Genomic DNA, 57671 nt, shown 5'->3' on the forward strand with positions numbered 1-57671 from the left:
CCTGTAATCACAGATACTAGAATTGGACTAATGTTGAAAAGTGGCATAAACAACCATTGGAAGTATGGTCCGGTTAAAATTGCCGCAATCGAAATCGTTAACAATAAGTTCTTTCTAAAGACTAACTTATCAGAAACAACGCCAAAGATAGGTTGGAACACTAACGACATACCTGCCATCAATGAAAAGATAACTCCTGCCTGCGCACCAGTTACGTTAGCAACTTTCTCTAGCCATAATGTCAGGAATCCATATGTTATTGCCCAAATAAAGAAATAACTAAATTCTGAAAGAGCAAATCCCCAAAAATGGCGACTTTCTTTTACCATGTTGCTCATGTTATTACTCCCCTCTGTATTTTCTAATCAAATGAAAACGGTACTGGCTTACCAAATTCTGGAAAGCCATCACTATTCCAGGTAAACGGCTGAACCATCGTATGACGATTAGGATCATATAGTGGATCACCCTTGATATCTAAGTAATTTCGTACGTGATAAACTAATAGATCTGTTTCACCATCTTCTGCGACGGTAAAGGAGTTATGTCCCGGACCGTATAGGCCATTGTCCATATCTGATTGGAAAATAGCATGGTCAAGTTTGTGCCATTTATCTGCATCCAATACATCTTCACTATCGTCTATCCATAGCATGCCCATGGCATAATTTTCATCAGTAGCCGATCCAGAAAAGGTAATAAAGATTTTCCCATTTCGTTTCAAGACAGCTGGTCCTTCGTTCACTGAAAAGATTTTTGTTTCCCAATCAAATTCCGGTTTTGAAAGCATGACTGGTTGCGTTTTAAGCGTCCATGGATTGCTCATTTCAGCAATGTATAGATTAGAATTCCCCTTAATTTCTTTATCTTTTTGCGCCCAAACATAATAGAGTTTGTCATTATGCGTAAAGGTCGTCGCATCTAAACTAAAAGTGTCCTTATCAGTCACAATTTGTCCTTTTTCATGCCAGACCTCTTCACCTACCATTGGGTCGTCGTTATCACATGCAATGCAATACATGCGATGGGTAAACATACCTAATTCATCGAACTCAGTTGTATCTGTTGCAGCGAAGTAGATATACCATTTGTTATTGATATAATGTATTTCTGGCGCCCAGATCAGTTGACTCATTTCACCCTGATCATGTTTACGCCAAACAGTCCTTGGCATCGCATGTGCTAATCCATTAATTGTCTTGGCACGGCGAATTTCGATTAAATTATAAGCAGGAACAGATGCAGTAAAATAGTAATACTCGTCTGTGTGTTTATAAATATATGGATCAGCCCGTTGAATAATTAACGGGTTGATATAATTATTAGCCATTTTTTGTACCACCTTTTTAGTATGTGATTTATTTCTCAACACGTTTATTTTAAATCACTTTGCAAGCGCTTTCAATACCTTTTTGTTAATCTTTTTTACTGATTTTATGATATAAATAACACTTTTATTATTAAAAGAACCCTTAAAAAGTCTTTTCATTCACTAAAAAGAAACATTTATGTTATTGTTTAATAAACAAACAATATTTTTGTTATTTTAGGAGTTCGCATATGCAATTAGATATTTCTGAAAATTCATTACCCGTTTATAAAGCACTCGCAAATCCCATGCGCTTGAAAATTATTCAAATTTTATCTCACGAGAAACTCAATGTGCGCGATATCGCTGATCATCTTGGCATTAGTACAACAATTACGCTCAAACATCTGCAAACCTTAGCAGATGCTGGTATTATTGCTTTTGCAAAAGACGGACATAATAAACTTTCTATGTTAAAAGTGGATAATATATCGGTCAGATTTCCAGAGCGTATTTATCCATCCTTCGATGTTCACGAAACAAACATTCCCGTCGGACAATACACAGACTTTTCCGTAGAACCATCTTGCGGATTAGCAGGACAGGATGACTACATTGGTAAAGTAGATAATCCCGCCTATTTTATGGATCCACACCGGATTTATGCTGGTATGATTTGGTTTTCTAATGGCTTTGTTGAATACCAATCGCCCAATTTTTTAGAAAAAAATGAACATCTTGAAATGTTGGATATGTCTATCGAACTAGGTTCTGAATTTCCATTTTCAAATAATGCCTGGCCATCAGATATTACGTTCTACATCAATGACGTCGAAGTTGGCACTTGGACAAGCCCTGGTGATTTTTCCGATATCCGTGGTAAGTACACCCCTGATTGGGTGCCAGATAACGTGAATCAATATGGTATACAAAAAATCTTGCGCATCACGAACCATGGCACATACTTAGACGGCCAACCATTTACCTCTATCTCCCTATCTGATCTTGATATTTCTCGACAAACATTTAAAATTCGTTTTGCAATCAAAACAGAGTCTGAAAACCAAGGTGGCTGTACCTTATTTGGTAAAGGATTCGGCAATTACAATCAGGACATTAATTTAAAGCTTTTCTATAGTTAATATGCAATAAATGAGAGCGAGACAAAAGTCGCTTTGAAGCCGGGGTGTAACGTTATTTGCGTCATTTTTGGCCGTAGCAAAGCGAAGGACAAGAATGTCGTAAATCGCGTTACATTGAGGCTTCAGACTTTTGGAACGCGTTTATGCGATAAAACTTATAGCCTTATAATTAATGTATTTTTAGCACAAAGAGGTTGGGACCATTGTTTTGTCCCAACCTCTTTAATTTCAAAATTCTCTCACTATAAGGTAACCCTTAATTTCGTATGTTATTATGTAACATGGCTTATAAAACATCACTTAAAGACCATTAGAAAGGAGTCCGCATTGAAATTCTTAAAAAGTATTTTTTTAATTATTGTCGCCATCCTTGTCTATAATTGGGCAACAACTCCCACGGTTAGCCAACAAATCAATAATCAACTCACCACGCTGACCGTTGACCTAAAAAATTGGTCAGAAAAAATCCCCTTTTTAGTCGACAGTAAAACTGAAACCCATTCGGATACACAAAATTCCGAGTCACAGTCAGAATCTGGTTTAGAATCAATCGTTGTTGATAAAGAATTATCGAATACATACAGATACTACTTTGATGATGATGTGCCAGAAGCAACTCGCCAAATCTTTTTACAAGCCATTGATGTCTACAATCAAACGGGTATTGTGAAACTAACTGCCACAGAGCAAGATGATTCAAAAAACACTTTACGTCTCGGTATCTACAATAAAACCATCAGTGATGAAAATAATATGCAAGAACTAGGTGTTGGTGGACCAAAAATATATTCACAATATGGCTTAGTTAGCTCTGATTATAATCACGGTAAGGCGACGCTTAACACCGCCTACCCGGCTAGACTATCTGCCGCAGTTCACGAGATTGGTCATGCGCTTGGCCTAGATCATACGCAAAATAAGGATTCAGTGATGTATCCAGTTGATCAAGGTAAAACAACCCTAACTACACAAGATTTGGATAATCTGAAAAAAGTTTATCAATAAATTCAACTCGAAGCTTACAAGATTATTTGATGTTCCACATGAAACATACACAAAAAAGGTGGTTAAGACATTTATTCTGTCTTAACCACCTTTTTTATGCTAAAAATTTATTAATTATCAATCTGTAAATTTTAATTCTAATACCTTCAACCACCTGCAACATGAATAGTTTCTCCCGTCACATATGTCGCATCCCCGGAAGCCAAATAAACATAAGCACCTGCTACCTCCGCTGGCTGACCTGGTCGGCCCATTGCGGTATTTTTACCAAGTTCTGGAACCTTTTCTTGTGGCTGACCACCCGCAATCTGGAACGGTGTCCAAATTGGTCCAGGTGCGACACAATTTACACGGATATTTCTAGGTGCCAACTGTTTGGCTAAACTTTCCGTGATATTACGAATAGCCGCTTTTGTGCTTGCATAATCAACCAGATATGGCAGAGGTTTTTTTGCTTGTACCGAGCTTGTTGTAATAATGCTACCCGCTTTATTCAAATGCGGTAATGCTGCTTTAATCAACCACACCAAACTAAATACGTTAGTCGTATAAGTATCAACTAATTGATCTGTCGATAAATCCTCAATATCAAATACAGCGTGCTGCTTTCCTGCAACCAATACTAAAATGTCAAAATCACCAAAAAATGAGACTGCCTGTGCAACTAATTGCTGACTAAACGTTTCCTGTCTGAGATCACCTGGGACAAGTGCAATCCGTCTGCCCAAATTGGTCACAATATTTTTAACATCTTGCGCGTCTTCCTCTTCTGCTGGCAAATAATTCAACACCACATCTGCCCCTTCATGTGCGTATGCAATTGCTACTGCCCGACCAATTCCAGAATCACCACCCGTAATCAATGCTTTTTTATTTTTCAATCGGCCATGACCAATATAACTCGTACTACCATCATCAGGGACGGGTGTCATCTTTTTTTGCAGCCCTGGTTCAGGCTGTTCTTGTTTTGGAAATTCGTTTTGTGCAACATCAGTTTCATTCACGTTCTTTGTCATCGGCAAACCTCCTTGACAAATATTCTGAAGAACAAGCACCAATAATTACGTGTACCTTATCATTTCCAGTATCAAACAGCAAAGTTCTAGATTTCTCATGTGTCAAAAAGAGAACGTTGAAGCCGGTGTGTAACATTATTTGCATCAACTTTGGCCGAAGCAAAGCGAAAGACAGGAATGTCTCAAATCGCGTCACATTGAGACTTCAGACTTTTGGAACACGTTTATGCTATAAAGTTTATAGCCTTATAATTAATGCATTTTTAGCACAAAGAGGCTGGGACCGTTGTTTTGTCCCAACCTCTTCATTAAAAACATATTTTATTAATCAATCGATGTACCACGTGTCTCTTTACCCATAGTCAAAATAACAACTATTGCAATGACTAAAGCAACACTGAAAACACTAAATATATGTGCAAATGTGAAATGCAAACTCAAAAAGAAACCAATTGAAAGTGGTCCTAATATACCACCTAAACGACCAAAGCCTTGCGCAGCACCATTAGCCGTTGCTCTAATTGACGTTGGATATAATTCAGGCGAATAAGCATACATCGCTCCCCAGGCCCCCAGGTTAAAGAAGGATAGCAACATCCCCGATATCATAATCATAGTCAAACTATCAGAAAAACCAAATACCATGGCAAAGATTGCTGTTCCTGCTAAAAATAGTGCAATGACTGGCTTTCGTCCCCATTTCTCAACAAGCCAAGCTGACGTAAAATAACCTGGCAATTGCGCTAATGTCATAATAACAACATAACCGAAACTATTCACCATGCTAAAACCTTTGCCAACTAATACGCTTGGTAACCACAAGAAAATACCGTAATACGAAAACATAATCATAAACCAAGCAATCCAAAGCATAATCGTCTGCTGACGATGATCTTTATGAAATAATTGGGCTAATTTCTTACCAATTGATTCCTTAGGTTTTGGTGACGTGTGACTGGTTTGTTTATCACCTGGTAAATGCCGACGCAGTACTAATACATAAAATGCTGTTAGTGCCGAAACAACCAACGTTATGCGCCAACCAAATTTGGGCATAATAAAGTAAGCTAACAAACTAGCAATTAACCAACCGACAGCCCAGAAACTTTCTAATAAGACAATAATTCGACCGCGCCGCTCTTTAGGAACTCTTTCGGACACTAACGTAGAAGCGACCGGTAATTCACCACCCAAGCCAACTCCGACAAAGAAACGTAAAATAATAAAACTAACAAAGCCGACAGTCAAAGCAGATAACCCTGTCGCAATTGAAAAAACCAACAAAGTCACGATCAACATTAACTTGCGACCCTTTTGATCTGCCAAAGCACCAAATGTGAACGCACCAACCGCAAGACCAATCGAATTAACCGACCCAATCCAGCCTACTTGCATTGAAGAGAGTGCCCATTCCTGTTGAATAGCCACCAAAATAAATGACAATAACCCCACATCCATGGCATCAAACAGCCATGCTAAACCCGTAACAGTCAACAGTTTCCGTATATTACTCATGACGTACTAAAATACTAACTGGTAAATAACCAGCCTACTCCTATCTAGGTGTCTTGACACCATTTTGATGTTTAAATCATAGCAACACGGGGGTGTCTTGTCAACCTAGCTAATTTTCATACAAAATATTTAATTGTCTTAATGCTGTTTTGGCTTGTTCTAAATCTGCCACATCTTCATACTCTATTTGATGCATATGCAAACCATTCGTCAATGTTGATAATGGTTCCCCATCGGTCTGTTCTAAACGATAGATAAATTGCTTCACATCAGCAGTGTTTTGAATAGCTAATTCACCTTTTAGGAGCCCATAAACTGGGTGATCTACTTGTACATCTGCCACAGTAACACCCGCATTCACCAAAGCCATTAATTCATCGGCGATTTGTGCTGCGGTGTGCTGAACAACTAAAATCGTATGCTGCTGTTGTTTCATTTGATAACGATACCCTTGTGGCGTCGCAATTATTTGCTCGCCCCTTGCTCGTAGCAAGGCAATGTCACCCACAATAGTCTGACGTGATACTTTAAATTGTTTCGCAAATTTATTGGCACTAATGACTGTATCTGGATTACTTAATGCTGCTTTAATGGCTTCTTGTCGTTGAATACCGGTCATGTGTTTACCTCTTTAATTCTTAATCTCTTACGTATAAATATAACCCGGATGGTATATTATGCAAATATTCCTCTCATACTTTAGCCTAAAGTCCTTCATTTTTTAAATTCCTCAAACGATAGCTAACGAAAAATGATAAAATAATGAAAAACATTAATGAAATTTTGGGGATATGATATTGGTAGTAGTCAATGGTTATGAATTGAGTGAACGAGAACAACATTTAAATGTTGTTAGCTTACCATCACTAGAAAAATTAGCAAAAGAAATTTTGCCTAAAGATGGCTTTGATTTTATTAGAGGTGGTTCAGAAGATGAATGGACGCTACGAGAAAATACCATTGCTTTCAACCATACTCAGATTTTACCGCATGTATTATCAAATATTGGTAACCCAGAAACCAAAACAAGTATCTTTGGTCTACCATTGGATACACCAATTGTCATGGCACCGGCAGCAGCGCAGGGTGTGGCGCGCCACAATTTTTCCAATTATATCTTAGCCAAGACGACGGTCTTAACAAATTTCTACTTGATAAAGCGGCGGCCGGTATTAAAGCCATCGTCATTACAACTGATCTAACGGCGGCCGGGTACCGTGAATCAGATGTCGTTAATGATTTCCACTTTCCAGTACCAATGGCCAATCTAGAAGATTTTCGTGTCGGCTCTGGGCAGTCTGATGTTGGTGTCGGCCATGGGAAAGATGTGTTTGATAACGAAGCACATCAAATTGGTGTTGCTGATATTAAACGTGTCATCGATTACACTGATCTGCCAGTTATTATCAAAGGAATCCAAACGCCTGAAGATGCTTTATTAGCAATTAGTGCTGGTGCGCAGGGAATTTGGGTTTCTAATCATGGTGGTCGTCAATTAAATGGTGGTCCCGCATCAATTGACGTTCTACAGGGCATTGCCACTGCTGTTAACCACCAAGTGCCAATTATTTTTGACAGTGGTGTGCGCCGCGGATCCCATGTTTTTAAGGCACTCGCATCTGGTGCTGACTTAGTAGCCTTAGCGCGACCAATTATATACGGGCTCGCCTTAGGTGGTGCCCAGGGTGTCACTGATGTGGTCAACCATTTGAACCACGAATTCAAAATTACAATGCAATTAGCCGGTACCAAGACGATTGCCGACGTGCAACAGACATCATTAGTTAAATAGCTGAAAAAATGCTCCTAGGAATACCAAAAATTTCCTAAGGGCATTTTTATTTTGTCTATTTAACTAATTTTAAGTCAGTATATTGAATAAATTCGTTTTTATTCTCATCAACCGAATGCTCATCAATAGCATAATTAAATTCAGTTAGCATTTGTTCAACATCAGCTGGGTCTTTAACGAAAATATCTATCTGAGGACCAATATCTGATGTTTTGAAGTAGCCATCCGCCGACTTTTCAAAAAACATTTTCCCTTTTAGTGGCAGTACAGTCATCATAGTTGCAATTGAAATACGCGGTGTTAGTGTCATGACAATAATCCTTTCAAAGGGAGCAATACTGTTTCCTTTTTTTATTTTATATTTATTAACTGCTTAAGCTAATTATATCAGAATTTCACTAACTTTTTAAGCGCTTTCATCTTTACTGTTGCTGGCATTTAAGTATTTTGGACATGCCCAATAAAATAAGCGATTAACCCTGGCAATACACCTTTGACTAATCGCTTATTTTCAGTTCAATAGTTAGCAATAAATTTATTCGCCCCAAATTTTTTCAGCAGTTTGAATAACAAAACGTAACTTATCCCACTGTTGCTGTTGTGTTAATTTATTACCTTCTTCTGTAGAAGCGAAACCACATTGTGTTGATAAGGCAAGATTTTCCAATGGTACATATTGGGCCGCTTCATTGACCCGGTCGATTATCGTACTCTGATCTTCAAGCTTAGGTTGCTTTGAAGTAATCAAGCCAAGGACAATGCGCTTATTTTTATCCCCATTCCAAATTTTAGCTAAAGGTCCAAATGAACCAGAACGGCTATCATCATATTCCAAAAAGACGCCATCATAATTTAGTTGTCCTAGATACTCAGCAACATCATCATAACCACCTGCAAACAAATAAGTTGATTGGAAATTACCACGACAAATATGCGTTGTAACCGTCAAGTCTTCTGGTAAATCCTTCAATAGCGCATTGATAACTGTGACTGCATCCTGAGCGATTTGTAAATACTTTTGATGCTCTTCTGGTTGGTCAGCCGTCTCATGCAATTTACTAATCAGAAATGCCCACGTTGTATCATCAAGTTGTACATAACGCGCCCCTAGTTCATAAAAGTGTAAGATCGTTTGATGATAAGCATTAGCCAAATCCGTCAGATACTCATTATAAGTATCATAAAATTCAGACCAGTTATCACTACGATTGTCACGGAACAACATTGATGGTGACGGAATCGTTTGTTTAGGTGTCACGCCATCTGGTGTAATAGATGCCAGATATTTAAAACTATCAAAGAAAGGATGCTCTGGGTTATAGGCAATTTTACCAACTAATTCGACATTATCCGTTCGCGTTTTACTACCATGGAAATTATAACTCTTGTGGTAGTCATAAGTTGACACCCCATTTAACCCCCATAAGAAGTCTAAATGCCACCAAGAACGATTAAATTCACCATCAGTCACATCTTTCAAACCTAGTGCAACTTGTTCATCAACAATTTTTTTAGTTTCTTCATATTGAATGGCCGTCAATTGTGCTTGTATAATGTTACCTGTCTCAAAATTGTCACGTGCGACCTTTAATTCATCCGTTCTTAACAAACTACCAACGACATCATACCGATTTGGAAATTGAATTTTATTTACAGTGGCTTCTGTCATGTTTCATATACCTCAATTTTTAATTTTTTAAAATTTACAAAAAAATCGACCCAAAGGCAATTACTTACCTTTGGGCCGAATATTCGCGTTACCATCCCTATTCACACTATTCCGCGGAAAATAGTGCCTCACTGGAATTATAACGAATTCAACCGTTCCCTTTGCGTGAACAAAAAAGAAAATTATCAGAGCTCATCTTCACCGCTGTTCTCAATACCTAATCTCATCTACAAGGTTTTCTGTTAAAGATACATAGCAGCTACTCTTCTCATCGGATTTTTAATGTAATTTTAATTATTAACGATTTTAACACTGTGATATACAATTTGCAAGAGATATAAAAAATACATTTTTCTCATTTAATGACTGTTTCAACAACCATTGATTCTAACAATCATATCCTCTACAGCTTCATCAGATATAAAGTCTAAATTCTAATAAACATGCATTTAAGTTTGTTTTAATAGTCTTTTTTGGCATGTGATGTCATTATTTTGACATTTTTTGGATACGTATTAGTAACATTATATTGCCGCCTTTGTTAAAATTAATAATATACAAAGGAGGTACACAAAATGACAACTCGACTTATTAGTAAAGCTTCATTAGTGTCAGCCTTAGTAGGTGGTGCTGTCCTTGGTGGCTTAGCCATCACACCGACAACATTGGTTTCTGCAGATACTACTGCAAGCACAACGCAACAAGTAAATACACAACAAGACACTAGAACAGGTTACGTTTACTCACCGGAAGTTTCTACTGCTAATGGTGGGTATAATTGGTTAGAAAATGGACAACCATATACCGGAATGCGCTATTACGCTGGTTCTTATTACTGGTTCACTAATGGTGTTCGCCAGAACAATCAATGGGCCAAGGCCTACGGATTGACCTATTACCTTGATAGTAATGGACGAGCTGTACAAGGTTATCAGTTCATTAACGGTCAAGCATACTTCTTCGGATCAAATGGTACTTACTATCTACGTGAGGAAGTCCCAAGTGGTTATATTAACTTCGAAGGTGTCGGCTGGCGCTGGATTGAAGATGGTAAACTTTACACAGGATTCCGTATGCTGAACAGCAGGTACAATTACTTCGAGAATGGTGTCCGTCAGACAAATAGATGGGTGGAAGCCTATGGTAACAAGTACTACATCGAAAATGATGGACAACCCGTACAAGGTTACCACGTGATTGATGGACATACGTATTACTTCGGTAAAGACAACACTTACTATCTACGGTACATGATGCCTGATGAGTAAAACTAACTTCTATTTAAAACCGATAGCAATGAAAAAGTCGTTGCTGTCGGTTTTTTGTTGTAAATAAAAACGAAGAGGGCGGCACAAAACGCACTGCTCTCTTCGCTCAAATATTTTCTAATCAACAGTAGATACTGGAGCCACTGAATTTTTTGTTGATAACAGCAAATTCAAAATCACTGCCGTAATTGCTGCCACCGTAATTGGTGATCCTAACAAATATTGCAACATTTGTGGTGAATCGTTAACTACCTTATCAGGTAAGAACACCAAAGCTAACGTCATAACAATTGGCACACCAATCACATAACCCTTATTCCCCGTCATATTCAAATCACCAATAACATTCAAACCACTTAGCATGATGATTACAACAATAACTGCAAAGACACCACCAACGACCGCTGATGGAATTGCGGCAAGTAATGCTGACAACTTACCAAAGAATCCTAAAATAACAAACCAAATTCCGGCAGCCACAAATACTCGCCGGCTAGCGACACCAGTAATTGAAACAACCCCAGCATTAGTTGAATACCCTGTCATTGGCGTACTACCTAGCAAAGCCGAAATCAAACAACTTAAACCTTCACCAATTACACCACGATTCCACTGTTTATTAGTAATTTCTTCCTTCGTCACCGCACTCATGGCGAACCATGTACCAGTCGTTTCAGTAGTTAAAACCATAAAGATAATAATAAACGTAATGATGGCTGATATATTAAAACTTACCCCGTAGTGCAATGCTGTAAATTGCGGTAAGCTAAACCATTCAGCTTTGGCTACTGTTGACCAATTCATAAGCCCCATAAAGCTTGCCGCGATGGTACCAACTGCCAAAGCAATCACAATTGAACCAATCTTAAAAATTCTCTGTAATTGTGGTAAGTGTGTCCCAATCGCAATTGAAATTAATAATGCTACCATCGTGATAGCAGCTAATTCAATATTTTGATAAATATTTCCACTTGCTTTAAAAATATTATCATTCAAAGCTGATGGCAACAGAGATAACCCAACACAGGTGATAATCGTACCACCAACAATAGATGGCACCAACGTATTAACTATTTTTTGATAAACACCTGATAAGCCAAGTAAAATCAACAAAACCGCAGCGACTGCACTCGAACCAATAACAGCAGCCATGCCACCATTAGCAGCTCCATTGGCCATGAATACACCCACAATAGCCCCTATAGGAACATATGAAGGTCCTTGTGACATGGGCATTTTCATAAATACTGATGTTTGTAGCAAAGTACCTATACCACATGCTAGAAAGGCAACTTGTAAGAAGCCGGACGTTTCTACAGCACTCATTGAAAGCAAACCAGCAATAATTAGTGGCGGTACATACACATCCATTGCAAGTACGTGTTGCAAACCTAATAAGCCCGCTTCTGCTGCTGGAACCTTATCATTTGCTCCAATTAATAAGCCACTCTTCTCTTCAGCCATGAACTTTTTCTTCTCCTTTTAGTCCACAATGTTCCACATGAAACATTCTATTTAACAAAAACACCTTGTGTCATCACATGGTCAATTTCCGATACTGTGGTTTGATACATCAATTTTTCGAATGTATCTTCTGGCACTTGTTGACCAAACGTTGGATACTTTGCATGGACAATCTGTAAATCAGCTATATAGCCTTCTTTAATTTGTCCCGTCGCCAAATTTAAACTTTTAGCTCCACCAACGGTCGCCATATAAAAAGCATTTTTGGCAGTAATTGCTGCATCATGTTTACCACGTAAGTCAGGCGTTATCTCACTATCTACCCCGTCATTGAGTAACCGTGATGACATAATAGCTTGGCGAATATTTTGGTAAACACTAGGATCATAGCCCCCAGAAATATCCGTTCCCATCCCCACTTTGACATTTTCTGACAGTAATTTTTTAGCTGGCAATACAGCGTTACCAAAATAGACGTTAGATATAGGGCAATGGGCAATACCGACGCCACGATCTTTAAATCGCTGGATATCTTCACCATTCAATAATGTGCCATGCGCCATCACTGACTTATCCGTTAATAGGCCAAACTCATCTAACACAGTGGCATCACGTTTACCGTGGGTTGTCAATGCGTACCCATTTTCCCAATCACTTTCACTACAATGCGACTGAATTGGTAAATCATATTTAGCTGCTAGCTTGCCTAGACCAGCCAAGACATCATCTGTACAAGATGGTAAAAACCTCGGTGTAATCACTGGGGTTACCGGTATCGTTTGGTTTTCATTTAAAGTTGCCACTTCATGAATAAAGTTTTCTGTTTCATTTAGAGCCGCAGTTGCTGATTCATCGCGGTAATATGCTGGTGTTTGCTCTGGATTATCCATGACAACTTTCCCAACAAAGCCTCGTTTCTGATGTGCTAGACATGATTTAACAAGCTCTAAATTACCTGTATTATCGACCGAACCAAAATAAAGGGCTGTCGTTGTCCCGTTGGCCAACAATGTCTCAACAAGATTGTCATACACTAAATGAGCATACTTAGCTTCTTTAAACTTGGCTTCTAATGGAAAAGTATATTCTTCTAACCACTCATATAACGGCCTATCTAAGGCTAATCCCGAATTTGGCCATTGTGGTGCATGGACATGTAAATCAATGAAGCCAGGTAATAGCACTTGGTCATCAGACAAGGACACCAATGTCCCCTGCTGTTTTGCATCATTAACAATTACTTGATAATCGTCATCCCCTGCTAAAACAATCCGCGCAATCGTTCCTTCGTCGTTAATACAAACTAGACTATTCGCCTGATGGCCCACTTGATTTTCATCAATAGCCGTATAATAACTGCCTTGTAAAACTGTTTTGTAATTAATCATCATCACCTCAAAAAATATATCGTTCTTGAATAACTAAGATTATAACAAACATATTCATTATTATCACTGTAAAATCAACATATCTATTAACTAAAAATAAAAATAAACAATAATTGTTCGTATTATCATTACAGTAACCCAACTATTGATTTAAAGGTTACTAATCGTTATAATGAACTTGTTCTAAAAATCTTTCAGACTGGATACAACTATTATGCAGAACCAACAAACAAAGAAACTAACTCTGGCCGCAATGATGACCGCCGTCTTGATTATTCTTGGTGTGTTTCCAGGTATCCCACTTGGTTTTATTCCTGTACCAATCATTCTTCAAAATATGGGCGTCCTATTAACAACTGAATTATTAGGTGCCAAATATGGTACATTATCTACAGCTTTATTTTTAGCATTGGCACTTTTCGGATTACCAGTCTTATCTGGTGGACGCGGTGGCTTTGCCGTTTTTCTTGGACCAACCGGCGGATATTTGATTGCCTGGTTACTCGTACCAGCAGTCTTGGGATCATTACTTTATTTACTTAAACAACACAATCGGCTTTCTTGGTGGCTAGAATTAGTAACTGTTATGATTGCTGGCGTCTTATTGATTGATATCATTGGCTCAATCTGGCTTTCTGTTCAATCACACATGTCATTGACGACCGCACTACTTTCTAATGTCGCTTTCCTACCAGGTGATATGATTAAAGCAACACTATCAGTTATATTAGCTAGACGATTAAGAAAAATACCTGCGCTTCAAGGCATTTTTTAGAGGGAGATTATTGTGACAACAACCAAGCAAAAAGTATTATTTGAACTATTAGCTCATCAAGGTGACTGGACATCCGGGGACGAGTTAGCAACTGACCTACAAATCAGTCGCGAAAGTATTTGGAAAGCTATTAATGCTTTAAAAAAGAAGAATCATCATATTGAAAGCCGCAAAAATTTAGGCTATCAATATATTGAGACACCTACTCTAGACGAAGATATTGTGCGCTATTACTTGGATGATCAACATGTTGATGACATATTTGTTGAACAAGAAGTCACATCAACTCAGCACCTAGCTAAGCAATATTTAACCACGCATCAAGTACAAAAGCCGGTTATCTTTGCTGCTGAATCACAATCCAGTGGTTATGGTCGGCGTGGTCGTGCCTTTTATTCTCCTGCCACTAGTGGTCTATATTTCACGATTGTTCTGCCTAACAAGACCGAAGATTGGTCGCAAGTCGGCTTACTAACTACCAGCATGGCGGTTATTATTGCGCAAACTTTGGAGCAATTCTTCCCGGATGAACGGATTGATTTGAAATGGGTCAATGATTTATTTATTAATGATAAAAAAGTTGGCGGCATTATTACCGAAGCAAATATTGAACTTGAATCTAAGTCAGCGTCGGCATTCATTATGGGAATTGGTCTAAATTTGACCACTGAAACTTTCCCTGATGAATTATCAAATATTGCGCAAGGTATCAACAGCAAAGTGACGGTTGATCGCAATCAATTATTAGTTACACTAGCACAACGTATTATTGATACTTATGACCATGGTGATATTCCGGCTCTATTAGATGAATATCGTCGGCGTTCAAATGTTATCGGTAAACAAGTGACCCTAAAATTGGGTAACAAAATGATTACTGGTACTGCAAAACAAATTGCCAATGATGGTGGTTTAATTATTGAGGATGAACATGGTATTACAAAATCATTTACAAGTGGCGAAGTTATCAAAACAACCGTCTTTAGATAAGAATGAGTCAACATTACCAATACACGGTATTGATTTAGATCAAGACGGACGTTGCATGCACTACCGTACTGAGAATGATGTCGTTGCCCTAGCATGTGCCCAATGTCATCGATACTTTGCTTGTTATCTATGTCATGATGCCATCATGACACACAAATTTGCACCAGCTGATCCAACAGCTAAGTCCGTCATTTGTGGTGTGTGTCATCAGACAATGGATTATCAAGATTATTCACAAAACGAATGTCCAAACTGTCATCATGCATTTAATCCTAAATGCGTGCGCCATCAGGATATTTATTTTGAGTCATAAATTTATATAAGGCCTTGTAATCAAAAAGTGGTTGAGACATTTATTTTGTCTCAACCACTTTTGTGCTTAAAATCTAATTTAATTCACGCACAAAACGCTCTGTAATTTCTTTTGGTCGGGTAATCGCACCACCAACGACAATGCCAGCAACACCCATACCTTGAATCCTTTTTGCTTCTTCAGGTGTATGAATTTTACCTTCCGCAATGACATCAATACCATTATCAACCAATTGTTGGATCAATTGATAATTTGGGCCATCAATTTTTTCACTATTCGCAGTATAACCAGTAAGCGTCGTACCAACAAAATCAACACCTGCTTGCCATGCATTTAAGCCATCTGCGAACGTCGCAATGTCTGCCATCAATAATTGTTCTGGATATTTTTCCTTAATTTGACCAATAAATTCGCTAACCGTTAGGCCATCATGTCGTGGTCGCAATGTGCCATCAAATGCAATCACATCAGGTTTCGCCATCATCAATTCATCAACTTCTTGCATGGTAGCCGTGATATACGGTTCTTCAGGTGGGTAATCACGCTTAATGATCCCAATAATGGGTAAATTGACCGCCGCCTTAATTTCTTGAATATCACGTACTGAGTTGGCACGAATGCCAACTGCACCACCTTGTTGTGCTGCCAGAGCTAACAGTGGCATAACCCCACCTTTTTCCGTATACAACGGTTCACCTGGCAACGCTTGACATGAAACGATTAATCTATTAGCAATTTGATGCATCAACACTTGCTTATCCATTTTGAATGACTCCCTCAATTCGTTCAATCTATCGACTATTTACTATCCCCTAATTTTGCTAGCTCATCAATCTTGTCATAAAAGGCTTCTGCATTAACACTTGTGACAAAAGTAATCTCACGACCTTCGTCAGTTTGATATGTCCGTCCTTCTGATGCACCAGTTGTTACCACATCCGTCTTTACTTGTACCGATTCTACTAATTCTGGATAGGCCGATGCCAAAGTTGTTAGCACGTCCCATAAATAATAAGTCGAGTTCGCCTCAAACGAATGCACTAATGAATAGCCCTGGCCAATTAAGTCTAACGCTGGGTGCTGACGTTGCTTGGCCCAACGTTGCCGCAATTCAGCAGTTAAAGGCACTTGATCTGTACTATCCAACCCGACCATGATAATCTTCAAATCTGAATCCCAGACTTTTTTCACCGCCTCGGCATCCCAATAAGCATTCCACTCCATCGTGTCGTCGGCACCCGGCTCAGCAACATTCCCTTTGCTGTTCAAAGCACCACCCATCCAATGAACACTTTCAATCTTTTCAACAATGCTTGGCTCTTCATCTAGCGCACGTGCCAAGTCCGATAATGGACCAGTCATAACTAAAGTTACGCTGTCATCCGCTGACTTAATCTTATCAATCATGTCCAGATGGCCTGTTTTTGCCGCAACTGGTGTTTTAGGCTCACCATGCTCGTTTAAAATTGGAAAATCATCAAATGAAAACGAACTTAAGCGCCACTCTTTTGGAAATTGATGCGCAGCTCGTGAATTTGACTTGGCAATATCCCTCGGTTGCCGACCTTCATGACCAAATAAATCAACAATTTTTCGCGATGCTGAAACCGATGGCTCAACATAGCCATCGGCATCAGTCACCCCAACCCCTAATAAGTTAACATCTGGCATTTGCAACAAAAGCAATAACGATACTAAATCATCAACGTTCCCATCATGGTTGAAATATACATTCTTCATTACGTTTTCCCCACTAAATTGCTTATTTTTCTTAAAGATTACGGAATTTTATTATTATCGTCAAGCTAAACGTTTATGAAGTATCATAGAAATAATGAATAACAACACCCAATATGTATATTTATTTAAAAAATATAATAAAAATACATTTTTATTTATCGAAATATGATAACATTGTGCATTAGGAAGTCATTTAATATCTATTTTTCTAGGAGGTGGTGCGTTAATCATGGCAGAAGTAACGCTTACTATTAAAAACAACAATAAACTAAATAGTTCAGAACTAATCACTATTATGCAAGCACGTGTCAAGGTGTTTGTTGTAGAACAAAATTGTGCCTATCAAGAGGTTGATGATGAAGATTTTAACGCCCGCCACGTTTATTTAACAAATGATCATGGTTTGGTCGCTTATACACGTATTATCTCTGACGATGATCCAAACTATATCCGTTTTGGACGTGTGTTAGTAGCCAAGTCCTATCGTCATCAACAATTTGGCCGTCAAATCGTTACCGAGACCATCAAAGAAATTCGGCGGCTCTATCCGGAAAAGGATATTAAAATTGGCGCTCAAAATTATCTACGCAACTTTTATGAGTCTTTTGGATTTCAAGCCGTTTCTGATGTCTACCTAGAAGATGACATCCCCCATATCGATATGATATTAAGCGAGGACCATTAATATGCAATATCTTGTGTTAGTCGGTGCATTATGCTCCGTTGTTTTTGGTTCAGTTTACTTAATCGCAACCATACAAGGTAAAGCACAACCTAATAAAGTGACTTGGCTACTGTGGGCAGTATCACCACTGATTTCTGTTGTCGCAACGATTGCGGCAACTGGTTTTGATTGGTCTATCTTACCAGTATTTATGGCTGGATTTATGCCTCTATTAGTATTCATCGCTTCAATATTTAACAAATCTGCTTACTGGAAATTGAGTTTTCTGGATTACCTTTGCGGAATCGTAGCTATCTTCGCCATCGTGATTTGGCGCCTAACTGATGATCCAATTCTTGCCATTATTTTTTCAATTCTTAGCGATGCGATTGCTTCGCTACCAACATTGCATAAGGCTTGGCTTTATCCCAACACCGAAGCCCCTATCTATTACATCGGTGGTGTGATTTCATCAACCTCGGCAATTTTAGCGGCAACCACTCATTGGTCATTTAGTACAGCCTCATTTCCAATTTATTTATTCATATTAGATACATCATTAATGTTGATTGTTCTGATCAGAAAAGCTGCCTTGTCAGATAATAAAATGATACCCTAACGCAATATCGTATGCGACGCTGTAATTCTGGTAAAATATAGATGAAAGCGTTCTAAAAGAAAGGGTACATCATGAAAATAGCAATTGCAGGTAGTGGTGCAATGGGCAGTCGCTGTGGTTACATGCTCCATCAAGCAGGTAATCAAGTCACATTAATAGATTTGTGGCCGGAACATGTCACAACGATCAACACACAAGGGCTCTCTGTAGAAACCGCTGGCAAACAACGATTTGTAAAGATTCCAGCTGCTTTTCCTGAAGATGTTCACGATGATTTTGACCTGATTTTACTATTCACAAAGGCGATGCAGTTAAATGATATGCTTAATAAAATTTCGCATCTATTAACTGATAATACAGCAGTCTTATGTTTATCAAACGGTATCGGTAACCTGGAAACAATTAAAAAATTCAACTCGCACCTCGACTTATTAGTTGGTACAACTCTCTGGACGAGTGAATTAGTCGGTCCTGGTGCCGTGGTTCTAAAGGGTTCTGGGTATATCGAATTTCAAGCAATTGAAAATGTTTCACATGAAACAGTCATTAAAATTAATGACGTTCTAAACGAAGCTGGTTTAGATGCTCGTCCTAGCAACAATGTCTTATTGTCAATCTGGAAAAAGGCTTGTTTAAACAGTGTTCTAAATACTTTCTGTACGATCCTAGATTGCAAAATTATGGACCTTAGAAAAAGCCAATATACACCGATTTTAACAAAGCGCGTTGTTAGTGAATTTGAAGCCGTCGCCCAGGCTAAAGGCATTCCTTTAACTGCCGAACTTGCTTCAAAAACAATTAACGCATCACTGGCACCCAATCAAGCAGGTGACCATTATCCCTCAATGCATCAAGACATTGCCTCGGGACGACATACTGAAATTGATTACTTAAACGGTGCGATTGCACGTATGGGAAAGGAATTAAATATTCCTACCCCAACTAATACATTAATTACAGAGCTAATTCATGCTCGTGAAGATACTGTCATTAAAAACTAAACAGTAAAAAAGTGGTTGGAACAACATAACAGTTCCAACCACTTTTTGCATTAGTAATATATTAATTTATAGCCAAGGGTACTTTATGATCTGGTTTTGGGTATTCTTGGTCTAACCGAGCAAGCTCCGCAGTGGTTAATTCCAATTCAGCCGCCTGCATATTTGCTGCAGCATGTTCTGGATTATTAGTCTGTGGAATAGCAATCGTCTGACCATTTCGTATAATCCAAGCGAGCAACAATACGTACGGTGTCACATTATGTTGGTCAGCAATCTCTTTAACTACTTGGTTAGTCAGCATTGACGTTCCCAATTCATTCTGTTTACCACCAACTGGACTATAGGCAATCAAAGGGACATGATACTCATGCTGCCAAGGCAGCAAACCATACTCAATACCACGTTCCTCAATATTATAAAGATCTTCATTCACGACTGCATTCTTTCCGGCAGGTAAGTCCCAAAGTTCTTCCATGTCCGTGACGTCAAAATTTGATACGCCCCAGGATTTAATTTTCCCAATTTGCTTCATACGATCTAATTCGGCAATCGTTTCAGCTAAGGGCACACCACCACGCCAATGATAGAGATAAAGGTCAAGATAATCCGTTTGCAATCGCTGTAACGACGCATCTAAATGTTGTTCCAATTTCGCCTTAGATGCATTATGTGGTAATACCTTTGAAATCAAATAAATGTCGTCACGTTGATAAGGCGCCAATGCTTTGCCAACTAATGTTTCTGATTTACCTGAACCATACATCTCAGCTGTATCAACGACACTGGCACCAGCATCTAAGCCACTACGAATAGCTTGGATTTCACGTTGTTCTTGTGAGGGATCTTCCCCCATATGCCATGTTCCAATTCCAATTGCTGGTACTTCTACACCTGCTAATGTCACTTTCTTCATCGCATTCTCCAATCTAGCATATTATATATGACTACACTCCGAGTCTAACTAACAACCTGTCTGAATACAACTCATACCATCTGAGCACTATTAATGATTTAACTTGCTCATTTGCTTAGATGCTTTGTATTCAACAATTAAGACGATCATTAGAAAAAGGACAAATAAACCAATCGTCGTCAGTAATGACTGGTTAAAATTCAATAGATGGTCCCATTTCAACTGAATGCCTAGCTCTTCAGAAAAATCATTGCGTTGCGCTTCTTTAGGAAAAAGATCTATCATATCGTCATTCAGTAACGTCTGACGATAAAGCGATGCGACATATGAACCAGGAGTCAATTTAACTAAGAATTGCGCGAATTCCGGTAGAATACCAATTGGTATATATGCACCAACCAAAAATCCTGATACCGTTCCAACCAAACTAGCAATCGCATTCAGCGTATTTCGATTATGCACGAACATCATAATAATCGTACTAACCAGTGCATTTAAAATCGACCCGATTGTCATTAAACCAATTAATACAAAAATTTTTGACAATGAAATGTTTAAATCGTCAACAATATAAAAGTACCCATACATCACTAAAAAAACGATAATCTGCATCACAAAACTAATCACTGTTGCACTTAAAACATATCCAAAGGCTAATTGAAACCGACTAGTCCCAGTTAAAATGAAATCATTTGCCGTATCTTTTTCATGGTCCTCAACACGCTGACTTAAAGCAGATAATGTTGTTGTAATTGCTGTGATACCTAAAGTGCCGCCAATCAGCCATAAATCTAAGAATGCGGTATGACTCGGTATTCTCCCCCAACTACCTGCAATCGTGTCTTTTAAAAACGCAATATATAAAATAAAAGAAATCAATGCTGCGAGTAATGAAAAAAAGACCCCTGACTTATTACGAAAATATAATAATAAATTTCGATAGCATAATGTAAGCATATCAATGCATCTCCTTTCCTGTTAATGCAATGAATGCATCATCGATAGTACCTTCACGATATTCAAAATGTGTAATCATTGGTGCAACAGTATGCAGTAGACGTAAAGCTTCTTGCGTATTTTCTGGCATTATCTGTAATTTATTGTCTGACAGAACAGCATATTTGACCGTATGCAACTGTTTTTTTACATTTTCTAAATCGTCCGTTTCTAATATCAATTGTTTTTTCGCATATTGATATTTCAAGTCAGTAGCTGATCCATGAGCAACTAATTTACCCTGGTCAATAATGAAAATCATATCTGATTGATCAGCTTCTTCTAAATAATGAGTCGTCAAAACAATCGTTAAATTTTCTTCTCGACGTAATTTTGTTAGAATTCCCCAAATTGCTTTTCTAGTTTGAATATCTAATCCTGCGGTTGGTTCATCTAAGAATAAAATATCTGGATTACCTATTAATGCCCGCGCAATGTCGGTACGTCGCCTTTGCCCACCAGAAAGTTGACCATACCGCTTATTAGCAAATGAATTAACCCCTAATTTATGCATCACCTGATCAATTTCTTGTTTATACGCTTTGCCAGTCATTTTCTGACGGACGGATAAATTCTCCATCACAGTTAGTTCTGCATCTAATACACTAGTTTGGAAGACCACCCCAATTTTTGGCGTTTTTGTATGATAAATAATCTTGCCACTCGTGGCTGGTAATAACCCCAACAACATCGATATTGTGGTGGATTTACCAGCACCATTCGGACCCAAAATAGCTGTAAAACTACCTTGATCAATCGACATGTTCAAGTTATCGACAGCTATCTGATCACCAAATGTTTTCGACAACTCCTTCGTTTCTAAATACATCCCCACTCCCCCTTAAATCACGATGCGCATCTGTTTTATTACCCATTATTATACCGATATTCCCATTTATATTGGTCAAATAAGATAGTTGGTAAATTTATTTAGATAATCGGTCATATTTTGGACATAAAAAGCCCCCGAAAGTTAAAGTTTAACTTCCAGGAGCCATCTTAATTCAAAATACCAACCCGTTTCCTATTTTAATCAATCACAAACGTATTCGTTACTTCATCATACGAAAACTGCGTATGTAATGGTCGACTTACCTTGTTTAACCGTTCTAATAACAACGCTGCCGATTCAGTATCAGGAATGCTTGGCAAGCCTCGTTTCACAGGATTTGCATCCGTCAGTCCCAAATCTATCGGTATAACATGAATTTTAGCCTCGTGATTTTCATCAACATCCACTTCTAAAATGATGTTTTGTGAAAACTTGGGATCGGCATTAAATCCAATGAAATTACCATTATCGTCCATTGCACGTTGGCGATGTAGCTGAGATGGTTTAGCATGCTCATCCAATCCATATTCTGCATACATTTCTGGTGGAATAATAGAATTTCCTGATTCAAATTCCATCATTAAGCTGCCCAAATTATAAAATATTGGTTTGCCATGATAGGTTTCTACACCACGCATAAAGTGTGCCCCATGCCCAATAACGACATCTGCTCCCGCATCAATCGCAGCATGTGCTGTTTCAACAAAGAAGTCGGCTGGTGCATCATCATACCAATTGGCATTAATGCCTTCATGGGAATGGATATTTAGAAAGACAAAATCACTACGGAATTTTGCATCGCGAATACTGTCTGTTAAAGCATCTAAATCAGTTGCATTAACCTCAGTTTTGAATTGTGTTTTTTCTTTCTTATGGAATGTTAAGTTCTTTTCAAATAATGAACCAAAAATCAATGTATTAGCATCAGGCTTTTCAAATCCCTCGATGTTTCGCCCTTGCTCATTACTTGCTGTTAATCCCAAATCATCAGATATTTTTTCTAATTGCTCATATTGTTCTGGTGAAACTTCATATGTTTCACGCCAACGTAATGGATTAACACCAGGTCGCGCAGGTACACCATTACCCGCATTGCTTGCCATAAATACATCTGCTCGCGTAGCTGTTGCCGTGACAAAACCGACTCTACCAGAAGATGTATCACTAAAACTTGGCATACGTGCCTCATCAAGAGAATTAGCTAAACCACCCACGGTAAGGCCTTGCGCTGCTGCAGCTTCAAGTGAATCACGCATTCCCTCAATACCGAAATCACCACTATGATTATTTGCTAGAGAAATCAATTTAATATTAAGATCCGCAAATTCTTTTAACGTATCCGGCCGGACCGCTGTGACGTATCCTCTACCAGCGGCAACTGCTTTATCTGGCTTTGGTGTGGAAAATTCTGCATTCGCAAATACAGCATCCGCTGCTTGTAATTTTTTTACTAAAGTTGGGTCTAATCTATTAACCAAGTTACGACTTGAAAATAGCATGTCCCCCGCTAATATTAATTTCATATTAAATAATTACTTCTCCAATTCACTAATTGACTTGTTAATTTCTACTTTTCCTGAATAATTAGCTTTTATCCATTTCTGTATCTTTTTGTCGTGATATAGATGCAAGATTTTTTTATAGTTTTCATCATTGACATGCTTTTTATTCGTTACAATGACGTTAACATTTGATTTAGTGTTTTGGTCCAATTTCTCATGGAAAATCGCATCTTTAAACACATCTAATTTTGAAATTTGCGCCGTATTATTATCAATGGCTACTGCGGCAATACCATCATCATGTAGTAATGATGGCGTACTTGTCGATTCAACCGTCTTAATTTTTAATTGCTTGGGATTCTCTTTAACATCACTGGGTGCCACTAACTCGTCCACCTGATGCTTATTCAAGGTTACTAAGCCAGCTGATTCTAGTAATTTAAGTCCGCGACTCTCCGCAGCGGCATCATTAGCAATCGCCACGGTACTATTTTTCGGAATGCTTGAAATTGACTTATACTTACCAGAATAGATTCCCATTGGCTGAATATAAGTTGTGCCTAGCGCATAAACCTTTTTATCAGGATTATTCTTGTTATAGGTGGTATAAAATGCATAAGATTGAAAAGCATTTACCTGAATTTCATCATTAGCCAAAGCTTTATTCAAACTGTTAGAATCTGTAAAATCCTTAACTTCAATATTTAGATGCTTTTGCTTGGCGACTTTCGAATCTGCAATATGTTTCCATACGACTGTATCCGTTCCTTGTGACCCAATAGTAATTTTAGTATCAGTTGGCTGTTTATTTGATAACGTTGCATATGTGCCAACCCCGGCTATCACAACCCCTAAAATGACTATACCAAATAATATATATTTACTCTTCTTTTTCATCTGAGACTCCTCGCACCCTACTTATTCCTATAATTATTTAACCACATTAATAACAATAACACGATTGGTCCAATTTCTACCATAAAAAAGAGTACCCTTGCATTTGTCTACATAATAATAGACAAATACAAGGGTACTCTTTATGTTACATCTAATGAACAGCATCCCCATGTTCAACAGATGTTTCCTTTATGAACCAAACACTCAGTCCACCTATAATGAATAGCACCGCTGATACCATAATCATATGTGGCATTTGGTTTCCTAATAATGGATAAACTGCGAACGACACAATTGAAGCAACAATTTGTGGGAAACAGATCCATGTATTAAACAAGCCCATATAAGTACCATCATGCATACCATCTAAGGCATTCGTTAAAATTGTAAATGGAACAGCATTCATAGTAACCCATGCAATCCCGATCAAAACAAATGATAGAGCTGACATCGCCTTTGAACCGGTTGTTGCTAACATAAAGAACCCAACCGCTCCTAAGAACAAGCCAAGGGTATAAGCTGGCTTACGCGTTTTATTACTCAAACGTGAAATCACCAAGCCCCAGACAATTGCAGCCACAGTTTCAATTGATGATAAGACACCAAACCAATTTCCGGCTGCTTGGAAGGCACCTGATGAGGCATCAGTTGTATGCCAAATATTGGCAGCAACAGCACCTGTTCCATACGTCCAAAGATATTGGAATCCTGCCCAGCAAAAGAATTGTACAATACCAAGTGTCCAAAAGACCTTGGGTGCATTTTTGATAATTTTTAGAATATTAGTCTTTTCAGTTGTTTCACTAATACCATGATATTCGGCATATTTACTTGGCTCGTATTCATCTACTTTCCAAACCGTAAAGGCTGCAGAAACTGCAAGAATAATTGCACCTACATAGAATGACCATTTAACCGATGCTGGTAACTGACCTTGGGCAGCAACGTTAGCAACACCAATAGCAGTAAAGAAATATGGGAATAGGTTTGCAATCACACCACCAATATTTCCCCAAATTGTCTGCCATGACCATGCCATATCCTTTTGACTGTCATTGACCATATCTGAAATCATCATCTTAAATGGTTGCATAGACATATTTGATGATAAGTCCATAAATAGGATTGCAACGGCACCAAACCAAAGAGCCGTTGATGCTTTAAACCCAAATGAACCCGCATTTGGCAATAATGCCATCACAACGATTGCTACCAATGAGCCCAAAATCAGGTATGGTAAACGACGACCAATTTTTGGAATCCAAGTACGGTCTGAAAAATAACCAACTAATGGTTGAACAACCATTCCTGCCAATGGTGGCAATTGATAACGTTGGCAAATGCTTTTTACCAAGTACTTTTTTTATCTCTGACATGATATAACTCCATACTCATAAATTTATTTATATTTGCGTTCATTGAATGAAAGCGCTTCGCTTACAAATAAAACTATACGTTTCCAAATCAAATTATGAAAGCGCATTCTCGATGTTACCGGTAACAGGTTTCTCTCCATGCGTAAATTTACGCGCACGGTCATATCCATGGTATGATGGAATGAGTAATTTATGAAAACGTTTTTAAATCAAGTATCGAGGTCAACATCATGGTTTCAATATCTGACGTGGCTCACGAGGCGCATGTTTCAAAAATGACCGTCTCTCGAGTTATTAATCATCCTGAGCAAGTATCAGCTGAAATTAGGACCGATGTCCAACGAGTTATTTCACAATTAGGATATGTCCAAAATCGTGCAGGTAGAGCACTAGCAAACAATCGCCACTATAATATCGCCTTCATCTTATTAGACGATGTCAATGAAATTGAGCCTTATTATGCTCATTTACTCATGCACCTAACTGATTCTTTACGCAATGAAGGCTACACATTAGAAATGCGACATGACCGTAATTTTGACTTGACGAATGTCGATGGATTCTTAGTATGTGGTGCGCGTCATAGTGATTTCGATGTCTTAAATAATCTACCTATCCCCGTTGTTATCTACGGTACAGAAGCGGGCATCACATCTGTAGATATTGATAACAAAGCTGGGACGTATCTAGCGACGCAATTATTGATTAATCGACAATACCAACACCTGTTATTTTTGGGGATGGCGATTGATGAACCCTTTGAAACTAACCGTGAAGCCGGTTATCGACAAGCCATGCAAGAAGCTGGACGTGAACCTGAAATCCATCATTTGCCCAACAATGAACAGATTGCACTCCAATTCTTACAAAATAATCAATTAAGCGCTAATACCGGCATCATTGCCGCCACTGATCGCCTAGGTTTGGGAGCACTACGCGCTAGCCGTCATCAAGGATTGGCTGTACCAGATGAAGTGGGTATCGTAGGATTTGATGGCATTTATATCCACCAATTAGCTGAACAATCGCTAACCACCGTGCAACAACCACTTAAAGAAATTGCCGAAAAAATGGTGCAATTATTACTAGCCGAACTAGCTGGAGAAATCGTGACATCAGAATATATTGTCCCTGAATTAATACATGGCGAAACAACAATGTCGAAGAATTGATGCAGTGAACTCAATAAAACAAATTTCCTAAATACTTCACTAGTCTACTAGGTGTTAAAATTAATAATAGCGTCTCTTAATTCATTGCACGTCCCTATTCAACATGCTAGATTGAAGCTAATACTTAATACAGGAGGGTTTACTTATGAAAATTGATGTCACATTAGATAATAATAATTTTATTCCCGATAAGTACGCAAAATTTGCGCCAGAACAATACCGACGCAATGACACGCCAATCATTAACTTCCCAATTAAAGTTGATGAGGCCCCTGAAGGCACCAAATCATTAGCCGTCGTCTTCATCGATTACGATTCAGTGCCTGTTGCCGGTTTCGTCTGGATTCATTGGTTGGCGGCTAATTTGCCAGTAGCCGATATTCCCGAAGATATCGCCAACGCCAATGTACCATATGTTCCCGGAACTAATTCACAGTACGCAGAATATCGTCTGGACAATCCGGAATTAACACAAAGCTATACTGGTCCAATGCCTCCTGATAAAACACATGATTATACACTTAAAGTTTTTGCATTAGATACAGAATTAGACTTAGCTGCTGGTTATTTCCTAAATGATTTCCGTCGTGCAGCTAAAGGACATATATTAGATACAGCTTCAGTAGACTTACCTGCTCGCAGTAACTAATGTTCCATGTGAAACAATTAGACATTAAAAAAGTGGTTGAGACAAAACAATGTTTCAACCACTTTTTATAATAAAAATATAGTAATTATAAGCTTGTAAATTTTATAGCATAAACACATTCTAAAAAACAGAATCCGCAATTTACGCCCTTTGTCTCGCTCTATTCTTTACCCAACTGTATGTTCGCTGGTTCCGCCAGTAATAATTGCTAACGTGTCATCCAGACTAATATCAACCATGTTTTGCACGGCAATATTAGTATAGAAACCAACGTGTGGTGTAATAATCACATTATTGTATTCACGTATCGCAACCAAATCCTGATTTGGCAATTCTTGTCCTCGCAAATCGAAGTTAAAGAATGTCTCTTCGACAACCATTGTATCTAACGCAGCGCCAGTTAATCGCTGTTCTTTCAAAGCAGCCAACAAAGCAGTGGTGTCCACTACTGGTCCACGACATTCATTAACTAGGTATGCTGTTGGTTTCATTAATTCTAGGGCTTTTGCATCAATCAGTCCCTTTGAAGTTTCGTTTAAATCAACATGCAAACAAATAACATCAGCTTGTTGTAGCACCTCTTCAAAAGGCAAGAAAGTTAGCACATCATCTAACTCATGGTTAGGCTTAATATCATAAGCGATGACTTTGGCATTTAAAGCATGAAAGAGCCGTGCTGATGTGCCACCAATTCGACCAGCACCAATAATACCTATTGTTAATGAATGAATTTCACTTCCTTGTAACCCAGTCCAACGAAAATCTTGTTCACGAACACGTTGATCAACTAATTCCTGCTTTCTAATTAAACGTAATGTATGTGTTAAGGCTAATTCAGCCACTGACCGAGGTGAATAAGCCGGTACATTACTGATAACTATGTCGTTATCGGCAGCTGCTTGCAAATCAATCACATCGTACCCCGCTGTCCGTGTGGTAATTTGCTTAATACCCAATTCATGTAAACGTGGGTACACATCTGGTTCGATTTGACTACGTTGCTGAATCACCAAACCATCATAACCTGCAACTTGATCAACCGTATCTGAGTGTAACTCCCATTCTGCAGTCGTTAAATCTATATCTGGATGACGGTCTCCCCACTTTTCAATCGCTGCATGCTCATCTGGTCGAACGCTCAATAACAAAATCTTCATTTTTAAATTCCCCGCTTTCATACTTTTTTAAACCGTTTGTGAAACTCGTTGATCAGCTACATATTGCTGTAATTGGGTCATGCCTCGTTTGATTTCGGCCATACTCGTTGCATAACTTAAACGTAGGTAGTGATCCCCACCTGGTCCAAAATATGAACCAGGTACCGCGGCAACGTGTCCATTTTTAGCCAAATCATAAGCAAACTTCACATCATCCTGTTCCAAATCAGGCGCAATTTTCGTGTAGATGTAAAATGCCCCACTAGGTTTAGCTGTTTGAAAGCCTAGTTCATTTAATGTATCTAAAATATAATCGCGTCTTTTCTGGTACTCCGCTTTCATCGGTAAGGCATCATCTTGACCATTTCCTAAGGCCTCGGCCGCCGCATCCTGGGCAACCGTTGCTGTGCTAGTAATAGTGAACTGATGAATTTTGCTCAATTCATTGACCACATTCTGTGGTGCACAAAGTAAACCAATCCGCCAACCCGTCATGGCGTGTGATTTTGATACACCAGAAATTAGAATTGTTTGTTCACGTAGCGATTTTGTTAATGAAGCATGCGGATGGTCATAATTTAATTCACTATATATCTCATCACACAAGGCAAAAATTGGTTTGTCCCTTAGTACATCCCCCAAAGCATCCAATTCTGCTTGCGAATAAGTCACACCAGTCGGATTACCTGGATAATTCAATACCACCATTTTTACTGATGATCCTTCACGGTCAATGGTCTGCGCCAATAATTCTGGTGTTAACTTAAAATCTGTTGCTGACGTATCCACTAAGATTGGTTGGCCACCAGCCACTGTCACATCAGCAATGTACAATGGAAATGTTGGTGTTGGAATAATGACCTTATCTCCAGGATTAAGTACAGATACAATTGCTGTATAGATAGCTTCAGTGGCACCTTCAGTAACAATAACTTCTTCCGGCGTGTAATGTTGATCGTACTTATCAGCTAAATAATTACTGACATTTTGCCGTAATTCTTGTGTCCCATTTGATGGTGCATAATGCGAGTGATTCTCTTGAATACTACGGATAGCGGCTTGTTGTACATGTTCTGGTGTATTGAAATCAGGTTCGCCCACGGTAAAATTCACAATATTTGGAATTCCTGAAGCAAAATTGGCGAAAGCCAAAATATCTGAAGCTTTAACACCTGCTAGCTGCGTATTTAAGTATTTTGTCATTTCCATAGCTGACTTACTCCTTTGATTATTAAAAACTGGCAACATCATTTCTATAAAAAAAGACCCTCTCGATTGAAAACAATCCAGAGGGTCTATACCTATCTACTCTTCCCCTCACAGATTATTCTCAAACAACCTGCAGGGTCTTTTTACTCAAGCCAAATAGCTTTCATTTCCCACAGGTACAAACATGTGTTACGTGCTTGCACCTGCTAATTACTAGATGCAAACACTACATAAAGAAACGAAAGTTATAGTTCCAATTATTCAATTGTGATAGATTGCGTAATTTCATGAATATTAGCTCCTGGCTTTAATGATATTCTAATCATACTCTAATGTTACGAGAACTGTCAACCTTTTTAAGCATAGTTTCTAAATATTCTGGGCTCCGAATTTTTATGATATCCTGATAATAATGATTTTAGGAGGAACGCATGGACTTAGATGAAAAATTCGCCAATATGGCTACTGGTAAAACTTATAATGACTTAGACCCTATTTTAGTAGCAGCTAGAGATCGCTCAACGGTATTAACCAATGAAATTAATGCCGAAAATGACAAAGAGCATAAGGAACAATTAATCCGTCATTTATTTGGCAGCGCTGGTGTTGCACCAGACTTAAATCCTAATTTTCGCTGCGAGTTTGGTCGCAATATCCATGTTGGTGACCATTTTTACGCTAACTATGATGCTGTGATTTTAGACGGTGCCAAAGTCACGATTGGTGATCGGGTGCTGTTTGGTCCGAAAGTTGGTCTTTATACGAGTAACCATTCATTCGATGCACGTGAGCGTGAAATTGGTGGTTGCATTGCAAAACCAATCACCATCGGTAATCATTGCTGGTTGGCCGCTAATGTCACCGTTTTACCTGATGTAACCATCGGAGATGATGTCATCATTGGCGCTGGTAGCGTCGTAACTCATGATATTCCAAGCAATGTTATCGCCGTTGGTAATCCTTGTCATGTATTACGAGAAATCACACCAGCTGACAAAACCGGTTTTACTGGTCAAGATTTGATATAAAAAAACTGAGAAGTAGATACTGGCTCTAACCAGATTATCAATACTTCTCAGCTTTTTTATTTATACGTGACGAATAATATGCGCAGGATTTCCTGCCACAACTGTATTACTTGGTATATCGTGGGTAACCACACTACCTGCCCCAACAACGACATTGTCACCAATCTCAACACCCGGCAAAACAATCACAGAACCACCAAACCAGCAATCATCGCCGATCGTAATTGGCAAGTCATATTGCCATCCCTCACGACGCATTTCTTTTTTGTTTGGATGATGGTTAGGCGTGTATAACTGCGTATTAGGACCTAAGAAACAATTTTTACCAATTGTAATTTTACCAGCACTCAAAATAGTGAAATTTAAGTTGATAAATGTTCCTTCGTCAATAAACAAGTTATTGGGATACTCAATGTTAGTAATTGGGAAATACACTTCCACGTCATCAGCCATATGAGGGGCCAATTCATGCAACTGTTTTAATGCCTCGTCAAAATCGTCCACTGCAATTTTATTCAGCTTCTGAATCGTTTGGGTACTCGACTTAACAATTGCTTGTAATTGTGGTTCTTTACCATATTGGTACCAATCACCATCTGCTACCTTTTCAAAGATAGGTTTCTTCGCTAGGGCTTCAACATCTGGTTCATCTAGTTTTTTAGGCATACTCTTCTCCGACTCACGATAAAAGCTAAAATCTCCCTTTTATTATAATAGTTTCAACAATTATTTAATACCTTTTTCGATTAAAAAAAGGCTGGGATCTTTATCCCAACCTCACTCGTAATCTATTTTTAATTAATTATAAACCAAACAAAACTAATAGTACGGCGGCCATCACGAAGTTTAACACCATGAACAATTTCAAAAATGTTGATGATGAGTCTGGTTCGATTTGACGATATACACGAAAACCAATCAAGTTGGCCATTGAGGCAATCATCGTTCCCAGTCCACCAATATTTGTTCCTAAGAACAACTCGTGGGCGTGATCCGTAAATGTTGAAATCAAAATAGTTGAAGGTACATTAGAAATAACTTGGCTCAGAGCAAAACTACCAAATAACACATGTGTTGGTGTGTCGAATAGTGAACTAACCAGTGTTTGTACCATATGTATATTGGCCAAGTTGTTTGTCGCAACAAAGAAAAACATAAATGTTGTTAACAAACCATAATCAACCATTTTAAATATTTTATGATTATAAATAAAGAACACAATCAAGATAATTGGCACCACAACATTAAATGGTAACCAACCAAAAATTGTTGCAATTAAAACAATTCCTGTAGCTATCAAGAAAACTAATTGGCGACTTTCAACGTGCCTAGCTGGCTTTAAATCAATTGCCAGTGGTTCCATTTTAATAAAACGCGTGATAATGATCATCAAAATCAGCGACACCACTGTCAACGATGCTGACCAAGTAAAGAATTCACCAACACTAACACCATAGTGACCAAACAAGTATAAGTTTTGTGACTTACCAAATGGAAATAAAATAGCCCCAGAATTAGCAGCCATGATAATCAAAGTTGATCCAATAACTTTTAATTGTGTCGACAAACTCGCCGCTAAACGTAAGTAAATCGGCATTAACGTTAAAATAGCAATATCATTGGATAATAACATTGCACCAAAGAAAGATAATAAGGTCACACTGGTCATCAACGCTCGAGCATGATGGCTACGGCTAACTAGCCAAACCGATACGGCATGTAAGACACCTGCATTTTCCAGCAAGCTAACCCAAATCATCATTGTCATTAAACTAAAAATGGTATGCCAATTAACAGCACCCAAGTCTGGTACTACGAAAAAGGACGTAATAACCGCTAGTAACATACTAACAGTAAACATCACATCGCCTTTTAAGTACGTAAAAATACGATTAACCATGCACTTATTTCTCTTCCTCGATTGCTTTACCACGGGCATTCGTTAGTCGAATAATTTCATATGATTTTGCTGCCATTAAAGATGTGACTCCCGCCGATAACATCATTACCGGAATCAATAGCACAGCCAGCTTAGCAGTTGTCACTTCAGTTTTATCATGATGCTTTTTAAATATCATGCTTATCTCTTTAATTGAACCTCAAAATAATAAAGACGTAAGTATATTATCGAAAAAACCTACGAAATTCGCAATAAAAATTCTGTAACATAGCAGTACTTAAAAGTATAAATTTCACTTATTTTGAATTCAAAAACGGATAGGAATAATAGATACATCATACATAATTCGCAATAAAACGAACGATTAATTAATATGAACAGTTTAAGTTAGCGTTTAGCTTGTAATAATCTTTACAATAAAATTACTATTTATCTATAATTAACAACATTTTGTTACAACCCTCACTTGTTTGAAATACAAACGTTTTCAAAAAATATAACATATAAAAATATATATAAAGAATAATAATAATCTAATCGAAAAGCTGAAAGCACCTTAAATTTGGTATTATTTCATAAGTTTGTTACAATAGTTGCTATTGTCAAAAGGAGGAACTATGAAGTCCGACAAAACAAAAAAAATCGGCTTATTTCAACTTATCATGCTAACCTTAGGATCACTAATTGGTTCGGGTTGGTTATTCGGTTCGTGGGAGGCTACTAGTGTAGCAGGACCCGCTGCAATTATTTCATGGGTAATTGGTGGACTCGTAATTGCCGCCATTGCCTACAATTACATTGAGCTGGGAGCTATGTTCCCAGAAGCCGGCGGTATGAGCCGCTACGCACAATATTCTCATGGGCCTTTATTAGGCTTTATCGCATCTTGGTCCAATTGGATGTCATTAATTACTTTGATTCCGATTGAGGCTGTTGCCGCGGTGCAATATATGAGTTCATGGCCATGGGCATGGGCGAATTGGACCAAACAATTCTTTAGTAACGGTGAAATTACGACAACCGGCTTATTCTTAGTATTCGGTTTTATGCTCGTATTCACTCTTATTAATTTTTGGTCAGTCACTTTACTAACGCGCTTTACAAACTTTATTTCACTTTTCAAAATTGGTGTGCCAGCAATTACAGTCATCATGTTGGCATTATCAAGTTTTCATCCTGAAAACTACGGTCACTCATTACATGAGTTTATGCCATATGGCTCAGCACCTATTTTCTCAGCAACTGCCACGGCAGGTATTATCTTTTCATTTAATGCCTTCCAAACAGTCATTAATATGGGAAGTGAGATTAAAAACACTAAGAAGAATATCGGTCGTGGTATCTTCTTGTCATTGTTAATCAGTGGTATTATCTATGTTCTGATCCAAAGTGCTTATATTATGGCAATCGATCCAGCAACAATTGCACAACATGGTTGGCATGGCATCAACTTTAACTCGCCATTTGCTGACTTAGCAATATTACTAGGTATCCATTGGCTATCAGTTTTGCTTTATTTGGATGCTTTCGTTTCTCCTGTTGGAACAGGTGTTTCATTTGCCGCTTCTACAGGACGTGTGCTTTTCGCAATGGAAAGTAACAAGCATGTGCCAAAATACTTAGGAAAACTTAGTTCAAGATTCTATATGCCTCGCGCTGCAATGTTAACAAACTTAGGTATCAGTATGATCATGGTTTCGGTGTTCCGTTCATGGTCAACATTAGCAACTGTTATCTGTGCATCAACTTTGATTGCTTATCTAACAGGACCTGTTACTGCTGCCGCTTTCCGACATACTGCACCTAACTTTAAACGACCTGTTAAACTAAAGATGCTTTCATTTATGGCACCTGTTGCCTTTGTGCTAGCATCATTAGCCATTTACTGGTCAATGTGGCCAACGACAATTGAGGTCATCATGGTTATCCTTCTAGGATTACCAATTTACTTTTATTATGAATACAAAGCCAAGAACAGTGATACTTGGAAGGCTTTCAAGTCAGCCCTATGGTTGATTGTTTACCTTATCTTTATTTCACTAATTTCATATGCTGGTAGTCATGAATTTAATGGTGCTGGTTGGATCAGTTATCCATGGGATTTCGTCGTCATTATTGGTGTCTCATTAATTTTCTATTATTGGGGTGTCAAAAGTGCACAGATTTTCCCTGATTACTATCAAGCCAAAAAGTTAAATGACACTGTTAAAGAGTAAAAATATATAAGGACGGTACTGCAAGTTCAAGCTTACAGTACCGTCCTTATTTTTTTATCTATACAATGCCAAACACGCCTTTGGTTGCAATAATACGAATAACATTCTCAATATCCTGTTTCGTAAACTCATCTGGTTTACTACTCCATAAACTAATTAATCCAATAATTGCCGAACTCGTAGCGGTCGAAAATAATTCACGCTGTTTTAACGGAATTTTTTCTGCTCTACCAGAATATTGATCAATCGTTATCATTCCTTCATCTAGCAAAAACTCCCTAAACTTGATTAAAAAGTGATTATTACCTAAACGATTTAATAAAACATCCATCATTTCTAAATTATCAGCGATTGTCGCCAATAAGGGCGAAATAATACTAGGATTTTCCTTAAAATCCTGTACAGACTTTAAAGACTGTAAAATGTTTTGTCGACTGAGATATATTGTATTTAAAAGTTCCTCTTCGCAATCTTCAATCAATGCATCTTTACTTTCAAAATAACGATAAAATGTCCCACGATCCACATTAGCTTGTCGTGTAATATCAGATACTTTGATTTGTAAAGCCGGCCTCTGCTTGACGATAATCACGAATGCCTGAACAATATTAGCCTTGGTTTGCGCTGTTCTATCTATCTGTTTCAAGATTTTACCCCTATTTGCAACAAAGTATTATTAGCTGTTGCATGGTTTTCTTTTATTGGGATATATAATACAACATGTTGTTTCATAAATAAATAAGGGAAAGGTAAATTTCTATGTGGAAAGTTATTTCAAGTAAGATGTTCTGGCTTTACGCAGTCGCTGTATTTGCAGTTTTGGCAATTTTTTCATTCGCACAAATCGGCGCTCGTAACTCAGTAGAACTGAAACAATTACCAGTTGCTGTTGTTAATGCGTCAGGTGACCAACAAAGTAAAAAAATCGTTAGTCAACTTAAGGACAAGTTTTCTGATTCAGACGCCCAACTTAAGTTAATCAATGTCAAAAATGAGTCTAGTCTAAAGCAAGGATTCACTGATAAGAAGTATTATGGTGCCCTTGTTATTGATAAAGACTTTGACAAGAGTCTAACTAGCCAGCAAAACTATCTAAAAGGTCTTGTGATTCAATCAAAGACAAAAGATATGCCTGAACAAGCAATTGCTGCTAATGATCAATTAAAGGTGCAAGTTCAAGCTGCTAAGTCAATGACTGAAACATTGCCAAGTCAAGCTAAGATTCGTGTAATTGCTAACCAAGGAATGAACTCGCAAGCTTCATCAGTTGTTACCACAGCATTACCAAAGATTAACAACGCATTGAGTGATGGTATGTCACAAAAAATGCAAGGTGCTTTGAAAGAAAATAACGTAACACTTTCAACTGCGCAATGGCAGGTTATCAACGATCCAATCAAGGTATCAACTCAAATTAAGAACAAGCTTCCTAACAAGAGTGTCAGCGGTATGGCGCCAATGTTGCTTGTTGTTCTTTCATGGTTGAGTTCATTGATTGCTTCTATCCTATTGTGGCGTGAGAACAAGAAGCATGCTGAAAATGGTCGCTTCACCTTGAGTACGATTAATAGTCAAATGGTTACTGGTATTGTCATGTCAGTTGTTGCCAGCTTAACGATTTACTTCTTTGCCCACACACTATTTGATGTTCCGGTACCAGATACTGGTAGTTTCTTACTACTATTGATGTTTAACATCTCCATCTTCTACCTACTGCAAACTTGCATCTTGAATTGGGCTGGATTTGCTGGATGGCCAATTTTAATTTTGATTATGCTACTATCAATGGGTGTGGTTTCATATCCAAAGGAAATGTTATCACCATTCTTCTTGAACAGTATTTATAGTTGGACACCACTAAGATTTGCCATGGATTTGTTCACAAACAATCTTTATATCAGCGGATCTTCAGCAACTTCAGCAACTGACTATATCGTATTAAGTTCAATTGGTGTTGTTGCAGTAGTATTGATTTACCTATCAAGCCTACTAAAGCGTAAAGAAAAGTAATTTAATAATTTACTACTGTTACAGAAAAAGCGGAAGTTCCACGTGGAACTTCCGCTTTTTTACTATCCAACAATTCTTAATAACCAATCTGCCCCATATAACATTCCCAAGCTATAAAGGAAAATCGATAATGGCTTACCCGCCAATAAAATAATCGTAAATTCACGCCAGGTCATTTTCGTCAAACTTGTTAATAATACCAAGGCATCGTCTGGTGCCACTGGCGAAAAAATCAACAAGGCAAATGTCCAATGCCATCCCTTGGAATCCAAACGATCGATATATTTATTTAGCGTATCTTCACTAACAAAGATATCAATCACCCGTCGACCGTAACGTCGACCCAACCAGAATAGAATCATTGAGCCAATGACGATACCAATATAATTATACAAAAAACCTAACCAAGGGCCGAACATCACAACACCAGCTGCTAATGAAACACCTCCTGGTAATATCGGTATAACGACCTGGACAATTTGGACGAAAACAAATAAGATTGGCGCCCAAATACCATATTTTTTCAGCAGTTTAATCAGTGAATCAGTATCATTGAAAACACCAATGCGATATAAATGGACGACTAACCAACCAAGCAGTACGAGCATAATAACTGATAATATTTTTATTGATAAACGTATGTACCGTACCTTCATGTCATCCCCCAAGACTGACGCAAATTAATTTAATTGTATAGCCTATGCTCACGATATTAATTTAACCTTTAATTGATAAATAAGATAACCCATCGCTTCACATTTAAAAAAATATTGTACTTAAAAGTTTTACAAAAATCTATAACCATTCTCCTACTTGTTATGCCACCCATGCAATAAAAACTTGCTGCAAACACCTTTGCCTTGTGAATTATTTATCATCATCATGTTATACTAAACTATATGAGAGAGGCCATCATGTATGGAGGTATAGCCTATGCTAGCAGTTTTAAACTTTAAGAATTTAGTTGATTTTGAACAACAAAAACAATTTTTAACTGATCTCAGTCAAACAACTGTTGACGTTAATTTAAAGATTGCGCCAACACTACCAGTACCGAATACTTACGATAATTTTGAAGTTGTTAGTCAAAATCTAACGATCAAAAAACGTACAGTTGGTGAAATATCACCCAGTGTCTTACAATCACTTGGTATAACAACAAGTTTTATTGGTCATTTGGAACGTCGTAAATCACTTAATGAAGGGCTATTGATTGTTCGTAAGCGCCTCGAAAATGCTTTAGAAAATGATATTACACCAATCTTATCAGTTGGGCAATATAGTAATATTGAGATGGTTGTTGAAGAACTAGGCATCCTATTAAAAGACGAGCCTATCAACAAGCCAATTATTATTGCCTATGAGTCATTGGCCTCAACTGAAATGGGGCGGGCACTCTATTCTATCGATGAAATCCGTGACATTCATGATGCCATTCGCAAATTTATGAAAAACAATTATCCTGAAATTTCATACCAACTCATTCTTGGTGGTCACATGGACGAAGCCGGCTCACCAATCGCCAACGCCATCGGATACGACGGTGTCCTTATCGGTGATCGTTACCATACACTCACCGCCTTCCAACCCGTGCTGGATGTGCTGAATAAACTTAGTAGGTAAGTCCAGAGTGTGACAAAAGATGGGTTGAATCCGGCTATAACGACGGTGGCACTTTTTTGTGCGTAGCGTAGCGAAGAACAAAAACAGTGGCATCTCGTTATAGTAAGGATTCAGTCTCTTGGATCACGTTTATGCAGAGTGTGAGCAAAAACGTTTTGAATTCGGGTGTAAGGCAACTCATGATATTGCTGGCCGGAGCAGTGCGTAGGACAGGGATATCATGAATTGTCTTACAATGAGAATTCAGCTTTTGTGAACACGTTTATGCAGAGTGTGACAAGCAGTGCTTTGAATCCACCCATAACATTTACTCCTGACAGCTAATCTAGCTGTCTTTTTTATTTTGAAAACTCTTCTTAAACTTTCATAGTTATAACGACCTAATTGAATTTTAACGATATTCGCGAGATAATGAAAGCGGTATCAAAATAAAAGGAGATAATCATGAGTAAGGTATATCTGTCAGCAGAATTACCCGCACTGGCTACGCAAACATTGACCGATAACGGGTTCGATGTTTCAATTTATGACGGTGACGGTTTAGTTTCACATGAAACATTGCTTGAAAACGTCCGTGATGCGGATTTTTTAATTACGCCCCTATCAACCAAGGTCGATCGTGAAATTATCGATGCAGCCCCAAAACTAAAACTAATCGCTAACTTTGGCGCTGGTTTTAACAACATTGATACTGCTTATGCTAAAGAAAAAGGCATTCCAGTCACAAACACCCCCGCCGTTTCAACTAATGCGGTTGCTGAGGTGACGATTGGCCTAATGCTTGCATTGAGCCATCGTATTGTTGAAGGAAACTATAAAATGCATCGTGATGGTTTCCCTGGCTGGGCACCATTATTCTTCTTAGGCCATGAAATCGCTGGTAAAACATTAGGAATCGTGGGACTAGGTAACATCGGTAGCGACGTGGCTCGTAAAGCCAATGCTTTGGGAATGCACGTGCAATACTACAAGCGTACCCCTTTGTCTGACCCTGAAGAACGTTCAATGAAAGTCACTTATCGTCCGTTTGATGAATTAATTGCAACAAGTGATTTTATTTCAATCAATGCACCACAAACAGATGAAAACTATCATCAATTCAATGAAGCTGTTTTCAAAGCAATGAAGCCAACGGCCAATATTATTAATGTCGGTCGTGGTCCAATTATCGATGAGGCAGCGCTATTACAAGCCCTTAAAGATGATGAAATTGCTGGTGCAGCACTAGATGTCTATGAACGTGAACCTGAAGTCGATGATGGTTTTAAGATTCTTAAAAACGTCATTCTAACACCGCACGTTGGTAATGCTACCGTCGAAGCACGTGACGCAATGGCTAAAATTGTAGCTGATAACGTAGTGTTAGTAGACAATGATCAACCAGCAAAATTTGTCGTTAACTCTTAAGGCTAAAAGAGAACTCGTAAATAACATTGATTTATAACTACATTATAAGCTTGCTAAGTTAACTAATTGAGATAGTCTAGCTTAGCAAGCTTATTTTGTTGTTCTAAAAAATCAAGCATCTCGAGATCAAGACTAAAAACGTTACCGGTTTTATCAGCCCAAGCATTATCTTATAAAGAGTTTTGCTAAAAAACCTACAATTCCGCCCCAGATAATATTAACGATAATTATTGCAATAAAAGCGAATGGATTAGTAAGTGGTCCTTGCAAATGTCCTGTTAGAATTGGTGATAATATGCCACTTAAAATAATTGCCCCAAATGCATAAACAACGCCAGAACTTGCTAATACAACAGCTGGGTGTTTAATCTGCTTGAACACCACAAAGCCTAACCAAACAAGTGAAATAAATGCGGTTAAAAAATACTGCCAAAACGATTACTTGGGAAAAGGCCAATTAAACCGGTTATTTTAAATAATGGGCGAATGAGTGCAAAAATACCTAATGATAAAATCAAGTATTTCTGTGTGGCAATAGTTTGTTTAATCATAATTCGTCTCCTGCTTAACGTGTTATATTATAACACGCCACTTAATTTGTCAATTTGAAGACAAAAAAGGTTGGCACACAAGAAAATGTGCCAACCTTTTTACTCAAAATATATTAATCTAATTTACCAGCTTCTTTTAAACCACCGTAAAATTCCATGGCCAAATGTAAGGCATGACCATCTACAATTTCATCAGGCGTATTTTCTGGCCAATAAACTGCCATCTTAGCCTCAAAGCCGTCTTCAGTTGGCTTAAATTGATGGAATGGGATGTTCACAGCAACTTCGCCACCTGTCAAAAATGCTTCCCCAGCCATTGCAATTGGGTACTCAGGATCCTTGTCGGCTTTAATTGCATCACCCAATTCTTCGTCCGGCACCACCTTAACTTCTACTAAAGTAGGTGTCCCATACATTCCAAATGGCTCAATGCCAACTAATTGACCGTCGTCCCAAGTCACTGAACAAACAAAATGCTCAGGATGAACAGATAACCCGACCCGGTCTTCTGTTTGCATAGAACGCATCATCCCCATGTATTCTTTTAGGCTAACACCACTAACCTTCATTTCAGTCCGAGAAACCTTCATTGTTTTATCTTGACTGAAACCAAGTTTTTTCCAGAATTCATCAGACTTTTTAATTGAGTCTTTATAAAGATTAATAATGTCCTCACCAGTATGTTCCAAACGATTATCAATTGAAACGTCCCACGCCTTTTGCGCAGTTAAATAGTCAATATCATCATCACTTAACGAACGATCGCCGTCTTTAATATCAACACCATGTTGCTTCATTGAATGCAAAATGTGTAAATTGCGTTCATATTCTAAACGTTCTAATTGCTTTTTATGCCACGTTTCACCATTTAATGTGAAAGAATATTTTACGTCACTCATTAAAGGTTCCTCCTCAAATTATGGCTATTACACAACTATTATTGGCTGCGTACAACAACAACGTTGTACCTTTACACTTATAGGTTAACAAGTTACACAACAAACCCCCACAACACGTAAAGGGACACTGTTGTTTCGAGTAATAAAAATAAGAAGAGATCGAGACTTATGTTTGTCTCAATCTCAAAATACATCATCAATAATCAATCTGGTAGGTAATTTCCTTAGTCTTGGTGTCACCTGATTTGAGTGAAACATCCCCAAAGCTTGGATGATTGACCGCATCAGGTAGCGTTTGTGGCTCTAGCGCAATAGCCGCATGCTGATGACCCTTTCCAGATTCAAACGTTAACTTCTTATCGATCGCATTACCTGAATAAACGACCAATCCATTACGTTCTGATAAGAAGCTCACTGAACGATCAGTTTTTGGATCAGATAACTTGGCAATTTGCTTGTCTTTATCCGGATTAACCTTGAACATCGTATCAAGGCCTTGCTCCTTGGTGCTCATCAACGGATCAAGATGGTCCTTCAGTGGCTTAGCTTCAGAGAAGTCATAAGCCCCCTTGTTATCAAGCAATTTACCAGTTGGCACCTTTTCTTTATTCAACTTCAATCGTTGCGTTGAATTCATCGTCAATTCCTGATTTTTAATTGTCTTTTCCTGACCTAGGTTAAAGTACGCGTGAATTGTTGGATCAAAAACAGTATCCTTATCACTCTTAGCGCTCATTAACACCTTGACCTGGTTATCGTCAGTCACAACGTACCTGGTCGTTGCTTGAATTTTACCAGGGAATCCCGTGTACTTTGAGCTAAAGGTATGTCGTAGAGTGATTGCTGGATTACCTTCATACGTACCAGTTTCACACTTCCAACGCACAGAATTGAAACCATGATCACCACTATGCAACGTATTGCCATTTTCGTTCGTTGGAACAGAAACTTTCTTGCCATTCAGCTTAAACTCACCATTGCGAATACGATTTCCAATCGGCCCAATTTGCTGGCCAACATATAGTGATTGCGCATTCTTACTGTAGTACTGCTTAGTATGTTTGAAAGACAACAAGATATTCTGCTTGCCATCATTACCATTAGGTACATAGATACCATGCAAGGTTCCACCTTGGTTCAAAACAGAGATTTTCAAGCCCAACTTATTCTGAACCGAGTATTCGTAGACCTGATGGCCTTTATATTTATCAAATTTCTCAACCGTGCCGTTATTGTCTGTATCCTCGGCGAAAACTTTGTCGTTAGTAATAACCTGGCTAACCCCCAACCCTAAACATAGGGACAAACTAGCCACGACAGTTTTTACTACCCCATTATTATGGCCCATTACAACCACGTCCTTTCTTAAGCTTGTTTTAAACATCACTAACTTAACATTATAAGAAAGCGGTTACAATGAAAAGCTCTTCAATTAATTTAGCTATTATTACGAATAAATAACGAATTAATTATGCCCTTCCCGATGTATTAAAATACAAATTTTGTGTATATTTTTGAAAATTCTTCGCACAAGACACTAAAAAAATGTATAATGTGATTAAAACAAAATGAGAATTCATGGGAGATTTCACATGGCACGTAGCCTTTCTAATTTATTTCAAAATCCATCTGCCAATATCATGTCTGATATTGGTAAGAACGCAGCATTAATGACTGATGTCATCAATCTATCAATTGGTGATCCAGACATGATTACACCTGAACCAATTCTAAATGCGGCCAATGATGCTCTAACAGCGGGAAAAACGCATTACACCGCTAGCGATGGTGATCCAGAGTATCTTGATGCGATTATTAATTTTTATCAAAAGAGTTTCAATCTAACCTATGCTAAAGAAAATGTCCGAGCAACTGTCGGTGCTGGTCATGCGACCTTCTTAGCGTTTGGTGCAATCCTCAATCCTGATGATGAAGTCATCATCTTCTCACCTTACTTTTCACCTTATGAAGTACAAATTGAAGCCCATCACGCTAAGGTTGTTGTCGTTAACTGCACAGCTGAAAACAACTTCCAACCAACCAAGGAAGATATCGCTGCAGCTATTACGGACAAAACGAAAGCCATCTTAGTTGATACACCTAATAATCCTACCGGTGCTGTCTATGACCAAGAAACCTTACAAGCACTGGCTGATTTAGCTAAAGAACATGATATCTATCTACTTGCTGACGAAGTGTATTGGCCATTTGTCTACGGCGACAACGATTTCATTCCTTTGGAATCACTTGCCCCTGAACATACTTTGGTAGCCGGTTCTTTGTCAAAAGTATTTGCCATGACCGGATTTAGAATTGGATACTTGATTGGGCCTGCAGATGTTATTGCCGCTGCTGGTCTGCTCAATGAAGGAATTGATTTTTCAGCCCCAAGTGTTTCACAAGCAGCTGGTGCGTATGGTCTGCAACATATTGACGAAATCACACCCGCATTAAAAGCACAATTTGGTGAACGGCTAGAATATGTGACAACTGAATTAAACAAGCTACCCTGGCTAAAGATTCTACCGGTTGCTGGTAGTATTTATCTTTTCGCTGACATTTCTGCAACTGGTATGGATGACGTTGCATTCAGCAATTACTTACTTGAAAAAGCTGGTGTATTAGTTATCCCTGGTCAGGCGTTTGGTGAAGCCGGCAAGGGCTATATTCGCATTGCGGTTACACAAGACATGGCGACACTTGAAAAAGCAGTGGTTGCTTTTTCAAAGCTGTCACTTTAGATTTAGTTAGCATAGATAAGGGAGATATTTAATGAAAAAGGTTTTACTGTATAACATCATGGATGATGAAGAAATTGTTATCAAAGAATGGCTAAAAGCCCATCCAGATGTGGCGGTAGACTCTAATAAGGTCACGTTAAACCCCGATACAGTCGATTTAGCCAAGGGGTATGATGGCATTTCTACCGAGCAGGATAATCTAATTGACGATCCCATTGTGTATCAAAAATTACATGAATTCGGTATTAAGCAAATTACATTGCGTATTACTGGTTATGACACGATCAACTTGGATTTAGCTACTCAAAATCAATTAAAAGTCACGAATATTCCCGCTTATTCACCACGTTCAGTATCTGAAATGGTTTTGGCCCAAACTATGTGGTTGCTACGCCATCTCCATGTCGCACAAAATCGCGAGCAATCATACAACTTTACCTGGGAAGGCCTACAAGCCCGTGAAATTCATGATCTAACAGTCGGTATTATTGGTGCTGGTAAGATTGGTAGTGAAGTTGCTCGAGTTTTCAAAGCACTAGGAGCAACTGTCATTGCAGCTGACCCTGTTCACCGTCCGGAACTCAATAGTATTTTAGATTATGTTGATCACGAGACCGTGTACAAAGAAGCCGATATTGTGACGACCCATACACCATTATTAGAGAGCACTTACCACCTGTTTGATGAGAACGTATTCAAAAAAATGAAGCCAAGCGCTATTTTTATTAATGCTTCCCGTGGTGGTGTCGTGGATACGCCTGCGCTAATCGCTGCGTTACAAAATCACGAAATTACGGCTGCTGGACTAGATACTATCGAAGGTGAAGCCAATATATTCAGTGATGACTTCTCAGAAAAGCCTTTTGAAAATGATTACTTGAAGACCGTTTTGGAATTGCCAAATGCAATTATTACACCACATATTGGTTTTTACACAGACAATGCTATTCGCAATATGGTCAATATTTCTATGAAGGATATGTTAACGATCATTGCTGGTGGTACCAGCGAGCACGAGCTTAATTAGGCAAAAAATGGGGGTTGGGACAACGTGATTGTCCCAACCCCTTTATAGTTAATGATAATCCTGTAAATTTTACAGGATAAACGTGCATCAAATGACCGCATCCCAGTATAGAAAAGTAAATATGCTATTTTTTCATGATTTCAAAACTGTCCAATCATGAATCGTTCTACCATCTGGTCCTTTGAATGCCAACCATGAATTAGTGCCACCAAAATACAAAAACAGCCCAACTTCATTGACACTTTTCAGTACAATATCTTTGGTAGTAATGAACGTTTTTGGATCAAAAGCATCCGCATGTTCTTCACGTATTTGTTTCGCAAAGCGGGCATCAAATCCTAAGGTACCATCAGAATTCAGCGGTGCCTCTGCTAGCATCTTGGCACCGGACTCTATGCGCATTTCATTGCGCTTTTGCCAATAGATAGTTGCCTTTGCACGACTAAAATCAGTATAGAAAGGTACTTTAGCAATAGTCGCCTTGAAACGATGTTGCGCTTTAAACGATTTTTTCTTATTGCCTGTCACTTTGATACCTAACAACAACAGTAGTGGTTCAACTTCGGCCCAGTATTCCTTGATAGGTTTGCGTTGGTCATCTGTCAAACGGGCAGTCATTGATGATTCCAACTTGATTTTAGCTGCAGTAGCAAGCTCATTAACATAAAGAGCTATTTTTTTAGATTCTAGATTTCTTGGCGGTGTAATGATAATCGTCCGTGTGGCTGTTGCCTTATGATGCGCCTGATCAATACTAATTAACTGATCATTTTTAAAGTACAAGGTCACTGTATTATCACTAGGATCTGTCACCTTGTTGGTCAAAACCACTTGGCCATCACCAAGCGGAACAGTAAGCATAGCGTCGGTATAATCTGTGTTCATTGTGATCATCGATTTTCCTTTCAGAAATTACCTTTAATATTAATACTTAGCATATTTTACAGTAAAAAAGCGCCAGATCGAAGTTGAAGCCCTTCGTTCTGGCGCTTTTATTTAACTGAGGTTTCCTTTGTTTCACATGAAACAATTAACCATTTGTCTGTAAGATAATAACGAATATGATAAACGTTATACCTAAGGCGTACATAATTGGATGGACTTTCTTACCACGTCCTGTAACTAGCATCAACAATGGATAAACGATAAATCCTAATGCGATACCATCAGAAATTGAGTATGACAGTGGCATCCCCAAAACTGTTAGGAATGATGCCGCAGCAATTGGGAAGTCTTTCCAATCAACTTCGGCCAAATTACTTGCCATCAAAACACCAACGATAATCAGTGCTGATGCTGTCACATTAGATGTCACAACAACTAGCAATGGTGAGAAGAACAATGACAATAATAAGAACAATCCTGTAAATAGTGATGTCAATCCAGTACGACCACCAACAGCAATACCCGTTGATGATTCGACATAGGCAGTTGTTGGTGATGTTCCCAAAAGTGAACCACCCAACATACCAACAGCATCAGCCATCAATGCTTTTCCTGCACGTGGCAATTCATTGTTGACCAAGTATCCACCAGAACGCGCAATTCCGATTAATGAACCAGCTGTATCAAAGAACGCAACTAGCAAAAATGTCAGGATAACCGGTATCATCTGCCAGGTAAACACATCCTGCAAACCGAAAATAGCTTGACCAAAAGTTGGTGCCAAACTTGGGACACCAGAAACAATTGATGAAGGCATCGGAATTAGTCCTGTAACCAAACCGACAATTGACGTTGCAACCATTCCGATAAAGATAGCTCCTGGCACCTTACGTGCATATAGCGCGAAGGAAATTAACACACCGACAATTGTTAGCATGACCTTAGGATCACTCCAATCACCCCAACCAATAATGGTTGACTTGTCAGCAGCAATCAAGCCACCGTCAACTAATCCAATCATCGCAATGAAGAATCCAATACCACCAGCAATAGCTGCTTTTAAGTCAGCCGGAATGGCATTAATGATGGTTTCACGAATTTTGAAAACCGTCAAAAGCCAGAAAATAACACCAGCAACAAAGACTCCTGCCAAAGCAGTTTGCCACTTGATTCCCATACCAATAACAACACTATAAGCAAAGAAAGCATTGATACCTAATCCGGGAGCAATCGCAAATGGATACTTAGCAACAAGTCCCATAAAGATGGTTGCGATGGCACCAATTAGACCTGTGGCAACAAAGACAGCATTTTTGTCCATACCTGTTGCACCAAGTACTGAAGGGTTAACGAATAAAATATAAGCCATTGATAGGAAAGTTGTTAAACCAGCTAATAACTCAGTTTTAACAGACGTTCCTGATTCAGATAGCTTGAAGTAACGCTCAAACATGTAAATCAGACCCCTTAATAAATAATTCAATTTTAAAACAACCAATTTATTGTATTATAAATAGCCTTAAAAAATCAAAGAATATCTGATTTTTTTCGTAAAACGGTGTTTTTTATAAGTAAAAAACGAACTTTAATACATTTTTCCCGAACAATAAGGAAATTACCTGACAACAAGAACCAGCTTACTCTATTATCAGGTAATTCCTTAATACTATTCAATCTTTTCTAGTGCTTGCTGAAGATCAGCAATCAAATCATCAGCATTTTCAACACCTACTGACACCCGAATAAGGTCAGGAGTCGTCCCTGTTGCCAACAATTCTTCATCACTCAATTGCGCATGCGTTGTTGAAGCAGGATGGATGATCAATGACTTGGCGTCAGCCACATTTGCTAACAATGAAAACAACTTTAGATTTTTAATTAATTCTTTACCGGCAGCTTCACCACCTTTAAGGCCCAAGGTGAAAATTGATGTGACACCATTTGGAAAGTACTTTTCTGCAAGTGCATGATACTTATTATCGGGCAATCCTGGGTAATTAATCCAAGCGACTTTGTCATGATGACTCAAAAATTCAACAATTTTCTTGGCATTCGAAACATGACGTTCAACTCGTAATGACAGTGATTCTAATCCTTGGAGTAATAAGAAAGAATTGAATGGCGAAATCGTTGCTCCTAAGTCACGCAATGATTCAGCGCGCACCTTAGTGGTAAAGGCAGCAGGCGCTACATCAGCAAATATTAATCCATTATATTGTTCATTTGGTTCAGTAAAACCAGGATAACGGCCACTCTTTCGATAATCGAATTTACCATTTTCAACAATAATGCCACCCATAGTTGTCCCATGACCGCCAATAAATTTTGTTGCTGAATGAATCACAATGTCAGCACCATATTCCAATGGACGAATTAAATAAGGTGTACCAAAAGTATTATCAACTAATAGCAGCACACCATTCTCATGCGCAACTTCTGCGACTGCTTCGAAATCAATCAGATTAATCCCTGGATTACCGACACTTTCAATATAGACCGCCTTTGTATGCTCATTGATTGCCTCCCCAAAATTTTTGGGGTCATCAGGATCTACAAAGTGAGTAGTGATGCCTAGGTTTGGTAATGTGACGTTAAATAAATCATAGGTGCCACCATATAATGTACTAGCAGCAACAATTTCATCACCCTCACCCGCAATATTAAGAATGGCTGCCGTAATCGCTGCAGCACCGGTTGCAAGAGTTACTCCCGCTGTCCCACTTTCTAAGGCTGCCACTCGTTTATCCACTACGTCCGTTGTCGGATTTGTTAAGCGGGTATAAATATTACCTGGTTCGGTCAATCCAAATCGTCCCGCTGCTTGTTCAGGATCTTTAAAGACATATGAAGTCGTTTGATAAATTGGCACCGCACGTGAACCAGTTTCATCAACTGTTTGTCCCGCATGAACCTGTAATGTTTCAAAGTGTAGATTTTGATTATCTTCTGTCATATATTTTTCTCGACTTTCTTTCGTACAACTTGTCCCACCCAATTCCGATAAAATAGACGGCTAGTGGTAACCCAAGAATTATTAATTTGATTTTTCGTGTCATTTAGATAGTAATTACGTGGTGGCTCAACTACTAATCCTTGCTGACAATCACGTTTATATTCCCAGTCCAACGTATATTGTGTGTATTCCGGATGTCCAGTCACAAACACTGCATTAGTCACTTGGTCTGCCAAAACCATCGGTCCAACGTCTGGTGCTGAAGCTATTACCTCAAGTTCATTAGGTAAGCCTGACTGCGGAAAAGCAATATCTGTATACCGGGATTGTGGCATTCGGAAAAGCCCCCCTGCACCAAAACCAATAATTAATTGCGAAGTTTTAAATAGTGTGTCGGCTATAAAAATACCACTAAGCTTTTATTCCCGTAATTTCTTTTGAAAACCGTATTGTTGATATAATGCTGCTTGGGCTGCCCAACATTCGTAAATAACAGGCAACTTTTGTTGGCTAAAAGTAGTAAATGCTGCCCGTATCTCATGCCAATAGTCCACCTTTTCAAATGGCAATTTTTCCAATGGCGCTTCAGTAACTATCCAAGCATCCATTGATTGCTTTAAGCCATTTGCCAAAGTGTCATAATTATTTTTCACAGCGGCAGCCGAACTATATCTAAACTGATGCGTCTCAGGATAAAAAAAGGATAGCGCAATATCTTGCTCACTATGACTGAGTAGGTTAATAAACTGTTCTTCCGTTTCCTGTTTAGTTGGCATTAAATTCAAAATACCTATTTCCAACAATTTCATTGGCACCTTGCCCTGTGATTTTTTTGCTAACCCATTTCTTACGTATACTGTCATAATGACATCGCTCCTCCTTTCATAGATAAATAAAAAAGACCTTCACACTGTACAATCAAAAGTACAGGGCGAAGATCTCGTGTTACCACCTGATTTCCCTATTAGCTCACACTAATAGGCTCATTAAGTTCACAATTTGAGTAAACCTGGTGTTTTTAACGATCACCAATCCGAAAATATCAGCTGACTAACCAATACTTTGACTCTAAGTTCATCTTCACTACTCACACGAATCGTCCATCTCACCACCTGAACTTCTCTGTCTACGTGCACATAACTACTCTTCTTTTCAACGTCTCATTTGTTTTTAATTTTTCTCATAATATCACCCGCTTTTTTGCTTGTCAAACTGTTTATTTAAAGAATCTATTTTTAATTGCCTTCAAAATTCATCAATCACTTCACCAAAAGTTTGTTAGAATGAAAACTAAGGTTATTTATTGTAGAGGTATTTTATGTATAACGAACACGGGCATCTTCGGCGACTATCTTCACATGAAATCGTCATCTATTTTCTAGCAGGACTACTTTTTAATACATTTGGCAATGGTATTACAGTTGCGACTAACATGGGTTCAGCACCTTGGACCGCATCTGCAGCTAACCTTGCCAATGTCACGGGCACATCAATTAGTACATTTTTGTTCTTTTACGGTGTTTTAGCTGCAACGTTGGTCTGCATCTTGCAACGCAGTATCGACTGGCCACACGTCATTGGTAATATTATCTTCGTGGTTGCTTTCAGTGGTATTATCGGAATTGTTTCAACACGTCTAGCAGTTCTTGAAAATTTCCCCCTGGCATGGCGAATCATTATTGATTTTCTTGGTATCATCAGTATTGGTTTTGGGGTATCAATTACCCAGCGATTGCAATTCATTCTCCACCCAATTGATGATTTAACGAATCTAACGCGATTTATGTTCTTTAAAGGCAATGCGGCAGTTTCTCAAATCATCAACTTCTCATTCCCAATGTTGATTTCATTACTTGTTTGGGCTTTTTCAGGCAAGATAACCGCCATCAACATCGGTACCCTATTTTCATTTTTCCTACAAGGTATGTTCGTTGGTTATGCTGACCACCACGTCTTCAGCCACCTCGATCATAAACTTAATAATATTAAAATCAGCCATTAACAGAGATCGTGAAAAAAATTGGTTTGAAGCCGGTTGTAACAAGCACTTGTGCAATTTAAAAGGTCGGGACATTTTGTCCCGACCTTTATTTTAATTATTTTGCTTCATTATGATATCTGAGCAAATACCAAATTAGTCCAAACATGATAATATCAACAATTATATCAGCAACCCCGTTATCTGGTACCCAGGAAATTGCATAGCCCATGATAAAAATCATCGTAATCAAGCCTAAGACTTTGACGCGTTGCTGCCACTTATCACTAACGAATCCCATTAACCAATTATTTGTAACCACTGCTAAATTAACAAACAAATAAAGGGCAATCGTCGCATCAAACGCCATACCAATTTCGGACAGCGGAATCGACGTCAAAACGTCCACGATATCCGCATGATATGATGAATTCAAGGACCATTCGAGGCCTAAGAAAGCAATGGTTGTCATAAACATCGAAAAAAAGCCGACTACAAAGCGCGCAATTAAATTCCAAACAACTACTTGCCAAACTTGTGCAGGTAACAAAATGTATTTTGATTTATTCCACGACTTGGCAGCCGAAATAAACATGCGTGCGCCAAGCATCAAATTAATACCAATAACTAACGTCCCCACATAAATAACTAACCGATCGGTAAACGATGTTGGTGTAATTGTGCCGGTAATTTCTGCATGCGGTACAAAAGGTAATAATTGCCAAATAAAAATAAAAATACCGACAATGACGCCAACTCCGATGATAAAAAGGTTATGATTTAAAGAATCTTTCGCAAAAATTTTAAAGAGTCGTGTGTTGGTTAACATTATTCACGCCCTCCATTATCTTCGATATACAACTGTGTATAGTATTTTTCTAATGATAGCCCTTCTTCTTTACGAATCTTTTCTACAGATTCATAAGCTAGCAAACGACCGTCCTTCAAAATAATCGCATCATCCACCAAATTTTCGATTTCCTGAATATAATGCGTTGAAATAAGCACTGTAGCTTCCTCAGGTAACCAGTGTAACAATGACTGCATAATTTTTTTACGTGCAATCACGTCAACACCACCAAAAGGTTCATCTAATAAATAGACCGATGTATCCCGAGAAATCGTTAAGGCAATCAATAATTTTTCAATCGTTCCCGTTGATAGTTTAGCAATGCGACGTGTACGGTCGATACGCATGAATTTGATCAATTCATTCATCCGTTGCTCATTGAAATCAGGATATCCCATCTTAAAATAGTCCACAATATCACTGACACGATCATAGTTGTTGGCCCAGTCTAGTGTTGAAACATATGACAAATGCGCTTTTATTTTTGCGCCCATGATACCGTCAATCATGATATCTGAATGTGGATTGGGTTCAATAAGGCCTGAAATCAGTTGCATTAAAGTTGTCTTACCAACACCATTTTCTCCCAACAACGCCACCGTACGATGCGTTGGTATCTTAAAGCTCAAACCACGCAGAATAACGTGGCGACTTTTTGTATAATGCAAATTGTTAACCTGTAACATGGTCCCTCCTAGTCCGTGTATCTTCATACTCTTTCATTGCATTTGCGACTAAGTCTGGTATTTCTTGCGCCTGCGCAACATGCATGATTTCATTAATATATTCTTGTGTGATGCGCATTTTCTTGTCCAGTTTAATATCATCGATCTTGGTGGCATCCTCCGTTACAAAATTACCTTGCCCACGCTTTGTGATGATTAACCCACTCGTCACTAACTGATTAACGGCATTTTGTACCGTACGTGTACTGACAATCAAATGAACTGCTAAATCACGGACACCTGGAATCTTATGACCAATCGGATATTTTCCTTCAAGAATCTGTTGTTCCAACCAAGTTGCTACCTGTAAATATATGGGTTGATTTGAACTAAATTCCATATTGGCTCCTTTCAGTGTTGCACTGTTATACTACACTGAAACAAAGAACCCTGTCAACTTGGCAAACAAAGGAAAAATACGTTATTATTAGAGGCAATAACTTCATGATTAAGGACGATTTATAATGAAAACATATGCTATTGTTGGTAATCAATACGAAGGTCTCTACACCAAGCCTTGGTCAGAGGTCAAAGCTTACACACAAACAAAACCAGCCCCAAAATTTAAAGGGTTTACTACCAAATCTGCGGCTCAGGCATGGTTTGATAGCCAGGTTTCAGCGAAAAATGATATGTCACGTCAATACACCACTGCTTACAATGGTACATTTCGCGCTGATCCTAATCAGTATTATATCTTTACTGATGGTGGTAGTCGCAACACTGGCAATGTTGCTGGTGGTCACGTCAAAGCAACCGATAAAGCTGGCTGGGCTATCGCAATCTATCGTGGTTCTAACCTCAACGAGCCTGTATTCACTGATAATGGCGCGGATTGGGGTCGCACCAACAATGAGATGGAGATGCTCGCACTGATTAACGCCCTATTACAAGCCGCTAAAGTATCAGCACCGATCACAATTGTTAGTGATTCTAAATATGTGCTAGATACTGTTACCAATTGGATGTATAACTGGGTAGCTAATGGCTGGCGCAAAAGCTCTGGTGAAATTGCCAATCTTAAAGCCTGGCAACAAATCTATACGCTCATTCAGCCAATTGCACCGCGTTTATCATTTATTTGGGTTAAAGGTCATGCTACCAGTCATGGTAATATCACAGTTGACCAGTTATTAAATGATGCGATGGACCAATTATCATAATTCAACTTAAAGATTCGTGCCAAACGAGTCTTTTTATTTTCTGCCCATTGTAACATTTTTCACAATGATTTGGTTAGTTGTTGCATCATTATTTTCACAAGCGTTCCGATGCAGGGGAACAAATTATTAACGAGGTTAATAAAGTTGTTTATTGTGGTAATGTTCGCCAATTCTCTAAGTGCATATTTATACATAATAAAAAACCAGCCTGATATAAATTATCTAGGCTGGTTTTTTATTATTGTTATTTGATCAGAGTATCTACCGTTTTTAAGACACCGTCATGATTATTATCATCAACAGCTAACGGATAAAAGGCCTTTAGTGATTCATCACCATTAATCATAGCAAAGGGATAGGCGGCTGCCTTCAACATTTCAGCATCATTTAATCCATCACCAAAAGCTACCAAATTCTCATCTAATTTCAATCCATAATGACTAGCTAGCACTTGTAGACCATTTGCCTTATTAATATTTGGCGCCACGATATCTACCGATCCATAACCGGATGTGGTGACATGCGCACGGCTACCTAAACGTAATCTTGCTAAGTCAATAAACTCTTGTGTTTTCTCGGTCTCAAAGGTAATTGTTACTTTCAAAATAAGTTCGTGAATTTGATCTACAAAATCAATGAACTGTAAATTTTCATGCACTTTTTTCATTGTTGCCTTATGCAATAGATTCAAACTTGCTTGTGATTGTAACATAAATGTTGTTTCAGCACCGGTAAAGACCGCACCATGCAATGGTTCAAATGGCATTTCATTGACAACCGCCATAATATCCGTCACATCTGCCACATGCAAACCAACCATTTGTAGTAGTTCACCATCCGCAGTTCTAACAACAGCACCGTTATCGGCCACCAAATCATAGCGGCCGGCAAACGACTTAAAAAGGGGGTCAACAGAATCAACATCACGACCAGACGCAATGATGAAATGACCACCTTGTACGGTTAGCTTATCCAAAACTTCTGCAAAATGGGTTTTATGATAATGTTTTTTATCATTAAAGAAGGTGCTATCCAAATCCGAAGCAATCATCTTGATTTCTGACATGCTTAAACTCCTATCATTTTCTACCTATATAGTTTACGCAATCTAATGTCTTTTAGCCAATAATTACTTCCTCAGTCGGATATTGATAGCTTTTTGGCTTATCACGGATATTCATGACTGAAAACATCACGGTATACAGACCAACACGACCGATAAACATGACGATCATAATGACAAATTTACCGAAACTCGTCAAGTGAGGGGTCAATCCCAACGAAAATCCTGTTGTTGAGAAAGCAGAAATAACTTCAAAGACAATATATTCCATACCTTGACCTTTTGGAATCGTCTCAGTGATTGTCAGCAAAAGCGAAGCCATTGCGACGAAAACAATCGAAATAACGACTAACATCATTGCTTTAATAACAACTTTTGGACTAAAACGCCGACCACCAAAGTTAACCTGTTCTTGACCGCGTAATGCTGCTAATGTTTGCATCCATAAAATACCCAATGTGGTTGTTTTAATACCACCAGAAGTCGAGCCTGGCGTTCCACCAACGAACATTAATAGGGTAATTATCATAATACCGGCCGTTGAAACGTTGGTCAACGGCACAACATCTAGACCCGCCGTACGAGGTGCAACGGCCAAAAACAGACTATCAATAATACGGTGACCAATCGATGAGGTATCTGCTAAAGGCGCCAAGAATTTCTCCGTGAATAAGAACATGACGAAACTCAACCCAATTAGCCAACCAGATACATGCAAAGCTACCTTAGTATGTAGACTAACGCGTCGTTGCTTATAAAAGAGTAATAAATCTCGCCAAACTAGGAAACCTAATGAACCTGCAGTAATTAATAACATCCAAATGATCAACACATACGGATCATTTTGTAAAAACGTCACTGGTTGATCAAAGAATGTAAATCCCGCATTTCCAAATGCCGAAATAGACGAGGCAACACTCAGATAAATACCTTTCGTCATTCCAAAACGGGGTACAAAGTCAGGTAGCATCAGTACCGCACCAACAAGCTGAATAATGGCTGATAGCGAGAAGACGTACGATAACACACTTTTAACATCCGCTAAATTACGTAAATTTAGCGCTTGCTGCGCCATCAACCGCGCTCTTAAATCTAACCGTTGGCCGGTTATCGCAAATAGCAAGACCGCAAACGTCATAAACCCAAGCGCACCGATCTCGATCATAATCAATAAGATAACTTGGCCAAAGGTTGACCACATTGCTGCCGTATTCACAACAGTCAGTCCCGTAATTGCCGTAGCGGACACGGAAGTAAACAGTGCATCAAGGAAATTAACATGTACACCAGTTTGCTGTGAAATAGGCAACCTTAATATAAAAGCCCCAACAAATATAATCGCCAAAAATCCAAACGTTAATACCTGAGGTGGCGTCAATTTGTTAAATAATTTTTTCATAATTAAGTATCTCCCAACTTCCTTATATTATACAGGAGCAGCGCAAAAGTTTTTCACAGATTTTTGTGGACAACTAGGAGAAAAGTCCACGTATTCCACCGCTTTCTGTGGATAACTTGTTAATAACTCCTGATTTATTGTTGAGAAAGCCCATTAAATCAATACATATGCAAATGTGGATAACCTGTTAAAACAAATTGTAATAAGCAAAAGTCCGTTAAATCGGGATTTTATCTTAAAATTAGGTTAAACCTTGCAAAATTAATGGGTTTTTACCTAACTTTCAGTTATTTTTTAAAAATCATACGCTTTTAAAACGTTTTATCGATAAATATGTCGTTTATTATTCCTAATAAAGGCGAAAATATCGAATGTTAACTTAGCCTTTTCCTCATATATTTTGTAAAATAATTAAACATCAACTTCTTGTATTGTGTATAACTTTTTTTGTACTTATTTATGATGAGTATAATTTCACTAATTTAGCGTTTACAAATGCCGTTATCATCACTTTTTATAACTTATCCACAACCAGTATTCACAACAGTGGATAAGTGACTTAAAATCTTCACAAATATCGCCGTATACTTTGCTATAATAGTGCTCGCGGGCTTTTTTGAGGTTGTGGTTAACTTGTGGATAACATGTGTTTTACGATATATTTTAGTATTTATCCACATCTTACAAAGCAATTGATAAAAATAACAAACTATTTTAGAAAGGTAGACGAACAATGAATATAAAAATCATCGGCGTTGGCAAATTAAAGGAAAAATACCTGAAAGATGGTATTGCAGAATACACAAAACGTTTGCATAAGTTCGCTAAGGTAGAAATTATTGAAGTACCTGATGAAAAAGCACCCGAACAATTATCTCAA

The 57671-nt window shown here is 38.4% G+C and carries 57 protein-coding genes and 2 pseudogenes (2 of these 59 running past the window's edge); 22 read left to right on the plus strand and 37 right to left on the minus strand.

Annotated features, from left to right (window positions below):
* Together FOL01_RS10040 and FOL01_RS10045 are read right to left on the minus strand one after the other, a co-directional pair.
* Positions 1 to 338 carry the start of an oligosaccharide MFS transporter gene (locus tag FOL01_RS10040; RefSeq protein WP_075270495.1) on the minus strand. Its footprint begins 934 nt before the window's first position, so only the first 338 of its 1272 coding nucleotides appear in the window; the start codon lies at positions 336 to 338; the stop codon falls past the left edge of the window.
* Positions 339 to 361: 23 nt separating this feature from the next.
* A complete protein-coding gene (locus tag FOL01_RS10045) occupies positions 362 to 1330 on the minus strand; it encodes a glycoside hydrolase family 43 protein (RefSeq protein WP_075270496.1) in 969 nt (322 codons plus the stop codon).
* A 230-nt stretch (positions 1331 to 1560) separates the two neighbouring features.
* On the opposite strand from FOL01_RS10045, the gene FOL01_RS10050 reads away from it, so the two are divergent.
* Positions 1561 to 2451, plus strand: coding sequence for an ArsR/SmtB family transcription factor (locus tag FOL01_RS10050; RefSeq protein ID WP_075270497.1), 891 nt, complete (start codon positions 1561 to 1563; stop codon positions 2449 to 2451).
* A 327-nt stretch (positions 2452 to 2778) separates the two neighbouring features.
* Complete coding sequence (locus tag FOL01_RS10055; RefSeq protein WP_075270498.1) at positions 2779 to 3456, plus strand: matrixin family metalloprotease; 678 nt, start codon at positions 2779 to 2781, stop codon at positions 3454 to 3456.
* 146 nt (positions 3457 to 3602) lie between these two features.
* Here FOL01_RS10055 and FOL01_RS10060 read toward each other — a convergent pair whose 3' ends face one another.
* From FOL01_RS10060 to FOL01_RS10070, 3 genes are all read right to left on the minus strand, one after another.
* Positions 3603 to 4472: an SDR family oxidoreductase gene (locus FOL01_RS10060; RefSeq protein WP_075270499.1), complete on the minus strand. Its 870-nt coding sequence runs from the start codon at positions 4470 to 4472 to the stop codon at positions 3603 to 3605.
* 324 nt (positions 4473 to 4796) lie between these two features.
* A complete protein-coding gene (locus tag FOL01_RS10065; RefSeq protein WP_075270500.1) occupies positions 4797 to 5987 on the minus strand; it encodes a niacin permease NiaP in 1191 nt (396 codons plus the stop codon).
* Between the two features lie 109 nt (positions 5988 to 6096).
* A complete protein-coding gene (locus tag FOL01_RS10070) occupies positions 6097 to 6606 on the minus strand; it encodes a transcription repressor NadR (protein ID WP_075270501.1) in 510 nt (169 codons plus the stop codon).
* A gap of 178 nt (positions 6607 to 6784) precedes the next feature.
* Between FOL01_RS10070 and FOL01_RS10075 the strand changes: the two are divergent.
* Positions 6785 to 7779: pseudogene (locus tag FOL01_RS10075) on the plus strand (alpha-hydroxy-acid oxidizing protein).
* A 55-nt stretch (positions 7780 to 7834) separates the two neighbouring features.
* Here the strand turns inward: FOL01_RS10075 and FOL01_RS10080 are convergent.
* Positions 7835 to 8089: a hypothetical protein gene (locus tag FOL01_RS10080; RefSeq protein ID WP_075270502.1), complete on the minus strand. Its 255-nt coding sequence runs from the start codon at positions 8087 to 8089 to the stop codon at positions 7835 to 7837.
* Between the two features lie 225 nt (positions 8090 to 8314).
* Positions 8315 to 9448, minus strand: a complete 1134-nt coding sequence (locus FOL01_RS10085) for a vitamin B12 independent methionine synthase (protein ID WP_075270503.1) — start codon at positions 9446 to 9448, stop codon at positions 8315 to 8317.
* A gap of 575 nt (positions 9449 to 10023) precedes the next feature.
* On the opposite strand from FOL01_RS10085, the gene FOL01_RS10090 reads away from it, so the two are divergent.
* Complete coding sequence (locus FOL01_RS10090; protein WP_075270504.1) at positions 10024 to 10716, plus strand: hypothetical protein; 693 nt, start codon at positions 10024 to 10026, stop codon at positions 10714 to 10716.
* 117 nt (positions 10717 to 10833) lie between these two features.
* Here FOL01_RS10090 and FOL01_RS10095 read toward each other — a convergent pair whose 3' ends face one another.
* Together FOL01_RS10095 and FOL01_RS10100 are read right to left on the minus strand one after the other, a co-directional pair.
* On the minus strand, positions 10834 to 12180 hold the full coding sequence (locus FOL01_RS10095; protein ID WP_075270505.1) for a uracil-xanthine permease family protein: 1347 nt from the start codon (positions 12178 to 12180) through the stop codon (positions 10834 to 10836).
* A gap of 47 nt (positions 12181 to 12227) precedes the next feature.
* Complete coding sequence (locus FOL01_RS10100) at positions 12228 to 13568, minus strand: amidohydrolase family protein (RefSeq protein WP_075270506.1); 1341 nt, start codon at positions 13566 to 13568, stop codon at positions 12228 to 12230.
* Positions 13569 to 13782: 214 nt separating this feature from the next.
* Here FOL01_RS10100 and FOL01_RS10105 point away from each other — a divergent pair, with 214 nt between their 5' ends.
* The 3 genes from FOL01_RS10105 to FOL01_RS10115 are packed head-to-tail and all read left to right on the plus strand — an operon-like array spanning position 13783 to position 15646.
* Entirely contained in the window at positions 13783 to 14343 is a 561-nt protein-coding gene (locus FOL01_RS10105) for a biotin transporter BioY (RefSeq protein WP_075270507.1), read from the plus strand.
* A gap of 12 nt (positions 14344 to 14355) precedes the next feature.
* Entirely contained in the window at positions 14356 to 15333 is a 978-nt protein-coding gene (locus FOL01_RS10110; RefSeq protein ID WP_075270508.1) for a biotin--[acetyl-CoA-carboxylase] ligase, read from the plus strand.
* Positions 15275 to 15646, plus strand: coding sequence for a CHY zinc finger protein (locus FOL01_RS10115; protein ID WP_083603490.1), 372 nt, complete (start codon positions 15275 to 15277; stop codon positions 15644 to 15646). Before FOL01_RS10110 ends, FOL01_RS10115 begins: the two co-directional genes overlap by 59 nt.
* A 73-nt stretch (positions 15647 to 15719) precedes the next feature.
* Here the strand turns inward: FOL01_RS10115 and FOL01_RS10120 are convergent, their stop codons facing one another.
* Together FOL01_RS10120 and FOL01_RS10125 are read right to left on the minus strand one after the other, a co-directional pair.
* Positions 15720 to 16409: an N-acetylmannosamine-6-phosphate 2-epimerase gene (locus FOL01_RS10120; protein WP_075270509.1), complete on the minus strand. Its 690-nt coding sequence runs from the start codon at positions 16407 to 16409 to the stop codon at positions 15720 to 15722.
* A gap of 35 nt (positions 16410 to 16444) precedes the next feature.
* The gene (locus FOL01_RS10125) at positions 16445 to 17386 is read right to left on the minus strand and encodes a nucleoside hydrolase (protein ID WP_075270510.1); all 942 of its coding nucleotides are present in this window, start codon (positions 17384 to 17386) and stop codon (positions 16445 to 16447) included.
* Positions 17387 to 17615: 229 nt separating this feature from the next.
* Between FOL01_RS10125 and FOL01_RS10130 the strand changes: the two genes are divergently transcribed.
* The 3 genes from FOL01_RS10130 (at position 17616) to FOL01_RS10140 (ending at position 19670) form a co-directional block, all read left to right on the plus strand.
* A complete protein-coding gene (locus FOL01_RS10130; RefSeq protein ID WP_075270511.1) occupies positions 17616 to 18071 on the plus strand; it encodes a GNAT family N-acetyltransferase in 456 nt (151 codons plus the stop codon).
* A gap of 1 nt (position 18072) precedes the next feature.
* The gene (locus tag FOL01_RS10135) at positions 18073 to 18669 is read left to right on the plus strand and encodes a hypothetical protein (RefSeq protein WP_075270512.1); all 597 of its coding nucleotides are present in this window, start codon (positions 18073 to 18075) and stop codon (positions 18667 to 18669) included.
* A gap of 71 nt (positions 18670 to 18740) precedes the next feature.
* Positions 18741 to 19670, plus strand: a complete 930-nt coding sequence (locus FOL01_RS10140) for a 2-dehydropantoate 2-reductase (RefSeq protein ID WP_075270513.1) — start codon at positions 18741 to 18743, stop codon at positions 19668 to 19670.
* Positions 19671 to 19731: 61 nt separating this feature from the next.
* Here FOL01_RS10140 and FOL01_RS10145 read toward each other — a convergent pair whose 3' ends face one another.
* The 6 genes from FOL01_RS10145 to FOL01_RS10170 all read right to left on the minus strand — a co-directional run bounded on the left by FOL01_RS10145 (position 19732) and on the right by FOL01_RS10170 (position 26116).
* Entirely contained in the window at positions 19732 to 20583 is an 852-nt protein-coding gene (locus FOL01_RS10145; protein WP_075270514.1) for an aldo/keto reductase, read from the minus strand.
* 90 nt (positions 20584 to 20673) lie between these two features.
* Complete coding sequence (locus tag FOL01_RS10150) at positions 20674 to 21540, minus strand: ABC transporter permease (RefSeq protein ID WP_075270515.1); 867 nt, start codon at positions 21538 to 21540, stop codon at positions 20674 to 20676.
* Position 21541: 1 nt separating this feature from the next.
* A complete protein-coding gene (locus FOL01_RS10155; protein ID WP_075270516.1) occupies positions 21542 to 22408 on the minus strand; it encodes an ABC transporter ATP-binding protein in 867 nt (288 codons plus the stop codon).
* Positions 22409 to 22608: 200 nt separating this feature from the next.
* Entirely contained in the window at positions 22609 to 23934 is a 1326-nt protein-coding gene (locus tag FOL01_RS10160) for a CapA family protein (RefSeq protein ID WP_075270517.1), read from the minus strand.
* 9 nt (positions 23935 to 23943) lie between these two features.
* Positions 23944 to 24810, minus strand: a complete 867-nt coding sequence (locus tag FOL01_RS10165) for a MetQ/NlpA family ABC transporter substrate-binding protein (protein ID WP_075270518.1) — start codon at positions 24808 to 24810, stop codon at positions 23944 to 23946.
* Between the two features lie 151 nt (positions 24811 to 24961).
* Positions 24962 to 26116 carry an MFS transporter gene (locus FOL01_RS10170; RefSeq protein ID WP_083603505.1) on the minus strand — a complete coding sequence of 385 codons (1155 nt, stop codon included), beginning with the start codon at positions 26114 to 26116 and terminating at the stop codon, positions 24962 to 24964.
* A gap of 300 nt (positions 26117 to 26416) precedes the next feature.
* Here FOL01_RS10170 and FOL01_RS10175 point away from each other — a divergent pair, with 300 nt between their 5' ends.
* Positions 26417 to 27358 (plus strand): LacI family DNA-binding transcriptional regulator, encoded by a 942-nt coding sequence (locus tag FOL01_RS10175; protein WP_075270519.1) that lies wholly within the window; start codon positions 26417 to 26419, stop codon positions 27356 to 27358.
* Positions 27359 to 27503: 145 nt separating this feature from the next.
* Entirely contained in the window at positions 27504 to 28007 is a 504-nt protein-coding gene (locus tag FOL01_RS10180; RefSeq protein WP_075270520.1) for a YbhB/YbcL family Raf kinase inhibitor-like protein, read from the plus strand.
* Positions 28008 to 28174: 167 nt separating this feature from the next.
* On the opposite strand, the gene FOL01_RS10185 is transcribed toward FOL01_RS10180, so the two are convergent.
* Complete coding sequence (locus tag FOL01_RS10185) at positions 28175 to 29164, minus strand: D-2-hydroxyacid dehydrogenase (RefSeq protein ID WP_075270521.1); 990 nt, start codon at positions 29162 to 29164, stop codon at positions 28175 to 28177.
* A gap of 27 nt (positions 29165 to 29191) precedes the next feature.
* The gene (locus FOL01_RS10190) at positions 29192 to 30373 is read right to left on the minus strand and encodes an aminotransferase class I/II-fold pyridoxal phosphate-dependent enzyme (protein WP_075270522.1); all 1182 of its coding nucleotides are present in this window, start codon (positions 30371 to 30373) and stop codon (positions 29192 to 29194) included.
* A gap of 431 nt (positions 30374 to 30804) precedes the next feature.
* Here FOL01_RS10190 and FOL01_RS10195 point away from each other — a divergent pair, with 431 nt between their 5' ends.
* Positions 30805 to 31401 carry a sugar O-acetyltransferase gene (locus tag FOL01_RS10195; protein WP_075270523.1) on the plus strand — a complete coding sequence of 199 codons (597 nt, stop codon included), beginning with the start codon at positions 30805 to 30807 and terminating at the stop codon, positions 31399 to 31401.
* Positions 31402 to 31461: 60 nt separating this feature from the next.
* Here the strand turns inward: FOL01_RS10195 and FOL01_RS10200 are convergent, their stop codons facing one another.
* The 3 genes from FOL01_RS10200 to FOL01_RS11220 all read right to left on the minus strand — a co-directional run bounded on the left by FOL01_RS10200 (position 31462) and on the right by FOL01_RS11220 (position 33479).
* The gene (locus FOL01_RS10200; protein WP_075270524.1) at positions 31462 to 32067 is read right to left on the minus strand and encodes a sugar O-acetyltransferase; all 606 of its coding nucleotides are present in this window, start codon (positions 32065 to 32067) and stop codon (positions 31462 to 31464) included.
* Between the two features lie 136 nt (positions 32068 to 32203).
* On the minus strand, positions 32204 to 33301 hold the full coding sequence (locus FOL01_RS10205; RefSeq protein WP_075270525.1) for an SLC13 family permease: 1098 nt from the start codon (positions 33299 to 33301) through the stop codon (positions 32204 to 32206).
* Positions 33302 to 33305: 4 nt separating this feature from the next.
* Complete coding sequence (locus FOL01_RS11220; protein ID WP_169823046.1) at positions 33306 to 33479, minus strand: hypothetical protein; 174 nt, start codon at positions 33477 to 33479, stop codon at positions 33306 to 33308.
* A 439-nt stretch (positions 33480 to 33918) separates the two neighbouring features.
* On the opposite strand from FOL01_RS11220, the gene FOL01_RS10210 reads away from it, so the two are divergent.
* Complete coding sequence (locus tag FOL01_RS10210) at positions 33919 to 35517, plus strand: APC family permease (RefSeq protein WP_075270526.1); 1599 nt, start codon at positions 33919 to 33921, stop codon at positions 35515 to 35517.
* A 58-nt stretch (positions 35518 to 35575) separates the two neighbouring features.
* On the opposite strand, the gene FOL01_RS10215 is transcribed toward FOL01_RS10210, so the two are convergent.
* Positions 35576 to 36163 (minus strand): TetR/AcrR family transcriptional regulator, encoded by a 588-nt coding sequence (locus tag FOL01_RS10215; RefSeq protein ID WP_075270528.1) that lies wholly within the window; start codon positions 36161 to 36163, stop codon positions 35576 to 35578.
* A 113-nt stretch (positions 36164 to 36276) separates the two neighbouring features.
* Between FOL01_RS10215 and FOL01_RS10220 the strand changes: the two genes are divergently transcribed.
* Positions 36277 to 37527: a YhgE/Pip domain-containing protein gene (locus FOL01_RS10220; protein ID WP_075270530.1), complete on the plus strand. Its 1251-nt coding sequence runs from the start codon at positions 36277 to 36279 to the stop codon at positions 37525 to 37527.
* A gap of 62 nt (positions 37528 to 37589) precedes the next feature.
* Here FOL01_RS10220 and FOL01_RS10225 read toward each other — a convergent pair whose 3' ends face one another.
* Positions 37590 to 38183, minus strand: coding sequence for a TVP38/TMEM64 family protein (locus FOL01_RS10225; RefSeq protein ID WP_075270531.1), 594 nt, complete (start codon positions 38181 to 38183; stop codon positions 37590 to 37592).
* A 277-nt stretch (positions 38184 to 38460) separates the two neighbouring features.
* On the opposite strand from FOL01_RS10225, the gene FOL01_RS10230 reads away from it, so the two are divergent.
* Positions 38461 to 39150: a triose-phosphate isomerase gene (locus tag FOL01_RS10230; protein ID WP_075270532.1), complete on the plus strand. Its 690-nt coding sequence runs from the start codon at positions 38461 to 38463 to the stop codon at positions 39148 to 39150.
* 444 nt (positions 39151 to 39594) lie between these two features.
* Positions 39595 to 40557 (plus strand): 2-hydroxyacid dehydrogenase family protein, encoded by a 963-nt coding sequence (locus FOL01_RS10235; RefSeq protein ID WP_075270533.1) that lies wholly within the window; start codon positions 39595 to 39597, stop codon positions 40555 to 40557.
* Positions 40558 to 40722: 165 nt separating this feature from the next.
* Here the strand turns inward: FOL01_RS10235 and FOL01_RS11280 are convergent, their stop codons facing one another.
* The 4 genes from FOL01_RS11280 to FOL01_RS10250 form a co-directional block, all read right to left on the minus strand.
* The gene (locus FOL01_RS11280; protein ID WP_207649840.1) at positions 40723 to 40938 is read right to left on the minus strand and encodes a hypothetical protein; all 216 of its coding nucleotides are present in this window, start codon (positions 40936 to 40938) and stop codon (positions 40723 to 40725) included.
* Between the two features lie 35 nt (positions 40939 to 40973).
* Positions 40974 to 41108 (minus strand): hypothetical protein, encoded by a 135-nt coding sequence (locus tag FOL01_RS11485; RefSeq protein WP_257787093.1) that lies wholly within the window; start codon positions 41106 to 41108, stop codon positions 40974 to 40976.
* A 113-nt stretch (positions 41109 to 41221) separates the two neighbouring features.
* Positions 41222 to 42007 carry a hypothetical protein gene (locus FOL01_RS10245; RefSeq protein ID WP_075270535.1) on the minus strand — a complete coding sequence of 262 codons (786 nt, stop codon included), beginning with the start codon at positions 42005 to 42007 and terminating at the stop codon, positions 41222 to 41224.
* Positions 42008 to 42203: 196 nt separating this feature from the next.
* Positions 42204 to 43355, minus strand: a complete 1152-nt coding sequence (locus FOL01_RS10250; protein WP_169823047.1) for an aldose epimerase family protein — start codon at positions 43353 to 43355, stop codon at positions 42204 to 42206.
* A 244-nt stretch (positions 43356 to 43599) separates the two neighbouring features.
* Between FOL01_RS10250 and FOL01_RS10255 the strand changes: the two genes are divergently transcribed.
* On the plus strand, positions 43600 to 44748 hold the full coding sequence (locus tag FOL01_RS10255; protein ID WP_075270536.1) for an aminotransferase class I/II-fold pyridoxal phosphate-dependent enzyme: 1149 nt from the start codon (positions 43600 to 43602) through the stop codon (positions 44746 to 44748).
* A gap of 31 nt (positions 44749 to 44779) precedes the next feature.
* Positions 44780 to 45775: a D-2-hydroxyacid dehydrogenase gene (locus FOL01_RS10260; RefSeq protein WP_075270537.1), complete on the plus strand. Its 996-nt coding sequence runs from the start codon at positions 44780 to 44782 to the stop codon at positions 45773 to 45775.
* Positions 45776 to 45907: 132 nt separating this feature from the next.
* Here the strand turns inward: FOL01_RS10260 and FOL01_RS10265 are convergent, their stop codons facing one another.
* The 4 genes and pseudogenes from FOL01_RS10265 to FOL01_RS11400 all read right to left on the minus strand — a co-directional run bounded on the left by FOL01_RS10265 (position 45908) and on the right by FOL01_RS11400 (position 50476).
* Complete coding sequence (locus FOL01_RS10265; RefSeq protein WP_075270538.1) at positions 45908 to 46669, minus strand: hypothetical protein; 762 nt, start codon at positions 46667 to 46669, stop codon at positions 45908 to 45910.
* A gap of 136 nt (positions 46670 to 46805) precedes the next feature.
* On the minus strand, positions 46806 to 48113 hold the full coding sequence (locus FOL01_RS10270) for an NCS2 family permease (protein WP_075270539.1): 1308 nt from the start codon (positions 48111 to 48113) through the stop codon (positions 46806 to 46808).
* Positions 48114 to 48326: 213 nt separating this feature from the next.
* Entirely contained in the window at positions 48327 to 49613 is a 1287-nt protein-coding gene (locus FOL01_RS10275) for an O-acetylhomoserine aminocarboxypropyltransferase/cysteine synthase family protein (protein ID WP_075270540.1), read from the minus strand.
* Positions 49610 to 50476 (minus strand): annotated as a pseudogene (locus tag FOL01_RS11400) (homoserine O-acetyltransferase/O-succinyltransferase family protein). Before FOL01_RS11400 ends, FOL01_RS10275 begins: the two are co-directional and overlap by 4 nt.
* A 455-nt stretch (positions 50477 to 50931) precedes the next feature.
* Between FOL01_RS11400 and FOL01_RS10285 the strand changes: the two are divergent.
* Entirely contained in the window at positions 50932 to 51615 is a 684-nt protein-coding gene (locus FOL01_RS10285; RefSeq protein ID WP_075270541.1) for a DUF6198 family protein, read from the plus strand.
* A gap of 94 nt (positions 51616 to 51709) precedes the next feature.
* Here the strand turns inward: FOL01_RS10285 and FOL01_RS10290 are convergent, their stop codons facing one another.
* From FOL01_RS10290 to FOL01_RS10300, 3 genes are read right to left on the minus strand one after another with little or no spacing between them, the layout of a single operon-like run.
* A complete protein-coding gene (locus FOL01_RS10290; RefSeq protein WP_075270542.1) occupies positions 51710 to 52420 on the minus strand; it encodes a hypothetical protein in 711 nt (236 codons plus the stop codon).
* On the minus strand, positions 52420 to 53127 hold the full coding sequence (locus FOL01_RS10295; protein ID WP_075270543.1) for an ATP-binding cassette domain-containing protein: 708 nt from the start codon (positions 53125 to 53127) through the stop codon (positions 52420 to 52422). The genes FOL01_RS10290 and FOL01_RS10295 overlap by 1 nt, the downstream gene beginning before the upstream one ends.
* Complete coding sequence (locus FOL01_RS10300) at positions 53114 to 53506, minus strand: GntR family transcriptional regulator (RefSeq protein WP_075270544.1); 393 nt, start codon at positions 53504 to 53506, stop codon at positions 53114 to 53116. The genes FOL01_RS10295 and FOL01_RS10300 overlap by 14 nt, the downstream gene beginning before the upstream one ends.
* A gap of 124 nt (positions 53507 to 53630) precedes the next feature.
* On the opposite strand from FOL01_RS10300, the gene FOL01_RS10305 reads away from it, so the two are divergent.
* Positions 53631 to 54329 carry a ribonuclease H1 domain-containing protein gene (locus FOL01_RS10305; protein ID WP_075270545.1) on the plus strand — a complete coding sequence of 233 codons (699 nt, stop codon included), beginning with the start codon at positions 53631 to 53633 and terminating at the stop codon, positions 54327 to 54329.
* Positions 54330 to 54573: 244 nt separating this feature from the next.
* Here FOL01_RS10305 and FOL01_RS10310 read toward each other — a convergent pair whose 3' ends face one another.
* Both FOL01_RS10310 and FOL01_RS10315 read right to left on the minus strand, forming a co-directional pair.
* Positions 54574 to 55395 (minus strand): Cof-type HAD-IIB family hydrolase, encoded by an 822-nt coding sequence (locus tag FOL01_RS10310; protein WP_075270547.1) that lies wholly within the window; start codon positions 55393 to 55395, stop codon positions 54574 to 54576.
* Between the two features lie 52 nt (positions 55396 to 55447).
* A complete protein-coding gene (locus FOL01_RS10315; protein WP_075270548.1) occupies positions 55448 to 56791 on the minus strand; it encodes a TrkH family potassium uptake protein in 1344 nt (447 codons plus the stop codon).
* Between the two features lie 733 nt (positions 56792 to 57524).
* Here FOL01_RS10315 and rlmH point away from each other — a divergent pair.
* Positions 57525 to 57671 carry the 5' end (the start) of a 23S rRNA (pseudouridine(1915)-N(3))-methyltransferase RlmH gene (gene rlmH, locus FOL01_RS10320; RefSeq protein ID WP_075270549.1) on the plus strand. 333 nt of this gene lie beyond the right edge of the window, so 147 of the gene's 480 nt are visible here — the first part of the coding sequence; it begins with the start codon at positions 57525 to 57527; its stop codon lies beyond the right edge, outside the window.

It is taken from the genome of Weissella thailandensis (assembly GCF_001932615.1).
GTDB lineage: Bacteria > Bacillota > Bacilli > Lactobacillales > Lactobacillaceae > Weissella > Weissella thailandensis.

Coding starts and splice junctions, on each gene's coding strand:
- FOL01_RS10045 (WP_075270496.1), bottom strand. CDS start 1,330: ATGGCTAATAATTATATCAACCCGTTAATTATTCAACGGGCTGATCCA.
- FOL01_RS10050 (WP_075270497.1), top strand. CDS start 1,561: ATGCAATTAGATATTTCTGAAAATTCATTACCCGTTTATAAAGCACTC.
- FOL01_RS10060 (WP_075270499.1), bottom strand. CDS start 4,472: ATGACAAAGAACGTGAATGAAACTGATGTTGCACAAAACGAATTTCCA.
- FOL01_RS10065 (WP_075270500.1), bottom strand. CDS start 5,987: ATGAGTAATATACGGAAACTGTTGACTGTTACGGGTTTAGCATGGCTG.
- FOL01_RS10070 (WP_075270501.1), bottom strand. CDS start 6,606: ATGACCGGTATTCAACGACAAGAAGCCATTAAAGCAGCATTAAGTAAT.
- FOL01_RS10080 (WP_075270502.1), bottom strand. CDS start 8,089: ATGACACTAACACCGCGTATTTCAATTGCAACTATGATGACTGTACTG.
- FOL01_RS10085 (WP_075270503.1), bottom strand. CDS start 9,448: ATGACAGAAGCCACTGTAAATAAAATTCAATTTCCAAATCGGTATGAT.
- FOL01_RS10090 (WP_075270504.1), top strand. CDS start 10,024: ATGACAACTCGACTTATTAGTAAAGCTTCATTAGTGTCAGCCTTAGTA.
- FOL01_RS10095 (WP_075270505.1), bottom strand. CDS start 12,180: ATGGCTGAAGAGAAGAGTGGCTTATTAATTGGAGCAAATGATAAGGTT.
- FOL01_RS10100 (WP_075270506.1), bottom strand. CDS start 13,568: ATGATTAATTACAAAACAGTTTTACAAGGCAGTTATTATACGGCTATT.
- FOL01_RS10105 (WP_075270507.1), top strand. CDS start 13,783: ATGCAGAACCAACAAACAAAGAAACTAACTCTGGCCGCAATGATGACC.
- FOL01_RS10115 (WP_083603490.1), top strand. CDS start 15,275: ATGGTATTACAAAATCATTTACAAGTGGCGAAGTTATCAAAACAACCG.
- FOL01_RS10120 (WP_075270509.1), bottom strand. CDS start 16,409: ATGGATAAGCAAGTGTTGATGCATCAAATTGCTAATAGATTAATCGTT.
- FOL01_RS10125 (WP_075270510.1), bottom strand. CDS start 17,386: ATGAAGAATGTATATTTCAACCATGATGGGAACGTTGATGATTTAGTA.
- FOL01_RS10130 (WP_075270511.1), top strand. CDS start 17,616: ATGGCAGAAGTAACGCTTACTATTAAAAACAACAATAAACTAAATAGT.
- FOL01_RS10135 (WP_075270512.1), top strand. CDS start 18,073: ATGCAATATCTTGTGTTAGTCGGTGCATTATGCTCCGTTGTTTTTGGT.
- FOL01_RS10140 (WP_075270513.1), top strand. CDS start 18,741: ATGAAAATAGCAATTGCAGGTAGTGGTGCAATGGGCAGTCGCTGTGGT.
- FOL01_RS10145 (WP_075270514.1), bottom strand. CDS start 20,583: ATGAAGAAAGTGACATTAGCAGGTGTAGAAGTACCAGCAATTGGAATT.
- FOL01_RS10150 (WP_075270515.1), bottom strand. CDS start 21,540: ATGCTTACATTATGCTATCGAAATTTATTATTATATTTTCGTAATAAG.
- FOL01_RS10155 (WP_075270516.1), bottom strand. CDS start 22,408: ATGTATTTAGAAACGAAGGAGTTGTCGAAAACATTTGGTGATCAGATA.
- FOL01_RS10160 (WP_075270517.1), bottom strand. CDS start 23,934: ATGAAATTAATATTAGCGGGGGACATGCTATTTTCAAGTCGTAACTTG.
- FOL01_RS10165 (WP_075270518.1), bottom strand. CDS start 24,810: ATGAAAAAGAAGAGTAAATATATATTATTTGGTATAGTCATTTTAGGG.
- FOL01_RS10170 (WP_083603505.1), bottom strand. CDS start 26,116: ATGGTTGTTCAACCATTAGTTGGTTATTTTTCAGACCGTACTTGGATT.
- FOL01_RS10175 (WP_075270519.1), top strand. CDS start 26,417: ATGGTTTCAATATCTGACGTGGCTCACGAGGCGCATGTTTCAAAAATG.
- FOL01_RS10180 (WP_075270520.1), top strand. CDS start 27,504: ATGAAAATTGATGTCACATTAGATAATAATAATTTTATTCCCGATAAG.
- FOL01_RS10185 (WP_075270521.1), bottom strand. CDS start 29,164: ATGAAGATTTTGTTATTGAGCGTTCGACCAGATGAGCATGCAGCGATT.
- FOL01_RS10190 (WP_075270522.1), bottom strand. CDS start 30,373: ATGGAAATGACAAAATACTTAAATACGCAGCTAGCAGGTGTTAAAGCT.
- FOL01_RS10195 (WP_075270523.1), top strand. CDS start 30,805: ATGGACTTAGATGAAAAATTCGCCAATATGGCTACTGGTAAAACTTAT.
- FOL01_RS10200 (WP_075270524.1), bottom strand. CDS start 32,067: ATGCCTAAAAAACTAGATGAACCAGATGTTGAAGCCCTAGCGAAGAAA.
- FOL01_RS10205 (WP_075270525.1), bottom strand. CDS start 33,301: ATGGTTAATCGTATTTTTACGTACTTAAAAGGCGATGTGATGTTTACT.
- FOL01_RS11220 (WP_169823046.1), bottom strand. CDS start 33,479: ATGATATTTAAAAAGCATCATGATAAAACTGAAGTGACAACTGCTAAG.
- FOL01_RS10210 (WP_075270526.1), top strand. CDS start 33,919: ATGAAGTCCGACAAAACAAAAAAAATCGGCTTATTTCAACTTATCATG.
- FOL01_RS10220 (WP_075270530.1), top strand. CDS start 36,277: ATGTGGAAAGTTATTTCAAGTAAGATGTTCTGGCTTTACGCAGTCGCT.
- FOL01_RS10225 (WP_075270531.1), bottom strand. CDS start 38,183: ATGAAGGTACGGTACATACGTTTATCAATAAAAATATTATCAGTTATT.
- FOL01_RS10230 (WP_075270532.1), top strand. CDS start 38,461: ATGCTAGCAGTTTTAAACTTTAAGAATTTAGTTGATTTTGAACAACAA.
- FOL01_RS10235 (WP_075270533.1), top strand. CDS start 39,595: ATGAGTAAGGTATATCTGTCAGCAGAATTACCCGCACTGGCTACGCAA.
- FOL01_RS11485 (WP_257787093.1), bottom strand. CDS start 41,108: ATGATTAAACAAACTATTGCCACACAGAAATACTTGATTTTATCATTA.
- FOL01_RS10245 (WP_075270535.1), bottom strand. CDS start 42,007: ATGAGTGACGTAAAATATTCTTTCACATTAAATGGTGAAACGTGGCAT.
- FOL01_RS10250 (WP_169823047.1), bottom strand. CDS start 43,355: ATGGGCCATAATAATGGGGTAGTAAAAACTGTCGTGGCTAGTTTGTCC.
- FOL01_RS10255 (WP_075270536.1), top strand. CDS start 43,600: ATGGCACGTAGCCTTTCTAATTTATTTCAAAATCCATCTGCCAATATC.
- FOL01_RS10260 (WP_075270537.1), top strand. CDS start 44,780: ATGAAAAAGGTTTTACTGTATAACATCATGGATGATGAAGAAATTGTT.
- FOL01_RS10265 (WP_075270538.1), bottom strand. CDS start 46,669: ATGATCACAATGAACACAGATTATACCGACGCTATGCTTACTGTTCCG.
- FOL01_RS10270 (WP_075270539.1), bottom strand. CDS start 48,113: ATGTTTGAGCGTTACTTCAAGCTATCTGAATCAGGAACGTCTGTTAAA.
- FOL01_RS10275 (WP_075270540.1), bottom strand. CDS start 49,613: ATGACAGAAGATAATCAAAATCTACACTTTGAAACATTACAGGTTCAT.
- FOL01_RS10285 (WP_075270541.1), top strand. CDS start 50,932: ATGTATAACGAACACGGGCATCTTCGGCGACTATCTTCACATGAAATC.
- FOL01_RS10290 (WP_075270542.1), bottom strand. CDS start 52,420: ATGTTAACCAACACACGACTCTTTAAAATTTTTGCGAAAGATTCTTTA.
- FOL01_RS10295 (WP_075270543.1), bottom strand. CDS start 53,127: ATGTTACAGGTTAACAATTTGCATTATACAAAAAGTCGCCACGTTATT.
- FOL01_RS10300 (WP_075270544.1), bottom strand. CDS start 53,506: ATGGAATTTAGTTCAAATCAACCCATATATTTACAGGTAGCAACTTGG.
- FOL01_RS10305 (WP_075270545.1), top strand. CDS start 53,631: ATGAAAACATATGCTATTGTTGGTAATCAATACGAAGGTCTCTACACC.
- FOL01_RS10310 (WP_075270547.1), bottom strand. CDS start 55,395: ATGTCAGAAATCAAGATGATTGCTTCGGATTTGGATAGCACCTTCTTT.
- FOL01_RS10315 (WP_075270548.1), bottom strand. CDS start 56,791: ATGAAAAAATTATTTAACAAATTGACGCCACCTCAGGTATTAACGTTT.